Annotated in this window: 50 protein-coding genes (2 of these 50 running past the window's edge); 27 read left to right on the forward strand and 23 right to left on the reverse strand. The window is 64.2% G+C overall.

Features of this window, described 5'->3' with window-relative positions:
• The 4 genes from KZJ38_RS07945 to KZJ38_RS07960 form a co-directional block, all read right to left on the reverse strand.
• A protein-coding gene (locus KZJ38_RS07945; RefSeq protein ID WP_219799541.1) for a bifunctional 5-dehydro-2-deoxygluconokinase/5-dehydro-2-deoxyphosphogluconate aldolase crosses the window boundary here: on the reverse strand, nucleotides 1-466 show its beginning. Its footprint begins 1,586 nt before the window's first position; 466 of the gene's 2,052 nt are visible here — the first part of the coding sequence; the start codon lies at nucleotides 464-466; the stop codon falls past the left edge of the window.
• Between the two features lie 80 nt (nucleotides 467-546).
• Nucleotides 547-1,395, reverse strand: a complete 849-nt coding sequence (locus tag KZJ38_RS07950) for an ATP-binding cassette domain-containing protein (protein WP_246641686.1) — start codon at nucleotides 1,393-1,395, stop codon at nucleotides 547-549.
• Nucleotides 1,396-1,412: 17 nt separating this feature from the next.
• Nucleotides 1,413-2,603 carry an ABC transporter permease gene (locus tag KZJ38_RS07955; protein WP_219799542.1) on the reverse strand — a complete coding sequence of 397 codons (1,191 nt, stop codon included), beginning with the start codon at nucleotides 2,601-2,603 and terminating at the stop codon, nucleotides 1,413-1,415.
• Nucleotides 2,604-2,865: 262 nt separating this feature from the next.
• The gene (locus tag KZJ38_RS07960) at nucleotides 2,866-3,915 is read right to left on the reverse strand and encodes a sugar ABC transporter substrate-binding protein (protein WP_219799543.1); all 1,050 of its coding nucleotides are present in this window, start codon (nucleotides 3,913-3,915) and stop codon (nucleotides 2,866-2,868) included.
• Between the two features lie 305 nt (nucleotides 3,916-4,220).
• Here KZJ38_RS07960 and KZJ38_RS07965 point away from each other — a divergent pair, with 305 nt between their 5' ends.
• The 4 genes from KZJ38_RS07965 to KZJ38_RS07980 all read left to right on the forward strand — a co-directional run bounded on the left by KZJ38_RS07965 (nucleotide 4,221) and on the right by KZJ38_RS07980 (nucleotide 7,581).
• Nucleotides 4,221-5,102, forward strand: coding sequence for a MurR/RpiR family transcriptional regulator (locus KZJ38_RS07965; RefSeq protein ID WP_219799544.1), 882 nt, complete (start codon nucleotides 4,221-4,223; stop codon nucleotides 5,100-5,102).
• A complete protein-coding gene (gene iolG, locus KZJ38_RS07970) occupies nucleotides 5,095-6,129 on the forward strand; it encodes an inositol 2-dehydrogenase (RefSeq protein WP_219799545.1) in 1,035 nt (344 codons plus the stop codon). Before KZJ38_RS07965 ends, iolG begins: the two co-directional genes overlap by 8 nt.
• On the forward strand, nucleotides 6,129-7,229 hold the full coding sequence (locus KZJ38_RS07975; protein ID WP_219799546.1) for a Gfo/Idh/MocA family oxidoreductase: 1,101 nt from the start codon (nucleotides 6,129-6,131) through the stop codon (nucleotides 7,227-7,229). The genes iolG and KZJ38_RS07975 overlap by 1 nt, the downstream gene beginning before the upstream one ends.
• Nucleotides 7,230-7,350: 121 nt before the next feature.
• Complete coding sequence (locus tag KZJ38_RS07980; RefSeq protein ID WP_219800175.1) at nucleotides 7,351-7,581, forward strand: sulfurtransferase TusA family protein; 231 nt, start codon at nucleotides 7,351-7,353, stop codon at nucleotides 7,579-7,581.
• 147 nt (nucleotides 7,582-7,728) lie between these two features.
• Here the strand turns inward: KZJ38_RS07980 and galU are convergent, their stop codons facing one another.
• Nucleotides 7,729-8,610, reverse strand: a complete 882-nt coding sequence (galU, locus tag KZJ38_RS07985) for a UTP--glucose-1-phosphate uridylyltransferase GalU (protein WP_219799547.1) — start codon at nucleotides 8,608-8,610, stop codon at nucleotides 7,729-7,731.
• A gap of 96 nt (nucleotides 8,611-8,706) precedes the next feature.
• On the reverse strand, nucleotides 8,707-11,574 hold the full coding sequence (locus KZJ38_RS07990) for a valine--tRNA ligase (protein WP_219799548.1): 2,868 nt from the start codon (nucleotides 11,572-11,574) through the stop codon (nucleotides 8,707-8,709).
• Between the two features lie 330 nt (nucleotides 11,575-11,904).
• Here KZJ38_RS07990 and KZJ38_RS07995 point away from each other — a divergent pair, with 330 nt between their 5' ends.
• Both KZJ38_RS07995 and KZJ38_RS08000 read left to right on the forward strand, forming a co-directional pair.
• A complete protein-coding gene (locus tag KZJ38_RS07995) occupies nucleotides 11,905-14,274 on the forward strand; it encodes a UvrD-helicase domain-containing protein (RefSeq protein WP_219799549.1) in 2,370 nt (789 codons plus the stop codon).
• Nucleotides 14,275-14,363: 89 nt separating this feature from the next.
• Nucleotides 14,364-15,098: a 5'-methylthioadenosine/adenosylhomocysteine nucleosidase gene (locus KZJ38_RS08000; protein WP_246641741.1), complete on the forward strand. Its 735-nt coding sequence runs from the start codon at nucleotides 14,364-14,366 to the stop codon at nucleotides 15,096-15,098.
• A gap of 175 nt (nucleotides 15,099-15,273) precedes the next feature.
• Here the strand turns inward: KZJ38_RS08000 and KZJ38_RS08005 are convergent, their stop codons facing one another.
• Both KZJ38_RS08005 and KZJ38_RS08010 read right to left on the reverse strand, forming a co-directional pair.
• Nucleotides 15,274-17,184, reverse strand: coding sequence for a propionate--CoA ligase (locus KZJ38_RS08005; protein WP_219799551.1), 1,911 nt, complete (start codon nucleotides 17,182-17,184; stop codon nucleotides 15,274-15,276).
• A gap of 298 nt (nucleotides 17,185-17,482) precedes the next feature.
• Nucleotides 17,483-18,739, reverse strand: coding sequence for an MFS transporter (locus tag KZJ38_RS08010; RefSeq protein WP_219799552.1), 1,257 nt, complete (start codon nucleotides 18,737-18,739; stop codon nucleotides 17,483-17,485).
• 395 nt (nucleotides 18,740-19,134) lie between these two features.
• Between KZJ38_RS08010 and KZJ38_RS08015 the strand changes: the two genes are divergently transcribed.
• A complete protein-coding gene (locus KZJ38_RS08015) occupies nucleotides 19,135-20,724 on the forward strand; it encodes a methyl-accepting chemotaxis protein (protein ID WP_219799553.1) in 1,590 nt (529 codons plus the stop codon).
• 57 nt (nucleotides 20,725-20,781) lie between these two features.
• On the opposite strand, the gene gluQRS is transcribed toward KZJ38_RS08015, so the two are convergent.
• Together gluQRS and KZJ38_RS08025 are read right to left on the reverse strand one after the other, a co-directional pair.
• Entirely contained in the window at nucleotides 20,782-21,702 is a 921-nt protein-coding gene (gene gluQRS, locus KZJ38_RS08020) for a tRNA glutamyl-Q(34) synthetase GluQRS (protein ID WP_219799554.1), read from the reverse strand.
• A 144-nt stretch (nucleotides 21,703-21,846) separates the two neighbouring features.
• Complete coding sequence (locus KZJ38_RS08025) at nucleotides 21,847-22,710, reverse strand: sulfurtransferase (RefSeq protein WP_219799555.1); 864 nt, start codon at nucleotides 22,708-22,710, stop codon at nucleotides 21,847-21,849.
• Between the two features lie 231 nt (nucleotides 22,711-22,941).
• On the opposite strand from KZJ38_RS08025, the gene dnaE reads away from it, so the two are divergent.
• Nucleotides 22,942-26,562: a DNA polymerase III subunit alpha gene (dnaE, locus tag KZJ38_RS08030; RefSeq protein WP_219800176.1), complete on the forward strand. Its 3,621-nt coding sequence runs from the start codon at nucleotides 22,942-22,944 to the stop codon at nucleotides 26,560-26,562.
• Between the two features lie 70 nt (nucleotides 26,563-26,632).
• On the opposite strand, the gene KZJ38_RS08035 is transcribed toward dnaE, so the two are convergent.
• Nucleotides 26,633-27,397, reverse strand: coding sequence for a glycosyltransferase family 2 protein (locus KZJ38_RS08035; protein WP_219799556.1), 765 nt, complete (start codon nucleotides 27,395-27,397; stop codon nucleotides 26,633-26,635).
• Nucleotides 27,398-27,579: 182 nt separating this feature from the next.
• On the opposite strand from KZJ38_RS08035, the gene msbA reads away from it, so the two are divergent.
• The 4 genes from msbA to KZJ38_RS08055 all read left to right on the forward strand — a co-directional run bounded on the left by msbA (nucleotide 27,580) and on the right by KZJ38_RS08055 (nucleotide 33,402).
• Entirely contained in the window at nucleotides 27,580-29,373 is a 1,794-nt protein-coding gene (msbA, locus tag KZJ38_RS08040; protein WP_219799557.1) for a lipid A export permease/ATP-binding protein MsbA, read from the forward strand.
• A 2-nt stretch (nucleotides 29,374-29,375) separates the two neighbouring features.
• On the forward strand, nucleotides 29,376-30,458 hold the full coding sequence (locus KZJ38_RS08045) for a glycosyltransferase family 4 protein (RefSeq protein WP_219800177.1): 1,083 nt from the start codon (nucleotides 29,376-29,378) through the stop codon (nucleotides 30,456-30,458).
• Nucleotides 30,459-30,949: 491 nt separating this feature from the next.
• Nucleotides 30,950-32,080: a glycosyltransferase family 9 protein gene (locus KZJ38_RS08050; protein WP_219799558.1), complete on the forward strand. Its 1,131-nt coding sequence runs from the start codon at nucleotides 30,950-30,952 to the stop codon at nucleotides 32,078-32,080.
• Nucleotides 32,077-33,402: an O-antigen ligase family protein gene (locus tag KZJ38_RS08055; protein ID WP_219799559.1), complete on the forward strand. Its 1,326-nt coding sequence runs from the start codon at nucleotides 32,077-32,079 to the stop codon at nucleotides 33,400-33,402. Before KZJ38_RS08050 ends, KZJ38_RS08055 begins: the two co-directional genes overlap by 4 nt.
• A gap of 50 nt (nucleotides 33,403-33,452) precedes the next feature.
• Here KZJ38_RS08055 and KZJ38_RS08060 read toward each other — a convergent pair whose 3' ends face one another.
• The 3 genes from KZJ38_RS08060 to KZJ38_RS08070 form a co-directional block, all read right to left on the reverse strand.
• A complete protein-coding gene (locus KZJ38_RS08060) occupies nucleotides 33,453-33,806 on the reverse strand; it encodes a hypothetical protein (protein WP_219799560.1) in 354 nt (117 codons plus the stop codon).
• A 56-nt stretch (nucleotides 33,807-33,862) separates the two neighbouring features.
• Nucleotides 33,863-34,033 (reverse strand): hypothetical protein, encoded by a 171-nt coding sequence (locus tag KZJ38_RS08065; protein ID WP_219799561.1) that lies wholly within the window; start codon nucleotides 34,031-34,033, stop codon nucleotides 33,863-33,865.
• A 151-nt stretch (nucleotides 34,034-34,184) separates the two neighbouring features.
• Entirely contained in the window at nucleotides 34,185-34,388 is a 204-nt protein-coding gene (locus KZJ38_RS08070) for a hypothetical protein (protein ID WP_219799562.1), read from the reverse strand.
• 195 nt (nucleotides 34,389-34,583) lie between these two features.
• On the opposite strand from KZJ38_RS08070, the gene KZJ38_RS08075 reads away from it, so the two are divergent.
• Nucleotides 34,584-34,877: a BrnT family toxin gene (locus tag KZJ38_RS08075; RefSeq protein WP_219799563.1), complete on the forward strand. Its 294-nt coding sequence runs from the start codon at nucleotides 34,584-34,586 to the stop codon at nucleotides 34,875-34,877.
• Nucleotides 34,837-35,121, forward strand: coding sequence for a BrnA antitoxin family protein (locus tag KZJ38_RS08080; protein ID WP_219799564.1), 285 nt, complete (start codon nucleotides 34,837-34,839; stop codon nucleotides 35,119-35,121). The genes KZJ38_RS08075 and KZJ38_RS08080 overlap by 41 nt, the downstream gene beginning before the upstream one ends.
• Before the next feature lie 102 nt (nucleotides 35,122-35,223).
• On the opposite strand, the gene rng is transcribed toward KZJ38_RS08080, so the two are convergent.
• From rng to upp, 9 genes are all read right to left on the reverse strand, one after another.
• On the reverse strand, nucleotides 35,224-36,693 hold the full coding sequence (gene rng / locus KZJ38_RS08085; RefSeq protein WP_219799565.1) for a ribonuclease G: 1,470 nt from the start codon (nucleotides 36,691-36,693) through the stop codon (nucleotides 35,224-35,226).
• 9 nt (nucleotides 36,694-36,702) lie between these two features.
• On the reverse strand, nucleotides 36,703-37,332 hold the full coding sequence (locus KZJ38_RS08090; protein ID WP_219799566.1) for a Maf family protein: 630 nt from the start codon (nucleotides 37,330-37,332) through the stop codon (nucleotides 36,703-36,705).
• A 285-nt stretch (nucleotides 37,333-37,617) separates the two neighbouring features.
• Nucleotides 37,618-38,088 (reverse strand): 23S rRNA (pseudouridine(1915)-N(3))-methyltransferase RlmH, encoded by a 471-nt coding sequence (gene rlmH, locus KZJ38_RS08095; protein WP_219799567.1) that lies wholly within the window; start codon nucleotides 38,086-38,088, stop codon nucleotides 37,618-37,620.
• 69 nt (nucleotides 38,089-38,157) lie between these two features.
• Nucleotides 38,158-38,607 (reverse strand): ribosome silencing factor, encoded by a 450-nt coding sequence (gene rsfS, locus KZJ38_RS08100; RefSeq protein WP_219799568.1) that lies wholly within the window; start codon nucleotides 38,605-38,607, stop codon nucleotides 38,158-38,160.
• A 2-nt stretch (nucleotides 38,608-38,609) separates the two neighbouring features.
• Nucleotides 38,610-39,518 (reverse strand): nicotinate-nucleotide adenylyltransferase, encoded by a 909-nt coding sequence (locus tag KZJ38_RS08105; RefSeq protein ID WP_219799569.1) that lies wholly within the window; start codon nucleotides 39,516-39,518, stop codon nucleotides 38,610-38,612.
• Nucleotides 39,509-40,432 (reverse strand): oxygen-dependent coproporphyrinogen oxidase, encoded by a 924-nt coding sequence (gene hemF, locus KZJ38_RS08110; protein ID WP_219799570.1) that lies wholly within the window; start codon nucleotides 40,430-40,432, stop codon nucleotides 39,509-39,511. The genes KZJ38_RS08105 and hemF overlap by 10 nt, the downstream gene beginning before the upstream one ends.
• A 342-nt stretch (nucleotides 40,433-40,774) precedes the next feature.
• The gene (purD, locus tag KZJ38_RS08115) at nucleotides 40,775-42,049 is read right to left on the reverse strand and encodes a phosphoribosylamine--glycine ligase (RefSeq protein WP_219799571.1); all 1,275 of its coding nucleotides are present in this window, start codon (nucleotides 42,047-42,049) and stop codon (nucleotides 40,775-40,777) included.
• Nucleotides 42,050-42,260: 211 nt separating this feature from the next.
• A complete protein-coding gene (locus tag KZJ38_RS08120; protein WP_219799572.1) occupies nucleotides 42,261-42,989 on the reverse strand; it encodes a YebC/PmpR family DNA-binding transcriptional regulator in 729 nt (242 codons plus the stop codon).
• A 347-nt stretch (nucleotides 42,990-43,336) separates the two neighbouring features.
• Entirely contained in the window at nucleotides 43,337-43,987 is a 651-nt protein-coding gene (upp, locus tag KZJ38_RS08125; RefSeq protein WP_219799573.1) for a uracil phosphoribosyltransferase, read from the reverse strand.
• Between the two features lie 333 nt (nucleotides 43,988-44,320).
• Here upp and KZJ38_RS08130 point away from each other — a divergent pair, with 333 nt between their 5' ends.
• From KZJ38_RS08130 to KZJ38_RS08185, 13 genes are all read left to right on the forward strand, one after another.
• Nucleotides 44,321-45,112, forward strand: a complete 792-nt coding sequence (locus tag KZJ38_RS08130; RefSeq protein ID WP_219799574.1) for an SDR family oxidoreductase — start codon at nucleotides 44,321-44,323, stop codon at nucleotides 45,110-45,112.
• 89 nt (nucleotides 45,113-45,201) lie between these two features.
• Entirely contained in the window at nucleotides 45,202-45,591 is a 390-nt protein-coding gene (locus tag KZJ38_RS08135) for a methylglyoxal synthase (protein ID WP_219799575.1), read from the forward strand.
• A 30-nt stretch (nucleotides 45,592-45,621) separates the two neighbouring features.
• Entirely contained in the window at nucleotides 45,622-46,596 is a 975-nt protein-coding gene (locus KZJ38_RS08140) for a quinone oxidoreductase family protein (protein ID WP_219799576.1), read from the forward strand.
• 275 nt (nucleotides 46,597-46,871) lie between these two features.
• Nucleotides 46,872-46,985, forward strand: coding sequence for a potassium ABC transporter ATPase (locus KZJ38_RS36445; RefSeq protein WP_075157633.1), 114 nt, complete (start codon nucleotides 46,872-46,874; stop codon nucleotides 46,983-46,985).
• On the forward strand, nucleotides 46,982-47,074 hold the full coding sequence (gene kdpF, locus KZJ38_RS08145; protein ID WP_075157632.1) for a K(+)-transporting ATPase subunit F: 93 nt from the start codon (nucleotides 46,982-46,984) through the stop codon (nucleotides 47,072-47,074). Before KZJ38_RS36445 ends, kdpF begins: the two co-directional genes overlap by 4 nt.
• Nucleotides 47,071-48,876: a potassium-transporting ATPase subunit KdpA gene (kdpA, locus tag KZJ38_RS08150; protein WP_219799577.1), complete on the forward strand. Its 1,806-nt coding sequence runs from the start codon at nucleotides 47,071-47,073 to the stop codon at nucleotides 48,874-48,876. Before kdpF ends, kdpA begins: the two co-directional genes overlap by 4 nt.
• 36 nt (nucleotides 48,877-48,912) lie before the next feature.
• Nucleotides 48,913-50,997 (forward strand): potassium-transporting ATPase subunit KdpB, encoded by a 2,085-nt coding sequence (gene kdpB / locus KZJ38_RS08155; RefSeq protein ID WP_219799578.1) that lies wholly within the window; start codon nucleotides 48,913-48,915, stop codon nucleotides 50,995-50,997.
• A gap of 32 nt (nucleotides 50,998-51,029) precedes the next feature.
• Nucleotides 51,030-51,608: a potassium-transporting ATPase subunit KdpC gene (gene kdpC / locus KZJ38_RS08160; protein ID WP_219799579.1), complete on the forward strand. Its 579-nt coding sequence runs from the start codon at nucleotides 51,030-51,032 to the stop codon at nucleotides 51,606-51,608.
• Between the two features lie 194 nt (nucleotides 51,609-51,802).
• A complete protein-coding gene (locus KZJ38_RS08165; protein ID WP_219799580.1) occupies nucleotides 51,803-54,742 on the forward strand; it encodes a DUF4118 domain-containing protein in 2,940 nt (979 codons plus the stop codon).
• Between the two features lie 12 nt (nucleotides 54,743-54,754).
• Nucleotides 54,755-55,453 (forward strand): two-component system response regulator KdpE, encoded by a 699-nt coding sequence (gene kdpE / locus KZJ38_RS08170; protein ID WP_175109242.1) that lies wholly within the window; start codon nucleotides 54,755-54,757, stop codon nucleotides 55,451-55,453.
• Between the two features lie 174 nt (nucleotides 55,454-55,627).
• Nucleotides 55,628-55,948 carry a quaternary ammonium compound efflux SMR transporter SugE gene (gene sugE / locus KZJ38_RS08175; protein WP_219799581.1) on the forward strand — a complete coding sequence of 107 codons (321 nt, stop codon included), beginning with the start codon at nucleotides 55,628-55,630 and terminating at the stop codon, nucleotides 55,946-55,948.
• A 385-nt stretch (nucleotides 55,949-56,333) separates the two neighbouring features.
• Nucleotides 56,334-56,945 carry a DUF4126 domain-containing protein gene (locus KZJ38_RS08180; RefSeq protein ID WP_219799582.1) on the forward strand — a complete coding sequence of 204 codons (612 nt, stop codon included), beginning with the start codon at nucleotides 56,334-56,336 and terminating at the stop codon, nucleotides 56,943-56,945.
• A gap of 107 nt (nucleotides 56,946-57,052) precedes the next feature.
• Nucleotides 57,053-57,188, forward strand: the start of a protein-coding gene (locus KZJ38_RS08185) for an ABC transporter permease (protein WP_219800178.1). 2,354 nt of this gene lie beyond the right edge of the window; only the first 136 of its 2,490 coding nucleotides appear in the window; it begins with the start codon at nucleotides 57,053-57,055; the stop codon falls past the right edge of the window.

The raw sequence follows: 57,188 nt of genomic DNA on the forward strand, positions 1-57,188 counted from the left end.
ACGAGGCGATAAATGCTTCGTCGAAGTCCGCTTCGTCGACGGCCATATCGGCGCAGTTTTCGCGGTAGAAGATCAGCGGGAAGGTGTCGCGGTCCTTCAGGCCGAGCAGCACGAGCCCGGTCAGCCGTTCGCGGTCGATGCGCACGTGGCTCACGTCGCAGCCTTCGTTCGCGAGCGTTTCGGTCAGAAAGCGGCCCATATGGTCGTCGCCGACGCGTGCGAGCATCGCCGACGCGAGCCCGAGGCGCGCGCAGCCGAACGCGATATTCGCCGACGAACCGCCGAGATATTTCGCGAAGCTCGATACGTCTTCGAGCCGCGCGCCGACCTGCTGCGCGTACAGGTCGACCGCGAAGCGGCCGAGGCAGATGATGTCGCGGCTGCGGCCGGCGGCGAAGCGGCTGGCGTGGGTAGACGCGTCGGCCGTACTGGCTGTGCTGGCCGCGGAGTGTGAAGTAGGTGCCATGGAATGTCCTGTGTCGAGGCGTCGGATCAGTGGGGCAGTAGTGGGGCGTTTCGCGAGTCGCTGCGCAGACCGCTGCGCGCTCAGATCGTCGCGCCGTCGAGTTCGGCGATCATCTTCTGCATTTCGGCGCCGCCCGCCATCATGTCGAGCACCTGCTCCTTGCTGATCGTGTCCTTCGTATAAGTACCGAGCGATTTGCCGCGATTGAGCAGCGTGAACGAATCGCCGATCGGATACGCGTGATGCACGTTGTGCGTGATGAAGATCACCGAGATGCCTTTCGCGCGCGCCTTGTGAATCAGTTTCAGCACGTTGAAGCTTTGCTTCACGCCGAGTGCGGCGGTCGGCTCGTCGAGAATCAGCACGCGCGCGCCGAAGTGGATCGCGCGCGCGATCGCCAGACATTGCCGCTCGCCGCCTGACATCGTGCCGATCGGCTGATGCGGGTCGCGCACATGAATGCCCATTTCCGCGAGCTTTTCGCGCGCGGTCTGCGCGCTGGTATCGAGGTCCATCACGGTGAAAAGGCCGAGCATCTTCTTCTGCGGCTCGCGGCCCATAAAGAAGTTGCGCGCGACGGAGAGCAGCGGCACCAGCGCCAGATCCTGATAGACGGTTGCGATGCCGCGGTCGAGCGCGTCTTTCGGCGATTCGAAATGCACGGGCTTGCCGTCCACCAGATACTGGCCCGCGGAGGGCGCATGCACGCCCGCGAGCGTCTTGATCAGCGTCGACTTGCCGGCGCCGTTGTCGCCGAGCAGGCAGTGCACTTCACCGCGTTTGAGGCGCAGCGTGACGCCCGATAGCGCGATGACCTTGCCGAAAAACTTGCTGACGTTTTCGAGCGCGAGGATGGTGTCGCCTTCAGCTGTCGCTGAATTCGGCGCTGCCGGGTTGGCGTTTTCGCTGGGGTTGATGACGTCGGACATATTCGTTCTCCAGTCGATTACGATTGCGCGACGCGCCGGCGCACATAGTGGTTGAACAGCACCGCAAGCAGCAGCATCACGCCGAGGAACACGCGGAACCAGTCGGAGCTGACGTCGGTATAGGTGATGCCGATCTGCACGACGCCGAAGATCAGGGCGCCGAAGCATGCGCCGACCACCGAGCCGTAGCCGCCGGTCAGGAGCGTGCCGCCGATCACCGCGGCGATGATCGCTTCGAATTCCTTCTGCAGACCGCGGTCCGCCGCAGCGGAGCCGATGTCGCACACCTGCAGCACCGCGAACAGGCACGAGCAGAACGCGGTCAGTACGAAGAGGGCGATCTTCACGCGCTTGACCGGTACGCCGACGTTTTTCGCCGCATTGGCATCGCCGCCGACCGCGAGAATCCAGTTGCCGTAGCGCGTCTTCGCCAGGACGAAGGCGCAGACCGCGGCGAGCGCGAACCACCAGAGCAGCACTTTGGGAATGCCGGGCACGAGCGGCTTGCCGTTATCGAGCAGCGTACCGATACCCATATGCGCGAGCGTCGTGAACAGTCCTTGCAAGGCGACGCCATGAAACAGGAAGTTGCTGACCGGATCGGCCTGCGCAAGGTCGCCGACACCGGAGATGATCGTGCGGTCCGCGACCATGATCGACAGCGCGAGCGTGAGGCCGCGCAGGATAAACAGGAACGCGAGCGTGACGATGAAGGACGGCAGCCGCGTGCGCATCACGAGGTAGCCGTTCAATGCGCCCAGCAGCATCGAGCCGACGAACGCGAAAATGATCGCGGCCCAGATCGGCCAGTGAAAGTAGACGGAGGGAATCGCCACCATCATGCCGGCGAAGCCGATCATCGAGCCGATCGACAGGTCGAACTCGCCGGCAATCATCAGGAGACACGCGCCGACCGCGAGAATGCCGAGGTAGGCCGATACCTGCGACCAGTTCATCACGCCGTCGAGATTGAACATGCCGGAGTGACCGGCGCCAATCGCGAAGACGAGAAACACGAGCACGGTGCCGGAAATCGCGGCGAACTCGGGACGGTTCAGCAGATGACCGTACCAGGACTCCTTGCGGATGCGTTCGTCGCCGTGCGCTGCCGCGGGCTGCGTCGCGGTGGAGGCAGCAGGCGTCGTCGCGTCGCTGGGGTTCGACGCGTCTCCTGTATGCGAGGGAAAGTGTTTGCCGGCTACGCCCATGATGTCTCCTGTCGGCCAGAGTTAGCGCTTTAGCGCTTACGCCGGCCCCACGTATTACGAGATGCCCGGTCCCTGCGTCTACCGCGTGAAAACCGGTGATTGATGCGGCGCGGCGCGTCAGTGCGCGAGCGGCGGCGACGGGCGGAGCGAGGTCCGCCGGTGCCGCGCGCGATGTGCATGCGCAATGCGCGTCCGGTGCCGCGTACTACTCGACGAAACCGCTGGATACCGCTCGATACGGCGGTTAAATCAGCGGGTCAAATCAACGATACTGGCCCGCGTACTTGATGACCTTGTCGAGATTCTCTTTCGTGATGAAGCCCGGACCCGAGCGGATGTCCTTCGGCCCATAAGACGGCTGAAGCCCATAGGTCTCGAGACGCGCCTTGAACTTCGGATTCGCCTGCAGGATCTGGCGGATCTTCACCGGGTCGGTCGTGTGGTCCTTCTTCGCAATCGCGAGCACTGCGACCGGGATATAGCCCTGCAGATACGGCTGCTGGTCGATCGCGAACTGGATCGTGCCGGCCTGAATCGCCTTCGCGATATCGTCCGAGAAGTCGAACGTGCAGAAATAGATCTTGCCCGCGAGGCCCATCTGCTGGACCGCCTTCAGCGTCGCCGCGGCCGGTACGGGGCCGAGCGTCAGGATCGCGCCGGTGTTCGGGTGATTGCGCAGATAGGCGCTGACTTTCGACTGGATTTCGGTCGGATCCTGGCCCGAATCGATCGTCGACGTCTTGTAGTCGACGCCGATCGCGTCGGCAAAGCCGCGGCAGCGGTCGAACGACACCGAGTTCGTCGCGATGTGATTCACGCAGAGGAACGACTTGACGCCGGCGGCCTTCGCCTTTTCGCCGGCCGCTTTACCCGCCACGTATTCAGGCTGGCCGACGTGCATGATCGCGCCAAGCTTCGCGCTCTGCTCTTCGGTGCCCGAGTTGATCGTCACGAGCGGAATCTTCTTGGCCGTGACCTTGCCGATCGAGCTCTTCAGCACGTCATAGTCGGCGATGGTCACGATCACGCCGTCGTAGTTGCGTGCGGCCGCCTGTTCGATCAGACGTGACATGTCCGCGATGTCGCCGTTCGGCGGATTGCGATAGTCGGTTTCGACGTTGAAGTCTTCGTCGGCCTGCTTGAGCGCGTTCTTGATCGTGTTCCACCACGAATCGGAATCGGGTGCATGGCTGATCAGCACGAAGTGCGCATCGGGCGCCGCCTGTGCGGGCGACGATGCCGCGAAGCCAAGCGATAGCGAAAGCGCTGCAAAAAGCGCCGTGAGCGAACCCTTGCCTCTGCAAAGTTTCATTGTCTCCACCTTTCTCGGTCTGTTCGTTTTTGAGGGGAGCGTATGGAGCGCTTGCCTGTTTCAACGACGAACTCGGGGCGGGCGCGCCATCGCTCACGACCAAGATTAGGTCAAGTTCGACAGTGGTGCAATGGAAATTTCAATAAAAATAAAATTGGAAAATACGTTCCATTTGCTGGGTGCGCTACCTATAATCGGCAACGTCGGACGGGCCGTTCGGCGCGCCTGTGCGGCATATCCGCCGTCTATCGAAAGGCATGCGCCATGCGGCTTTTGCGACGCAACACAGCACTGAAGGGAAGGCCATGGCCGAAGAAAACACAGAAGAACTGCCGAGCGTCGATGAATTGATGCAGCGCATCGCGGAGAACTACGAGTCGTTGCCGCGTCAGTTGAAGAGCGTGGCGACGTATATCGAACAGCATCGCGGCAGCGTGATGGTCGATCGCACGAGCGACATCGCCACGAGTTGCGGCGTGCATCCGTCGGCCGTGGTGCGCTTTGCACAGCGCTTCGGCTTCTCCGGATTTTCCGATCTGCAGGCGGTGTTTCGTCAGGCGTATACGGGACAGGGCGCGTCGTCGTCGAGTTATCAGCAACGCATCCGCAAGCTGATCGACGAAAAGCCGGGGCGCCTCGCGGGCGGCACCGTCGCGCGCGAATTTATCGCCGCGTGCCGCGGCGGTCTCGACGAACTCGAGGGCACGCTCGACGACGCGCAATTCGACGCCGCCGTGAAGATGATGCAGCAGGCCGACAACATCTATGTGGTCGGCGTGCGGCGCTCGTTTCCGGTGGCGAGCTATATCGTCTATGCATTGCAGCACACGCCGAAGCGCGTGCATCTGGTTTCGGGCTTCGGCGGCATGTATCGCGAGCAGATTCGCAGCGTGAAGAAGGGCGACGTGGTGATCGCAATCAGCTTCGCGCCGTACGGCAAGGAGACGCAGTACTGCTTGCGCGTCGCGCATCACCATCAGGCGAAGACGCTGCTGATCAGCGACAGCCAGCTATCGCCGCTCGCGCGTTATGCGACCACGCAGCTGTATGTGAAGGAGGGCAGCGCGTTCGCGTTCCGCTCGCTGACCAGCACGATCTGCCTGTGCCAGGCGCTCTTTATCGCGCTTGCGTACAAGCTTGAATTGAACGTTGAGGAATCGAAAGACACCGGAGGATACGATGACTAGTAGTGGAAACACGGGTGGAGACACGAAGACGATCGACGTCGCGGTGTTCGGCGCGGGCCGCATCGGAAGGATTCATGCGGCGAACCTCGCGCGGCAGCCGGGCGTGCGCCTCAAGTATGTGGTCGATGTGAACCGCGATGCGGCCGCGGCACTGGCTGCGCAGCACGGCGCGCAGGTAGCGGATATCGATGGCGCGATGGGAGATGCGTCGGTCGGTGCGACGGTGATCTGCTCGAGCACCGATACGCATGCCGATCTGATTCTGAAGTCGGCTGCGCAGAAGAAACATGTGTTCTGCGAGAAGCCGGTGGACCTCACGCTCGAGCGCGCACGTGCCTGTGCCGATGCGGTCGCGAAAGCGGGCGTCGTGTGCATGATCGGTTTCCAGCGGCGCTTCGATCCGACTTTCGCCGCGGTAAAAGCGCGTATCGACGCGGGCGAGATCGGCACCCCGGAAATGCTGATCGTGACGAGCCGCGATCCGGGCGCGCCGCCTGTCGAGTACATCAAGCACTCGGGCGGCATCTTCAAGGACATGCTGATTCACGACTTCGATATCTTCCGCTGGATTCTCGACGACGAAGCCGAGACGCTACATGCGACGGGCAGCGTGCTGTCGGATCCGGCGATCGCCGATGCCGGCGATATCGATTCGACCGCGGTGACGATCCGCACGAAGCGCGGGCGCCTGTGCCAGATCAATACCGCGCGGCGCGCGGCGTACGGCTACGACCAGCGCTTCGAAGTGCTGGGCAGCGACGGCATGCTGCAGGCGGGCAATGTGCGGCCGACGGAAGTGGTCGCGTATTCGAAGACCGCGGTGTCGAGCGATGTGCCCGAGGCGTTTTTCCTCGAACGGTATCGCGCGGCGTATGCGCTCGAAATCGCGCATTTCTTCGATGCGGTCACGCACGGCAAGCCGGTGCGCACGACCGTCGCGGACGGTTTGAAGGCGCTCGAACTGGCCGAAGCCGCGACGCGTTCGTGGCGCGAAGGGCGCGCGGTGAAGCTTGGCGAGGCTTCGTGATGGCGGCGCCTGATCTCTCGCACAACGCGCAGCAAGGCGCGTTGCAAGGGCCGCCGCTTCGTATCGGTGTCGTCGGCCTTGGCCGGCTCGGCAAGCGGCATGCGCAGAACATTGCGTATCGCGTGCGCGGCGCGACGCTGGCCGCCGTGTGCAGTCCGCTCGACGAAGAGCTGATGTGGGCGCGCGGTGCGCTGCCCGCGCCGCGCGAGTATCGCGACTATGCGGCGCTGCTGAACGATCGCGAGATCGACGCAGTGTGGCTCGTCACGCCGTCGGCCTTGCACGCGCAGCAGATTGTCGATGCATTGCAGGCCGGCAAGCATGTGTTCTGCGAGAAGCCGCTGTCGCTCGATCTTGCAGAATGCGAGCGCGTGCTCAGTGTTGCGCAGCGCCAGCCGCATCTGCAGGCGACGATCGGCTTTATGCGCCGTTTCGATCCGAGTTATCGCGATGCGTACGACAAGATCCAGTCGGGCCTGATCGGCCGGCCATTCATGGTGCGCTCGCAGACCTGCGATCTGAACGACCCCGATGGCTTTTTCGTCCGCTTCGCGCCAACTTCGGGCGGCATTTTTCTCGACTGCACCGTGCACGATATCGATGTCGCGCGGTGGCTGCTCGGCAAGCCGAAGGCGAAGCGCATCTATGCGGCCGGCACCGTCGCGTTGCACGACGGCTTGCGCGAGTTCGGCGATGTCGACAACGGCGTGGCGATCTGCGAATTCGAAGGCGGTGGACTCGCGATGTTCTATGCGTCGCGCACGATGGCGCACGGCAACGATACGGGCAGCGAAGTGATCGGCACGGGGGGCGCGCTGGCGATCGGCCGCAATCCGCGGCTCAATCGCGTCGAGATCGCGGACGCGCATGGCGTGCGCAACGAGTGCACGCCGACGTTCTTCGATCGCTTCGAAGACGCGTTTCTGTACGAAGCGCAGGCGTTTGTCGCGGAAGTGCGGAATGCGCAGAGCGGTGGTCAGGGTGCAGGCAGCCGAATTGGCGAGCCGAGCGGCGCGACGCTGGCCGACGCGCTCGAGGCGACACGTATCGGCAGTGCGTTGCGGACTTCGCTCGAAACCGGCCAGGCTGTCACGCTGTAAGGACCGGCTGCACAGCGGCGCAGGATGAGGCGGGCGGCGCGCGTGAGGCGCCTGCTGTAGAATTTGACCCTCTGCATGGCGTTTCAGTGACGCCTCATCCCGAAGGTCCTTGCCGATGGAAATCCAGATTCACAAGGAAGTCGATGCGCGCGGGCTGAACTGCCCGCTGCCGATCCTGCGCGCGAAAAAAGCGCTCGCCGATATGGAGAGCGGTCAGATCCTGAAAGTGCTCGCAACCGATCCAGGCTCGCAGCGCGATTTCGCCGCGTTCGCGAAGCAGACGGGCAACGGCATCGTCGAAACGACGACGACGCAGGACAAGACGTTTATCTTTCTGATCCGGCGGCGATAGAGGGCACAGGCCTTTTCTTCGCGACTGAAAGCGCCAGGACCAAAACAAAGGCGCCATGTCTGCATCAGCAGACATGGCGCCTTTTGCGTTTATCGACGGCCGTCACTGCTACAGCATCTACAGCGGCCGCGAGTCAAACGTCGATGCCTAGCCCTCGAGCACCGGCGAACGCGTGCGCAGATACTGCTCGAAATCGGCGGCCACTTCCGGGTGACGCAACGCGAACTCGACGGTCGCCTTCAGATAGCCGAGCTTGCTGCCGCAGTCGAAACGCGTGCCGTGATACTTGTACGCCAGCACCTGTTCGTCGTTGAGCAGCGACTGGATCGCGTCGGTCAGCTGCAGTTCGCCGCCTGCGCCCGGCTTCAGCGAACGGATATGTTCGAAGATGCGCGGCTTGAGCACATAGCGGCCGACCACACCGAGATTGGATGGCGCAACATCGGGCGCCGGCTTTTCGACGATGCCCGACATCTTGATGATCGCGTCTTCCCATTCCTTGCCGTCGACAATGCCGTACGACTTCGTTTCGTCGCGCGGAATCTCTTCGACGCCGATCACCGAGCTGTGATAGTGGTCGAACACCTCGATCATCTGCTGCATGACGGGCGGCGTGCCGTACAGCAGGTCGTCCGCGAGAATCACGGCAAACGGGTTGTCGCCGACGAGCTTCTCGGCGCACAGCACCGCGTGGCCGAGACCGAGCGCTTCCGGCTGGCGCACGTAGAAGCAGTCGACATGGCTCGGCTTGATGCTGCGCACGAGCTCGAGCAGCTTTGCCTTGCCGCGCGCTTCGAGTTCCGCCTCGATCTCGTAGGACTTGTCGAAGTGATCTTCGATCGCGCGCTTGCTGCGGCCCGTGACGAAGATCATTTCCGTGATGCCCGCTGCCATCGCTTCTTCCACTGCGTACTGGATCAGCGGCTTGTCGACGATCGGCAGCATTTCCTTCGGGCTTGCCTTGGTTGCCGGGAGAAACCGTGTGCCAAGACCTGCCACTGGAAAGACTGCTTTTGTAACTTTGAGCATTCGATTACCCCTGGTAATGGACTGACCGGTGCGGTGTAACCGGCCTTGCCGTGGTGCGAACGACCTGTCGATGCGGCGCTTGTGGCGCCGCGTCTGTCAGGCCGGCAGGCGCGTCAGCTGCGCCGTAAGCTTGCCGATAGTGGTCTGGTATTCTGCCAGCCTTTTCTGCTCCTGCTCAACCACGGCGGCCGGCGCCTTCGCGACAAAGCTCTCGTTTTGAAGCTTCGCGTTACATTTCGATACTTCTGCGTTCAATCTCGCAATCTCTTTTGACAGACGCTCGCGTTCGGCGGCGACGTCGATCTCCACCTTCAGCACGAGCTTGTCAGATCCTACGATAGCAATTGGCGCGCCATGCGCTTCCTTGTCCAGTTGCGCCTCGTCGTCGATGATGCGCACCTCCGACAGACGCGCGAGCGCTTGCGCGTAGGGCGCGAACGTCTTGAGCCGCGCGGCGTTGCCGGTGGCGAGCAGCGGTACCTTCGTGGCTGGCGACAGGTTCATCTCGCCACGCAGGTTGCGGCACGCGTCGATCGCGGCCTTCAGATCGGCGGCCCACTGCTCGGCAGACTCGTCGATCTTCTTCGCCTCGCTGACCGGATACGGTTGCACCATGATCGATGCTTCGCCTTCGGCCATGCCGGCCGGGTACGCGTCGGTGAGCGGCGCCACCTTTTGCCACAGCGCCTCGGTGATGAACGGAACGATCGGGTGCAGCAGACGCAGCACCGCTTCGAGGACGCGCAACAGCGTGCGCCGCGTGGCGCGCTGCTGTTCGGGCGTGCCTGTCTGGATTTGCACCTTCGCGAACTCGAGGTACCAGTCACAGTATTCGTCCCAGACGAACTTATATAGGGCGTTCGCCACATTGTCGAAACGATAGTCGGCGAAGCCCTTCGCGACATCGGCTTCGACCCGCTGCAGCAGCGACACGATCCAGCGGTCCGCCTGCGAGAAGTCCGTATAGCCGCCGGGGCCGCAATCGCCGGGCTGGCACGCGCCGGGCTTGCTGAAGCCGCAATCGTGGTCTTCGCAGTTCATCAGCACGAAGCGCGTGGCGTTCCACAGCTTGTTGCAGAAGTTGCGATAGCCTTCGCAGCGCGCGAGGTCGAAGTTCACGTTGCGGCCGAGCGTGGCCATCGACGCCATCGTGAAGCGCAGCGCATCGGTGCCGAAGGCGGGAATGCCTTCCGGGAATTCCTTGCGTGTCTTCTTTTCGATGGTGGCCGCGTTTTTCGGGTTCATCAGCCCCGTCGTGCGCTTGGCGACCAGCGCGTCGAGTTCGATGCCGTCGACGATATCGAGCGGATCGAGCGTGTTGCCCTTGCTCTTCGACATCTTCTGGCCTTCGTGATCGCGCACGAGGCCATGCACGTAGACCGTATGAAACGGCACCTTGCCTGTGAAGTGCGTGGTCATCATGACCATGCGCGCGACCCAGAAAAAGATGATGTCGAAGCCGGTGACGAGCACCGACGACGGCAGGAATGCCTTCAGTTCCGCAGTTTCCGCCGGCCAGCCAAGCGACGAGAACGGCACGAGCGCCGACGAGAACCACGTGTCGAGCACGTCCTGGTCGCGCGTGAGCGGGCCCGTGTAGCCGCTTTCAGCCGCCTTGTTGCGCGCGCCTTCCTCGGTGTGCGCGACGAACACTTCGCCGTTCTCGCCGTACCACGCGGGAATCTGATGGCCCCACCACAATTGACGCGAGATACACCAGTCCTGGATGTTTTCGAGCCACTGGTAGTACGTGGTGGTCCAGTTCTCGGGCACGAACTTGATGTCGCCGTTGCGCACCACATTGAGCGCGGTTTCGGCGATCGACTTGCCAGGATTGAAGGTGCCCTCAGGCGCGGGCTTGCTCATCGCGACGAACCACTGGTCGGTGAGCATCGGCTCGATCACGACGTTCGTGCGGTCGCCGCGCGGCACCATCAGCTTGTGCGTCTTCACCGATTCGAGCAGGCCGAGCTTGTCGAGGTCTTCCACGACGCGCTTGCGCGCCTCGAAGCGGTCGAGGCCGCGATACGCCTGCGGCGCGTTGTCGTTGATCTTCGCGTCGAGCGTGAGGATTTCGATTTGCGGCAGTTTGTGGCGCTGGCCGACCTGATAGTCGTTGAAGTCGTGCGCGGGCGTGACTTTCACGACGCCCGTGCCGAACGCGCGATCGACGTAGTCGTCGGCGATCACGGGAATCTCGCGATCGGTCAGCGGCAGCTTCACGGTCTTGCCGATCAGGTGCGCGTAGCGCTCGTCTTCCGGATGCACCATCACCGCGACGTCGCCGAGCATCGTTTCAGGGCGTGTGGTGGCGACCGTCAGATGGCCGGAGCCGTCCGCCAACGGATACTGGATATGCCACAGGTGGCCGTTTTCCTCCTCGCTGACCACTTCGAGGTCGGACACCGCGGTAAGCAGCACCGGGTCCCAGTTCACGAGGCGCTTGCCGCGATAGATGAGGCCCTGCTCATAAAGACGCACGAACACGTCGGCCACCACGGGCGACAGCTTGTCGTCCATCGTGAAGTATTCGCGCGACCAGTCGATCGACGCGCCGAGGCGCCGCACCTGGTTTGTGATCGTCGAGCCGGACTCGTGTTTCCATTCCCATACGCGCTCGACGAACTTTTCGCGGCCGAGGTCGTGGCGCGAGATTTTCTGCGCGTCGAGCTGCCGTTCGACGACGATCTGCGTGGCGATGCCGGCGTGGTCGGTGCCCGGCACCCACAGCGTGTTCTCGCCGAGCATGCGGTGATAGCGCGTCAGGCCGTCCATGATGGTCTGGTTGAACGCGTGGCCCATATGCAGCGTGCCGGTGACGTTCGGCGGCGGCAACTGAATGGAGAAATTGTTGCGGCCCGGCTGCATTGCCGGCGCGGCGTAGCCGCGTTGTTCCCATTTGGGGCCCCATTCGGCCTCGATCGTGTGGGGCTCGAAGCTCTTGGCCAGCGTGCTGTCGCTCATTGTGGAAGTCTGCCGAAAAATGCGTGAAAAGATGCCCGAAACCTTGAATTATAAAGGCTGTACAGTTCAGCAGGCCGCCCGCTGGCCATTCGGCCGAGGGGGCGCTCGCGTCAGGCGGGACTTATAATGGCGCACGGCTCTGTCGCCACTGCCTGATGTGCTGCCATGAGGTGCTGCCATGAGGCGCTGCCATGAGTCACGCGCGCGCCACGCGGTGAGCGTTACGTCCGGGCCGTCATTCCCGCGCCGCTTTGCCCGGCTGTCCGGTTTTGTGTCTGCTGCTTTTGTGTCCGCCGCTTTTGTGCCCGCTTATCCGTTCGCCCATCCGACATGCCCGATCTGCTCGCCAACCTGAATCCTGAACAACTTGCCGCCGTGACGTTGCCGAACGAACCGGCGCTTATTCTGGCGGGCGCCGGCAGCGGCAAAACCCGCGTGCTGATCACGCGCATCGCCTGGCTGATCCAGCACGGTTACGCGTCGCCGCCCACGGTGCTGGCGGTCACCTTCACGAACAAGGCCGCGCGCGAGATGATGGCGCGCCTTTCCGCGCTGCTGCCGATCGATACGCGCGGCATGTGGATCGGCACGTTCCACGGCCTGTGCAACCGGATGCTGCGCGCGCACTATCGCGACGCGGGCCTGCCGCAGACGTTCCAGATTCTCGACACGGCTGACCAGCTCTCGGCGATCAAGCGGCTCATGAAGGGCCTCAACGTCGACGACGAAAAATATCCGGCGAAGAACCTGCAGTACTTCATCAATAACGCGAAGGAGCAGGGGCTGCGACCGAAAGACGTCGATGCCACCGACAACTTCAACCGCAAGTTCGTCGAGCTCTACGAGGCGTACGAGCAGCAATGCCAGCGCGAAGGCGTCGTCGATTTTCCGGAGCTGCTGTTGCGCTGCTACGAGCTGCTTGCGCACAATGCGCCGCTGCGCGCGCATTACCAGGCGCGCTTCCGGCAAATTCTCGTCGACGAGTTCCAGGACACGAACAAGCTGCAATACGCGTGGCTCAAGATGCTCGCGGGCGAGCAGAACGCGATCTTTGCGGTCGGCGACGACGACCAGTCGATCTATGCCTTCCGCGGTGCGAACGTCGGCAACATGCGCGACTTCGAACACGAGTTCAAGGTCCGCAATCTGATCAAGCTCGAGCAGAACTACCGCTCGCACGGCCATATTCTCGATGCGGCGAACCAGCTGATCGCGCACAACGCGCGGCGCCTCGGCAAGAACCTGCGCACGGATGCGGGGCACGGCGAACCGGTGCGCGTCTATGAGGCGGCCACCGATACGCAGGAAGCAAGCTGGATCGTCGAGGAGATTCGCGCGCTGATCAACACGGGTTTGTCGCGCGGCGAAATCGCGGTGCTGTATCGAAGCAATGCGCAGTCGCGCGCGATCGAGCACACGCTCGTCAATGTCGGCATTCCGTATCGCGTGTATGGCGGGCTGCGCTTTTTCGAGCGCCAGGAAGTGAAGCACGCGCTCGCGTATCTGCGCCTGATCGACAATCCGAACGACGATACGGCATTTGCGCGCGTTGTGAACTTTCCGGTGCGCGGCATCGGCGCGCGTTCGATCGAACAGCTGGCGGACGCGGCGCGTCTTTACAACTGCTCGCTCGCGGCGGCGATTCCGTACGTGGCCGGCAAGGCAGGCTCGAGCCTCGGCGCCTTTGCGACCCTGATCGCGAAGATGCGCGCGGAAACGCAGCAGATGAGCTTGCCGGAGACGGTCGAGCACGTCGTGCGCGGCAGCGGTCTCGCCGATTTCTATCAGAACGAGCGCGAAGGGCAGGACCGGCTCGAGAACCTGCAGGAACTCGTCAATGCCGCGGCTGCGTTCGTCAGCGAAGAGGGCTACGGGCTCGATACGCCCGCGCGCTCGATTCCGCTGCGCCCGGGCGCCACCGCCGCGCCCGAAATCGCAGTCGAAACGGACGACCCGGGCAGCGTCGTGCTCGATCCGGCGAACCTCGCGGACCCCGCGCAGAATCCCGACACGATGACGCCGCTCGCGGGCTTCCTGTCGCACGCGTCGCTCGAAGCCGGCGACAACCAGGCGCAAGCGGGCCAGGACGCCGTGCAGCTGATGACCGTGCACTCGGCGAAGGGCCTTGAATTCACGGCGGTGTTTATCACGGGTCTCGAAGAGGGCCTGTTCCCGCACGAGAACAGCGCAATGGAAACGGACGGGCTCGAGGAAGAGCGGCGTCTGATGTACGTGGCGATCACGCGTGCGAAGGAACGGCTCTATCTTTCCTTCGCACAGAGCCGGATGCTGCACGGCCAGACGCGCTATAACATCCGTTCCCGGTTTTTCGACGAACTTCCGCAAGAAACGCTAAAGTGGCTCACGCCGAAAGTCGAGGCCGGTTCGCGCTGGGGTGGCCGTTCGGATAACGCGGGCTGGGGCCGCGACTGGTTCGGGCGCTCCAATCGCGAAGGCAGTAGCTACGAGAGTTACGACGGCGGCGCGTCCGCGGCTCCGCTACCGGCATTCGCGAACGAGCAGCGCGCGGCTGAAACGGGCTTTCGCGTCGGGCAGCAGGTGTTCCATACGAAGTTCGGCGAAGGCACGATCACTGCGCTCGAAGGCGGCGGCACGGACGGCAAGGCACAGGTCAGATTCAAGCGGCACGGCGAGAAGTGGCTGGCGCTCGCGGTCGCGAAATTACAGGCGGTGGAATGAGCGAAACGAAGGATGCGGGAACGAAGCAGCCAGTAGCGAGCGGCGCGCAGCGTGGCAGCGACGCCACAGCACGCCGGCCCCTCGGTGTGATGGCGGCGTTGCCCGACGAACTCGGCGATCTGGTGGCCGCGATGCGTGCCGAAGGTGAGGTGCGCACGGTGACGCACGGGCAGCGCGACTATCACGTCGGCACCGTGCACGGCGCGCCGTGTGTCGTGACGCTGGCGCGCGTCGGCAAGGTCGCGGCGGCGGCAACGGTCAGCGCGCTGATTCATGCGTTCGATGTCGCGGCGGTCGTGTTCACGGGCGTGGCCGGCGGTGTGGGGCGCGAGGTGCAGATCGGCGATATCGTCGTTGCGCACACGCTGATGCAGCACGATCTTGATGCGTCGCCGCTGTTTCCGCGCTTCGAAGTGCCGTTGCTCGGCATCGCGCGCTTTGCCGCCGATGCGTCGCTTGCCGAAGCGCTCGCCGCCGCATGCGAAAACTTCATTGCGCAGGAGGGCGGGGCGCTCGCCGAACGCTTTGGTACCGCGCGGCCGAGAGTGCACCGCGGTCTCGTGATCAGCGGCGACCAGTTCATCGCGAGTTCGGCGGCGGTCAACGCGTTGCGCGCGGCGTTGCCCGATGCGCTCGCGGTCGAAATGGAAGGCGCGGCGATCGCGCAGGTCTGCTACGAGTACGGCGTGCCGTGCGCGATCGTGCGCACGATTTCCGATACCGCGGACGTGCACGCGCCGGCGTCGTTCTCGACCTTTCTCGTCGAGATCGCCGGCACGTATTCGAGCGGGATTCTGCGGCGGTTCTTGCAGGGACGCGGATAAGCGGTCGGCTTATCAGGCGGTCTATCAAGGTCTATCCTGCGGCTTATCGAGCGGCTTATCGAGCGGCTTATCGAGCGGCTTATCGAGCGGCTTATCGAGCGGCCTATCGAGCGGTCTATCAAGCGGTCTATCAAGCGGTCTATCAAGCGGCCGATCAAGCGGTCTATCAAGCGGCCTATCGCGGCGCCGAGGCCGAAGCCTGCAGCGCATCGCGAATCTGCTGCAGCGCGGCCGGATCTTCGATGGTCGGCAAATCGCCTGGGTCGCGGCCTTCGGCAAGCGCCGCGATCGCGCGGCGCAACAGCTTGCCCGAGCGCGTCTTCGGCAGCATCGCAACGATATGCACGCGTGCCGGGCGCGCAATCGATCCCAACTGCCGGTCGACCGTTGCTGTGAGTTCCGCTTCGAGCTTCGCGCGCGCTTCGTCCGACGCGTAGCGGTCCGCGTCGCGCAGCACGGTGAATGCGAGCGCGGCCTGTCCCTTCACCGGATCGTTCACACCGACCACGGCGACCTCCGCCACCGCGTTGTGGCCCGACAGCGCTTCTTCGATCTCGCGCGTGCCGAGGCGATGGCCGGCGACATTGATCACGTCGTCGGTGCGGCCGAGGATCGTCACATAGCCGGTTTCGTCCTGTACGCCCCAGTCGAAAGTCGAGTAGACCGTCTGGTTCGGCACGCTCGACCAGTAGGTGTCGACAAAGCGCGCGTCGTCGCCCCATACGGTCGACATGCAGCCGGGCGGCAGCGGATACGCAAGCGTGATCACGCCTTTTTCGCCGGGCGCGCAGGGCTCGCCCGTCACCTCGTCGCGCAGCGTCACGTTATAGCCGTACACGGGCACGCCGGGCGAGCCGAGCTTCGGCGTGAGCGCTTCGACGCCGCGCTGGATCGCAAGAATCGGCCAGCCGGTTTCCGTCTGCCAGTAGTTGTCGACGACGGGCTTGCCGAGCGATTGCGCGACCCACGCGGCAGTCGGCTCGTCGAGCGGCTCGCCCGCGAGAAAGAGCGTGCGCAGGCTCGACAGGTCGGCGGCTTTCATCAATGCCGGATCCTGCTTCTTGAGCACGCGCAACGCAGTCGGCGCGGTGAACATCAGGTTGATTTTGTACTGCTCGACAAGCCGCCACCAGATGCCGCCGTCCGGACGGATCGGCGTGCCTTCGTACATGACGGTCGTCAAACCCGCGATCAGCGGCGCATAGATGATGTAGCTGTGCCCGACCACCCAGCCGATATCGGAGGCGGTGAACATCGTGTCGCCGGCGCGGCCTTCGAAGATGTATTCCATCGATGCCGCAAGCGCGACCGCATAACCGCCGACATCGCGCTGCACGCCTTTCGGACGCCCGGTCGTGCCCGACGTGTACAACACATACGACGGCTCGTTCGACTCGAGCCATTCGCACGGCACGTGCGCGTCGAAGAACTGCTCGCGCAGCGGCTCGTAGTCGAGCAGATAGGGCGCGCTGAATTTTTCCGGCGCGAGCTGGCGGTCGATCATCAGCACGTGCGGCGTCTTGTGCGCAGCGCGCGACAGCGCTTCGTCGATCAACGGCGCGTAGTCGATCACCTTGCCGCCGCGCGCGCCCGCATCGGCGGTGACAATCAGCATGGGCTTCGCATCGTCGATGCGCGCGGCAAGATTCGGCGCCGCGAAGCCGCCGAACACGACTGAATGAATCGCACCGAGCCGCGCGCATGCCAGCATCGCGAACACGGCTTCGGGAATCATCGGCAGATAGATCAGCACGCGGTCGCCGCGCGCGACGCCCAGCGAGCGCATGACCGCAGCCATGCGGTTCACTTCCGCATATAGCTCCGCATACGTATAGCGGCGCTCGATGCCGGTTTCCGTCGAGATATAGATAAGCGCCTGCTGTTGCGGACGATCGGCGAGATGGCGGTCGACCGCGTTATGGCACAGATTGGTCTGGCCTCCGGTGAACCAGCGCGCAAACGGCGGGTTCGAGCGGTCGAGCACGGTTTCGAACGGGGTATGCCAATGGATGCGCGCGGCTTCGTCGCGCCAGAACTCGTCGGGCGCTTCGATCGAACGGCGGTGGAATTCGCGGTAGCGGGTCATCGGCGGCGGTCCTTCGGGCAGGCGGGGCAGGACAACGGGTTTCCGGCGAACAACGATGCAACTGACGCAATCGGCATGCCGAAGCAGTATTGAGCACAGCATAGAGCAGGCGCGAACGCGCGGACAACGCGGGTTCACCATGACGCCGCGCGGTGGGAAAGGGGACAAGGAATGTCTGATATAACTGACATTCGCGCCGGAAATCCGCGAAATGTCAGTTATATCAGTCACCGGTGGCCGCATTAAAAAAGGGCGCCGCGAATGCGGCGCCCCTGGGCGACAACCATCAGCAATCGCGTTAACCCTTCGCGTGCTTCCCTTCGATATTCGGCAGGAACACCGTGAGAATGCCGATCAGCGGCAGGAACGAGCAGACCTTGTACACGTAATCGATGCTCGTGGCGTCCGCAAGCTCGCCGAGCACTGCCGCGCCGACGCCGCCGAGGCCGAACGCGAAGCCGAAGAAGAGCCCCGCGACCATGCCGACCTTGCCCGGAATCAGCTCCTGCGCGTAGACGAGAATCGCCGAGAACGCGGAGGCGAGCACGATGCCGATCACCACCGTCAGCACGCCGGTCCAGAACAGGTTCGCGTACGGCAGCAGCAGCGTGAACGGCGCCACGCCGAGAATCGACACCCAGATCACATACTTGCGGCCGATCCGGTCGCCGATCGGTCCGCCGATCACCGTCCCCGCCGCGACCGCCGCGAGGAACACGAACAGATGGATCTGCGCCGCCTGCACGGGCAGGTGGAACTTGTCGATCAGATAGAACGTGAAGTAGCTGTTGATGCTCGCGAGATAGAAGTACTTCGAGAACACCAGCAGCACGAGCACGCTCATCGCGAACGCGATCTTGCCGCGCGACAGCGTGGCGTGCGCGACGCCCGCGCGCGCTTTCTTCGTCGACGGATGCTGCTTGTACCAACGGCTCACCTGCGCGAGCACGACGATGCCGATCAGCGCCGCGACCGAAAACCACGCGATGCTGCGCTGGCCATGCGGAATCACGATCAGTGCCGCGAGCAGCGGCCCGAGCGAGGTGCCCGCATTGCCGCCCACCTGAAACAGCGACTGCGCGAGGCCATGACGGCCGCCCGACGCCATGCGCGCGACCCGCGACGACTCCGGGTGAAACACCGACGACCCGCAGCCGACCAGCGCCGCCGCGACCAGCAGGATGCCGAAGCTCGGCGCCACCGACATCAGCAGCAGACCGGCCAGCGTGAAACCCATGCCGACCGGCAGCGAGTACGGCTTCGGATGCTTGTCCGTATAGATGCCGATAAGCGGCTGCAGCAGCGAAGCGGTGATCTGATAGGTCAGCGTGATAAGGCCGATCTGTCCGAAAGACAACGCGAAGTTTGACTTCAGCATCGGATAGATCGCGAGGATCAACGACTGGATCATGTCGTTCATCAGATGCGAGAAGCTGATCGCGCCGAGGATCGAATAGACGGTTTGCGGCACCTTTGCGGTACTCGCCGCGGCGGGAGTGGATGCGCCGCCAGCCTGGGCGCCGGCGAGGGCGCGTTTGTCGAGGCTCGTTTCCATGGGGGTTGAGGTTGGGGTGGGTCGAACGGCCTTCGTCAAGCGGTGATACCGCTGCAATATCGACGAAGGATCGTATGCGATGGATTGTAATGTGGCTTGAGTCAGTTGTCCTGCCAAGATTTGTCGCGAATCGGACAAGGGCCGGCTGCCATCTGGCCGAGGGAACGGACGCCCGCTAAGCCCGGCTAAGCGTTAGCAGGGGCTGACCGCGAGATTTTGGCCGTGTATAACACCGCTCGCGCGGCCCACGAGGCGGCGCACAGGTGCGACAGCGGGAACGGGCGCGGTGGAAGGCAAGAACCTAAAGACCGCCGCCGCTGTTGCCGTCAACCTGTTATGAAGTTGAAAGGCCGCCGGAGCCGACCGTTCCGGCGGTTCGATACGGGGGAATAACGATGAAAACAGTTGCGCAGGGGAATCCGCGCGCCGGTTTATCGGTAAAGGCGACGCTGCGGCTCGCATTTGCCGTGCTGCTGGTCGGCACACTCGCCATCGGCCTATTTGCGCTGACACAGATCAGCCGCCTGAACGGCTCGACGCAATCGATCTACGAGCAGGGCTATATCGCGAACCGCGCGGCCGAGGAAGCACGTGGCGAAATGCTGCGCGCAAGCCGCGCGCAGAAGATGCTGCTCACGGCAAGCACCGCGAAAGAGCGCGAAGAACTCGGCACCGATATCGACAAGGGGCTCGCCGCGCTGAACGCGGAGTTGAACACGCTCGGCCAGTATGCGAGCACGCCCGACGCAGTCGCCCAGCAGAAGAAATTTGCCACGGCGGTTGCCGCGTGGAGCACTCACCTGCGCGACTTCGTCAAGCTCGTGCAGGCGCAACCGCTCGATCTGTCGCAGATGAACTGGCAGGTCGGCATGCAGGATGTGTCGCTGCTCGTCGAAACAGGCAAGCTCGAAAAACTCGTCGACGGACTCGTCGCGCAGCAGGGCACCGCCGCGAAGGCGACGATCGGCGCATCCACATTTATCTTCCGCTCGTCGTTCGTGATGATCGCGGCCGCCACGGTTGCGCTGATCGTGCTCGCGTTCGTCATCAGCGAGTGGGTCGTGCGGCGCCTTGCGCGGCAACTCGGCGGCGAGCCCGTCTACGCGAAGGAAATCGCGTCGCGCATTGCCGCCGGCGATCTGTCGAATGCGATTGCGCTCGGGAAGCGCGACACGTCGAGCATGCTGTCCGCGCTGTCCGATATGCAAAGCGGCCTGTCGACGACAGTCGCCGATATCGCCGCGAGTGCCGAGGCGATCGCATCCGCCTCGAGCGAGATATCGACGGGCAATCTCGATCTTTCGCAGCGCACCGAGCAGCAAGCGATGGCGCTCGAGCGCACCGCGAGCAGCATGGAGCAGCTCACGTCGACGGTGCGGCAGAACGCCGATAACGCGAAGCAGGCGCGCACGCTCGCCGACAACGCATCGTCGATTGCGGAGCAGGGCGGCAACGTGGTCGGCCGCGTGGTCGCGACGATGAACGAGATCAACGACAGCGCCAAGAGTATCGGCGACATCATCGGCGTGATCGAGGGCATCGCGTTTCAGACCAATATCCTCGCGCTGAATGCCGCGGTCGAAGCGGCGCGCGCCGGCGAGGAAGGCCGCGGCTTCTCGGTCGTCGCGGGCGAGGTGCGCAATCTCGCGCAGCGCAGCGCGTCCGCCGCGAAGGAGATCAAGGGCTTGATCGGCGCGTCGGTCGAGCGCGCGAGCAACGGCTCGCAACTCGCGCAGGACGCGGGGCAGACGATGGACGAAGTCGTCAAGGCCGTGAAGCGCGTCACCGACATCATGGGCGAGATTTCCGCCGCATCGGCCGAGCAGAGCTCGGGTATCGAAGAGATCAATCTCGCGGTCTCGCAGATGGATGCGGGCACGCAGCAGAACGCGGCGCTCGTCGAACAGGCGACCGCCGCCGCGCAGTCGCTCGACGATCAGGCGCGCGCGTTGAAGCAGATGGTGGGCAGGTTCCGGCTGCAGTAGTCGCGCAATCGCGCGGCTGCGCAGCCGTGCAGTTGCGCCGCCACGCCGCCACGCGCGTCAGGGTCTTTTCAGCGCTTCGATGCGCTGCGCCCAGGCGGGCGTTGCAGCCGCGTAGAACGCGTCGAGCGAAGTGATTAGCGCGTCGGGCCTCCCGAGATCCAGCCCCAGATGGCGCGCGGCCGTACGCAACGCATCGAGCGGCCGGCTCGCATCGAGCGCTTGCGCACCGGTCTGCTTGCTGAGCTTCTCGCCTTCCTCGTTGACGACGACGGGCACATGCAGATACGACGGTGTCGGCACGGCGAGACACCGCTGCAGATAAATCTGCCGCGCAGTCGAATCGAGCAGATCCGCGCCGCGCACGATGTGCGTGATACCGGCATCGGCATCGTCGACGACGACTGCCAGTTGATACGCCCACTGGCCGTCCGCGCGATACAGCACGAAGTCGCCGACTTCGGTCGCGAGGTTCTGGCTTTGCGGGCCTTGCCAGCGGTCGTCGAAGCGGATGATGGCGGGATCAACCGAAGCGCCGGCCGTTGCGCTGTCCGGCACACGCAACCGCCATGCGCGCGGCGCCTTGCCGTGCAGGCCGTCGCGACAGGTGCCCGGATACGCGAGCGTCGCGTGCCGCGCATGCGCGCGCACGAGCGAATCGGCAATTTCCTTTCGTGTGCAGCCGCACGGGTAGACGAGGCCGGAGGTGGCCTGCAGCTGCGCGAACGCGCGCTCGTAGTGCGCTGTCCGGCGGCTTTGCCAGACCGGCGGTTCATCGGCACACATGCCGAAACGTTCGAGCGTCTGCAGGATGTCTTCAGCTGCGCCCGGGACGGTGCGCGGCCCGTCGATATCGTCGATGCGCACGAGCCAGCGGCCGTTATGTGCGCGCGCATCGAGCCAACTGGCAAGCGCGCTGACGAGCGAGCCGAAATGCAGCGGCCCGGTAGGAGAGGGGGCGAAGCGTCCGCGGTAGGTCATCGCGATGTCGTCAGGCGGATATCACGCCACGCATCGTGCCGTGCCGCGGGATGGCGCGCCGTATCGCGCCGTGTCGCGGTGAGCTTCATCAAGTCGCGCGGCATCGCGGTGCGCCGCATCATGCCGCGCCGCATCGCGTCGCCATCATGCCGCGCGTGCGCCGTCACGCTGCGGATGACACGCAGCGCAGGTTTCGCCCGCCACGTAGAACGGCGACTGCTGCCCTTCGGGCGTGACCACCGCGCGGCAGCCGAAGCATTGCACGGTTGTCGTCGGTGTGAGATTCGGGTCGAGCGCGGTGCGGTAATCGAACACAAAGCACTCGCCGTGGTAATGCGCGCCGCCCACTTCCTCGAAGTACTTCAGGATGCCGCCTTCCAGCTGATACACGTGGTCGATGCCGACGTCCTTCATATGGATGGCGGCCTTTTCGCAGCGAATCCCGCCCGTGCAGAACGATACGATCGTCTTGCCTTCGAGGTCCGCGCGATTCTGTTCGATCACGTCCGGAAACTCGCTGAACTTCGTGATGCGATAGTCGAGCGCTTTGTCGAACGTGCCGACATCGACTTCGAATGCATTGCGCGTATCGAGCATGACGACCGGGCGCCCCGCATCGTCGTGGCCGCGATCGAGCCAGCCTTTCAGCGTGCGCGCATCGACCGACGGCGCGCGGCCGAGCTCGGGCTGGATCGCCGGCTTTTTCATCGTGATGATTTCGCGCTTGAGCTTGACGAGCATGCGGCGAAACGGCTGCGTGTCCGACACGCTTTCCTTGAACTGCAGGCTCGCGAACTTGCCTTCGAAGAGCGGATCGTGGCGGATGTAGTCGATAAACGCGCGCACGTTGTCGTGCGGGCCCGCGACAAACAGATTGATGCCCTCCGGCGCGAGCAGGATCGTGCCGCGCAAGCCGAGCGCGTTGCAGCGTTCGGTGACGAGCGGACGCCACGCCGCGATCGCATCGAGCGTCACGAACTGGTAGGCGGAAAGATTGAGAATACTCATGGTGATTCAGGGGCCGTCCGTTCAGGGGACGGCTAACCGGCAACAGGCAAACCCGTATTATCCCTCATCCCGCACGCGTGCCGGCGGCCGCGCGGTGCTTCGAGTCATCGCGCCGCTCGACCGGCCGCGCAACTGGCCACTCATTTGCACACTCAGCTGCCCACTCACCGCCCACTTAACCAGCCATTTGGCCTATAACGAACGGCCTATTGCGCAGGGGCGCGAGTTACAATACCGCCCATGTCAGATCCCCGCTTCGTCCATCTTCGCGTCCACTCCGAGTTCTCGATCGCCGACGGCATCGTGCGTCTCGACGACGTGGTCGCCGCCGCGGCAAAAGACGGCCAGGGCGCGCTTGCGCTCACCGACCTCGGCAACGCTTTCGGTCTCGTCCGTTTCTACAAGGAAGCGCGCGGCAAAGGGGTCAAACCCATTGCCGGCTGTGATGTCTGGATCACCAATCCGGCGGATCGCGACAAGCCGTCGCGGCTGCTGCTGCTCGTAAAAGATCGCGGCGGTTACCTGAATCTCTGCGAATTGCTGACCAAGGCGTGGCTCACGAACCAGTATCGCGGCCGCGCCGAAGTCGAAGCCGAATGGCTCGAGGGCGGGCTTGCCGAGGGCTTGCTCGCGCTGTCCGGCGCGCAGCAGGGCGACATCGGCATTGCATTCGCGGCCGGCAACGACGAGGCGGCCCGACGCAACGCCGAGCGCTGGGCGCGCATTTTCCCGAACGGTTTCTATATCGAGCTGCAACGCTGCGGGCAGCCGGGCGGCGAAGCGTATGTGCAGCAGGCGGTCGCGCTCGCGGCCGCGCTGAAGCTGCCCGTCGTCGCCACGCATCCGCTGCAGTTCATGACGCCCGACGATTTCACCGCGCACGAAGCGCGCGTGTGTATTTCCGAAGGCGACATTCTCGCGAATCCGCGGCGCCCGAAGCGCTTCACGACCGACCAGCACTTTCACACGCAGGATGAAATGGCCGCGCTGTTCGCGGACATTCCGTCCGCGCTCGCGAACACGGTGCAGATCGCGAAGCGCTGCAACCTGACGCTCGAACTCGGCAAGCCGAAGCTGCCGCTGTTCCCGACGCCCGACGGCATGTCGCTCGACGACTACCTCGTGCAGCTGTCGAAGGAAGGGCTCGAAAAGCGCCTCGAGCAGTTGTTCCCCGACGAGGCCGCGCGCGACGCGCAGCGCGAAACGTACTATGCGCGGCTCGATTTCGAGTGCGGCACGATCATCAAGATGGGCTTTCCCGGCTACTTCCTGATCGTCGCAGACTTCATCAACTGGGCGAAAAACAACGGCGTACCGGTGGGCCCGGGCCGGGGCTCGGGCGCGGGCTCGCTGGTCGCGTACGCGCTTGGCATTACCGACCTCGATCCGCTGCGCTACAACCTGCTGTTCGAACGTTTTCTGAATCCGGAGCGGGTGTCGATGCCCGACTTCGATATCGACTTCTGCCAGCACGGCCGCGATCGCGTGATCCAGTACGTGAAGGAGAAGTACGGCGCGGACGCCGTGTCGCAGATCGCCACCTTCGGCACGATGGCCGCGAAGGCGGCCGTGCGCGATATCGGCCGCGTGCTCGATCTCGGCTATATGTTCACCGACGGCGTCGCGAAGCTGATTCCGTTCAAGCCCGGCAAGCATGTGACGATTGCCGACGCGATGAAGGAAGAGCCGCTGTTGCAGGAGCGCTTCGATAACGAAGACGAAGTGCATCAGCTGCTCGAACTCGCGCAACGCGTCGAAGGTTTGACGCGCAACGTCGGCATGCACGCGGGCGGCGTGCTGATCGCGCCCGGCAAGCTCACCGATTTTTGCCCGCTCTACACGCAAGGCGACGAAAGCGGCGTGGTGAGCCAGTACGACAAGGACGACGTCGAAGCGGTCGGCCTCGTCAAGTTCGACTTTCTGGGACTCACCACGCTGACCATTCTCGACTGGGCCGAGCGCTATATCCGCCGGCTCGATCCGTCGAAGGAAAACTGGTCGCTCGCGCAGGTGCCGCTCGACGATCCGGCCTCGTTCTCGATCCTGAAGAAAGCGAACACGGTGGCTGTGTTCCAGCTGGAAAGCCGCGGCATGCAAGGCATGCTGAAAGACGCGCAGCCGGACCGCTTCGAAGACATCATCGCGCTCGTCGCGCTGTATCGCCCGGGTCCGATGGACCTGATTCCGAGCTTCTGCGCGCGTAAGCACGGCCGCGAAACGGTTGAGTATCCGGACCCGCGCGTCGAGCCTGTTCTGAAAGAGACCTACGGCATCATGGTCTACCAGGAGCAGGTGATGCAGATGGCGCAGATTATCGGCGGCTACTCGCTGGGCGGCGCCGACCTGCTGCGCCGCGCGATGGGCAAGAAAAAGCCCGAAGAAATGGCGCAGCATCGCGAGATCTTCGCCGAGGGCGCCGCGAAAAACGGCCTCACGCGCGCGAAGGCCGACGAAACCTTCGACCTGATGGAGAAGTTCGCGGGCTACGGCTTCAACAAGTCGCACGCGGCCGCGTACGCGTTGCTCGCCTATCACACGGCGTGGCTCAAGGCGCACCATCCGGCCGAATTCATGGCGGCCAACATGTCGCTCGCGATGGACGACACGGACAAGGTGAAAATCCTGTTCGAAGACTGCATCGCGAACAAGATGGCCGTGCTGCCGCCGGACATCAATATGTCGGCTTATCGCTTCGAGCCGGTCGCCGAAGCCGATGGCAAGCGCTCGCGCACGATCCGCTACGGGCTCGGTGCGATCAAGGGCAGCGGCCAGAACGCGATCGAAGAAATTCTGCGGGCACGCGAGGAAAGCCCATTTACCGACCTGTTCGATTTCTGCGCGCGGATCGACCGCCGCATCGTCAATCGCCGCACGATTGAAGCATTGATTCGCGCCGGTGCATTCGACACGCTGCATGCGAACCGCGCGCAATTGCTCGCGTCGGTGTCGCTCGCGATGGAAGCGGCCGAACAGGCGAGCGCGAACGCGATGCAGGCCGGTCTCTTCGATATGGGCGACGATTCGCCGTCGCAAGGCCACGAACTCGTCGACGAACCGGCATGGTCCGACAAGCGGCGTCTGCAGGAAGAAAAGAGCGCGCTCGGCTTTTATCTGTCCGGGCATCTGTTCGATGCGTACAAGGATGAGGTGCGCCGCTTCGTGCGCCAGAAGATCGGCGAGCTCAAGGAAGGGCGCGACAAGCTCGTGGCCGGCGTGATCTCGTCGCTGCGCACGCAGATGACGCAGCGCGGCAAGATGCTGATCGCGCTGCTCGACGACGGCACGGGCCAGTGCGAAGTGACGATCTTCAACGAGCAGTTCGAAGCGAACAAGCAGTTCTTCAAGGAAGACGAGCTGCTCGTCGTGCAGGGGCAGGCGCGCAACGACGCGTTTACGGGCGGCATTCGCTTTACTGTCGATACGCCGATGGATCTCGGCCGCGCGCGCAGCCGCTATGCGCAAGCCGTGAAGGTGCAGATGAACGGCAACGCGGATGCACATGCGTTGCGGCGCGTGCTCGAAGCGTACAGCGCGGCCGCCGATGCGGCGTCGGGCGCCGCTGACGAGCCCGTTTCTGTTTCTGCTTCTGCCGCGCGCGGGCGCGGCGGTAACGGCGGTGGCCGTGCACAGGGCAACGGCGGCGGCAACGGCTATGGCGGCTACGACAATGGCCGCGGGCAACGTGCATCAGCGCCGGCGCCGAACGGCCTCGCGGTGCAGATCGTCTATCGCAGCGAACACGCGGAAGGCGAGGTGCGCCTCGGCGACGCGTGGCGCGTGAAGCCAACCGACGAATTGCTGGCCGCGCTGCGCGGCGAATTCTCGGACAGCTCGATCGAAATCGTCTACTGAAGTCGCGGCGAGGTCGCCGCGACGTTGCCGCGAGCAAGCGCGAATGGCGCGAGCGCTGCGGCGCGTTTCGCTATTCGCGCGGCGTTTGCGCATCGAGATGCGCAAGCTTCAGAAAGCGGTAGTACACCGTTTCGGCATTGGACACCGCGATCATGAATCCGGCGCGGCCGTCGAGAAAACCGAGGCGCAGTACGTAGGTCCGCACGAACGCCCATGCGCCGCGCGCGAGCGCCTTGCCGAACCCGGCGCGCTGGCCTGCCGCATGCCGCTGTTTCGCGCCTGCCGTCGAATACGCGTCGAGCTTGCGCAGCACCATCTCGAAGTCTTCATACGAGTAGTGCAGCAGCTTGCCCTTGAGGCGCTGGACCGGCGTATCGAACACGAGCCGCTCGTGCACCAGATCTTCGGAGAAACGGGCGGCGCTGCGTTTGAAAAGACGCGGAATCCAGTCCGGATACCAGCCGCAATGACGGACCCAGTGGCCGCAGAACGACGACAGCCGGTCGATTGCATAGACGTCCGCACGCGGCGCGGCGAGCGCGGCCGCAATCGACACCGCCAGTTCCGGCGTCACGACTTCGTCGGCATCGATCGACAGAACCCAGGTGGTCGTAAGCGCATCGAGCGCGCGGTTCTTTTGCGGGCCGAAGCCGGGCCAGTCGGTGTCGATCACGACGCGTGCGCCGTGTGCCTGCGCAATCTCCACAGTCGCATCGGTGCTGCCGCCGTCCATGACGACGATCTCGTCGGCAAACGCAACCGACTGCAAGCATTGCGCAAGCCGCAACGCGGCGTTTTTCGTGATGATCGCGACACCGAGAGTGGGTTCTTTCATGCGTGATGGCGGTGATCGGTGTTCTGGGTCGCAGGGTCGCGCAAGTATACAATGCTGTTTTTCTTTGCCGGCCGGCGAATTCACCGTTTTTGTGGTGTTGTGCGCATGCGATGCGCGCGCAATCGGGCCATGGTCGCGTCATACGTTGAGCCATGCGCCGGTCCGCTTATCCTGAGGAAGTCTTGAGCGAAAAGCCTACGTTAAGCAAACCGATCGGAACGGGTCAGGCGTCGTCCGCAGTGAACGTATGGCGCAAGCTTTGGCCTTACCTGAAGCCGCTCTTCTGGGTCGTCGTCGGGGCGATCGTCGCGATGGCCGCGAGCGCCGCCACCGATGCCGCCATTCCCGCCTTGCTCAAGCCGCTGCTCGATCACGGTTTCGGCGAGCACGGCAGCGACCGCGCGAAATGGTTCGTGCCGATGGCGATCATTGGCCTCGCGCTCGTGCGCAGCACGTCGCAATACGCGTCGGGCTATCTGCTCGCGTATGTGTCGAACCGCGTGCTGCTCGATCTGCGGCTGAAGATGTTCGAACGCATGATCCACACCAGTGTCGCGTTCTTCCAGCGCGAGACGGCGAGCACCGTGATCAACGCGATCGTGTTCGAGGTCAACCAGATCCTGAACGTGCTGCTGGGCGTGCTCGTCACGCTCGTGCGCGATTCGCTGACCGTGCTGTTCCTGCTCGGCTACCTGTTCTATCTGAACTGGCGCCTCACGTTGATCGTCGCGGTGCTGCTGCCGACCATCGGCTGGCTGGTCGGCAAGATCAACCGGCGCCTGCGGCGCCTGAACCGTGAGCATCAGCTGCTGACGAACGAACTGTCGTACATCGTCGAAGAAACGGTCGGCGGTTACAAGGTCGTGAAGGTGCATAACGGCGAGCAGTACGAGATGGACCGCTTCACCGAAATGAGCAAGCGCCTGCGCGGCTATTCGATGCGGATGCAGGTGTCGGGCGGCCTCGCACAGCCGCTCACGCAGTTTCTCGCGTCGATCGCGCTGGCCGTGGTGGTGACCATCGCCGTGGTGCAATCGACGTCCGACCAGACGACGGTCGGCGGCTTCGTCGCGTTCGTCACATCGATGCTGCTGATCATCTCGCCGCTCAAGCATCTGATGGACGTCAACCAGCCGCTGCAGCGCGGCATGACGGCCGCGGAACTGATCTTCGGGCTGATCGACGAGCCGCCCGAGCCGGCCGGCGGCGGCTTGCCACTCGACCGCGCGAGCGGCGAGATCGAGTTCCGCGACGTGTCGTTCGCGTATGGCACGAGCGGGCCGATGCAGCGTCAGACGCTCGAGCAGGTCTCGTTCAAGGTTGCGCCGGGCGAGATGATCGCGCTCGCGGGGCCGTCGGGCAGCGGTAAGACCACGCTCGTGAATCTGCTGCCGCGCTTTTTCGATCCGTCGGGCGGCGAGGTTCTCGTCGATGGCGTGGCGTTGCCCGAATATGGCATTCACGCGCTGCGCAGCCAGATCGCGATGGTGAGCCAGGATGTCGTGCTCTTCAACGACACGATCGCGAGCAACGTCGCGTATGGGCAAACGCCCGATCGTGAGCGCGTCGTATCGGCGCTGCGCGCGGCGAACCTGTGGGATACCGTCGAAGCGATGGCGAACGGCATCGATACGCTGGTCGGCGACAACGGCATGATGCTGTCGGGCGGCCAGCGCCAGCGGCTTGCGATCGCGCGCGCGATCTACAAGGATGCGCCGATCCTGATCCTCGACGAAGCGACCTCGGCGCTCGATTCCGAATCGGAGCGCCATGTGCAGTCGGCGCTCGAAACGCTGATGAAAGGCCGCACGACCCTCGTGATCGCGCACCGGCTGTCGACGATCGAGCGCGCGGACCGCATTCTCGTGATGGAGGCGGGGCGCATCGCCGAACGCGGCACGCACCGCGAACTGCTGATGCAGAACGGGCTCTATGCGCATCTGCATCGGATCCAGTTCCAGCAGAACGCCGCGTGACCATGAAAATCGGCATCTCCAGCAACGCGCTCAAACATAGCGGCGGGCTCGAGCGATATGCGATGGACCTCGTGCGCGGCTTCGTCGCGGCTGGCGTGACGCCAGAGTTTTTTGCGCGGCGCTTCGATCGGTCGTTGCCGGAAGCCGCGATGGTCCACGCGCATCGGATCAACGTCTCGCTGCTGCCGGGCAAGTGGCGCGACGGCTGGTTCTCGCGCCGTTTGCGCGCCGCGCGGCGCGCCGCGGGCGTCGATGTGCTGATCGGCGTGAATCGCGTCGATTCGTCGGAAATTGCGATTTGCGGCGGCACGCACCTGGGCTTTCTACGCGCGACGGGCCGGCGGCGCAAGGGCTCCGACGTCAGACAGATCGCGCTCGAGCGCAGCCAGTACGACAATTCGAAACTGATCGTCGCGCACTCGCCGTTGATGCGCGACGAACTGCGCGAACTTTACGGTATTGCCGAGGCGAAGATTGAAGTGATGTATCCGCCCGTCGACGGCACGCGCTTTTCGCCGGTCGGTGCGGACGAGCGCGCGGCGCTGCGCAAGCGGTTCGGGTTTGCCGATCACGAGATCGTGCTGCTCTTTCCGTCGAGCAGTCACGACCGCAAGGGCTTGCCGCTGATCGAGGCCGCGCTGCGCGAGCTCGACGCGACGTTCGTGCTTGCCGTTGCCGGACGCCCGCCCGAGCGCGTGGATGCGCGCGTGCGCCATCTCGGCTACGCGAAGCATATCGAAGACTGCTACCGTGCCGCGGACTTCACGATACTCGCGTCGAAGTACGAGCCGTTCGGCCTCGTCGGCATCGAATCGGTGATGTGCGGCACGCCGGTCATTTTCCCGACGACGCTCGGCTGCTGCGCGGCGATCGCGCCGCACGCGAAACACACGTTCGAACCGAACGACGCGGCCGACCTGCGCGCGACGCTCGAGCGGATCGCACAGCAACATGCGCAGGCGGGCGCCGCGAGTTCGGCAACGCCCGCCGATGTGGCGCGCGGCGGTGTGCTCTACGACACGCGCATCGCAAGCCATGTCGATACGTTGCTGCGCGCCGCGCAGCGCATCGTCGAGCGTCGCTGACTGCCGCGCCTTCGACTGCTTTGCGCAGCGTCGTTATCCGCTGCTTCGCCGTCCCTTCTAGCCGCTTTCCGCCGTTTCCAACCGCTCGTTCCTTCAAGCCGGACGCAGCCTGCGCAACGTTTCGAGCCCTGGTCCAAGTCGTGAACGGCACAGGCTGCATGTTATGATCGGCCGTTCGTGTTTCAGCCTTGTGCAGTCTGCCGTGCGCGCGAACTCGCCGTTACTGTGCCTGGTTTTTGCCTGTTTCACCGCACTTATTTCGTCAGGCTTAACGCGTCATGCTGTCACGCTGACGAACCGGCTGAGCATTGAAGTCTGCTGTAAAAGTGTGCCGACTTTTTGGGATATACCCGGTCGCGTGTCGTGTGGCCTGATGTGTGAAGCGACCGTTCAGAATGAAACCGCTGAAGAAGTAAGCAGGGGAATGCGGCTTCTTGCCGGATAACGGCGTACAGCAAGATGACAGGCGGGATTCACTCGCCGATACCCCGATGAGTCGACTAGCTGGACGTATCCGAATTTTTGCCCGCGCGCTGCCGCGGCTCCTCGCGAAGCCGCTGCGCCGCAAGCCGTTGCATCCGCAACGGATTCTGATCGCACATCATCTATTGCTCGGCGATACGCTGCTGCTGGCGCCGCTGCTCGCAAAGCTGCGCGCGCAGTATCGCGACGCGCAAATCGTGCTCGCCTGCCCGAAGGCGATCGTGCCGCTCTATGCGGGCCGGCCGTATGGCGTGACGGCGTTGCCGTTCGATCCGCGCGATTTCGCAAGCGTGCGCAGTGTGTTGCGTTCGGGTCCGTACGATCTCGGCATCGTGGCCGGCGACAACCGGCATAGCTGGCTCGCGCTTGCCGCCGATTGCCGCTGGATCATCGCGCATGCGCACGATGTGCCCGCATGGAAAAACTGGCCCGTCAACGAAGCCGTGCCGTATCCGGCCACGCCAGCCGCATGGGCCGATCTGGCGGCCGATCTCGTGCCGGGCGTCGAGCCGCGGGCCTATCATCCAGACGATTGGCCCGCGCCGGCCCATGTCGAACTCCCGCATGCCGACCTGCTCGCGCAGCCGTACGTCGTGCTGCATCCGGGCGCGAGCACCGCGGTCAAGCGTTGGCCCGACACGCGCTGGCTCGAGGTGGCACGGTTCGTCGAAGCGCTCGGCTATATGCCGGTATGGAGCGGCGGGCCCGGCGAAGTCGAACTGATCCGCACCATCGACCCCGATCCGCGCCATCCGAATCTTGCAGGCAGGCTGGGGCTCGGCGAACTGTGGCATCTTTTCGCCGGCGCGAAAGCGATCGTCTGCCCCGATACCGGCGTCGCGCATCTGGGGCGGCTCGTCGGCGTGCCGACTGTCGCGCTCTTCGGTCCCGGTAATGCATCGATTCACGGCGCCGGCCGATACTGGCGCAATATGCCGTTCTTCGCGGTCACGATTGCCGACATGCCGTGCCGCGATGAGCCTTTTATTTTCCGTCGCAGGGTCGAGTGGGTGCGGCGCTGCGATCGCAACGCGACCACCTGCGTCGCGTGGCGCGGCGACCATGCGGACTGTATGGGCCGGCTGTCCGTCGCCGCGGTGTGCGACGCGCTACACAACGTTCTGGTGAAGGTGCAATGAGCCTGATTGCGGCGCGCGTCGAGCGCGCACTCTGGATCGCGTGTCCCGTGCTTCTGTTCGTCATGATGTTCGCGCACATGACGGCGATCGTTTATATCGCGCTTGCCGTGCTCGCAATCGGCACGCTGGCAGCCGCATGGTCCGCGTTCCGCACGGGCGGCGTACGGCATCTGAAGTGGCCGCTGGCGTTGCCGATCGCGGCGTGGGCCTCGTGGACGCTGGCGTCGATCGGCTGGTCGTTCGCGCCGTCGGTGAGCCTGCACGCATGGTTCGACGAAGTGTTTTATCCGCTCGTCGCATTCTGGGCGTTCTGGGTGCTCGGCAAGAAGAGCGCGCACCCCGAGCGGCTCGTGCTGGTCGCGTGGCTCGCGTGTGCGGTGCTCGTGCTGACGAGCGTGGTCTACTGGGGGCGTCTGCAGCCGCCGACCGCCGATACCTTCCTGTTGCACTACTACGCGCGCGTCGGCCACACCAGTACGCTCGCGATCTTCGCGCTTACCCTGTTTGCCGGCACGCTGCTGACGCGGCGGCGCTGGCGCGCGGTGGGCGCGCTCGGCATCGTGCTGTGCCTGTTCATCGGTCTTGCGACCTTGAACCGCTTCTTCTGGCCCGCGGTCGCCGTGACGCTCGTGATCGCGTTCTATCCGCTGTATCGCCGGCATCTGGTGCTGGCCGCGCTGTCGATCGTGATCCTGGCGGTCGCGGGGCTCGGCACGCTGGAACTCAGCTCGCGCCTCAGAATCGGCGAAGCGGTGGTGCAGGCGCCGCGCAGCGCGCTGACGATCGACGGCCACGCGATCTACCTGCCGCATGCGCTATCGGGCATCGACGATACGATGGCCGGCGATACGCGTCCGCGTCTGTGGGCGTTCTACACGTCGGCGGCAAAATCGCATGAATGGCTCGGGATCGGTTTTGGCAAGCCGCTGCCGGGCCTCGCGTATCACAGCGTCATGCCGGACGCGCTGCTGAAATTCGAGCCCGTTGCGCTTACGCATGCGCACAACCTGTTTCTCAATACGTGGCTGCAAACCGGGGTGATCGGGGTTGCGCTGCAGATCGTGCTGTTCGTCGCGCTGATCGCGCGCTTCTGGCAATTGCGGCGCGTCAACCTGTGGTTATGCGCGGCGGGCGTCGCGCTCGTCGTCGGCATGATTACGAAGAACATCACCGACGACTTCATGTGGCAAACGACCATGCTCGCGTTCTGGTCGTTCGCGGGCCTGATGCTCGGCTGCGGCGAGCGGCAGCGCGACGGGCACGTACAGGCGCCACGGGAGTCGCGTGTCGAGGATTTGGGCAAAGGGTCGCGCGACGCGTAAGCTCGCGCGGCTTGCGTGTTCAGCGCTCACGCGCTCATGCGCTCGTACGCTCACACACCGCTCGTTACGAGCGATAACACCGACAGATCCGGATGCGTGCCGTCAATAATGCCGCGGCCGACGTTGAGCGCTTCGGCGAATGCGTCTTGCGCCGTTGCGAACGCGTCGTCGCCGTCCGCATGAAACGGCACGGTATGGCCGGGCAGCGCGACATTGGCGCCGGGATGGCAAACGTAGCCGATATACGTGTAGCGCGCGGGCTTGCTTTCATCGGCTGACACATAGGCCGTGCTGTTCGCGAGGTCGGCGCCATGTTTGAGGCGCGTCGACACATGAATCTCGAACCCTTCGTAGTCGACCGCTTCGTGATCGACCGTTTGCGAACTGACGTCATCGTCGGACATGGTGGCCTCGCTACAACCGTGATGTTGCGACAGCGGGTGCTGCCAGCGAGTGCTGATCAATGCCGATGCCGCATCCGTTCCCACAGGTGACGGCGATCGAAGCGGCCTTCCGTGCGGTCGGCCGTTTTGCCGCGATGGGTTTCGCGCCGCAACTGATGCGTGAGAAGAATCGCCGCGAAAGCGATGAGCACCACTGCTATCACGACGCTTACCATTGATTCAGCCATGGCAGCCTCCGTTTGATTCCGATCACATCTAAAAGTCTAGGTGATCCCGGTGATCCGCACGGCCCGCGCGTGGTGGCGCATCGGTTCCCAATATGTAACGGCTTGTAACGACTACACGGAGCGGGACGAAATTGCCTGGTCGGCGCCGCGGTCAGCGCTTGGGACGACGGTCGTCGGCGAGCAGCGCCTCGAGCCCGAACAGCCATGCAATGCCGAGCGTCAGAAGGCCGACGGGCGTCGGCTCCGGTTCGGCTTCGGCGGCGCGCGCCGGCGCTGCGAGTGAACTGAAGCATTGACCGAAACCCGGTGCTTCGGCGGTGGACTCTTCGATGATTTCGATACGGTCGGCATGCATGGCGGTGGTCCGGCGTATGGTGTGGTATGCCGATAAAGCAAGCGCTGTGCCATCTCGTCGAATGCCCCGCCAGACGGGGGTTATGCGGTAACTGCGAGTTCGTCCTATGCCATCCGGCCGAGGCGAAGTTCGCTTTTACCGTAGCTACAATTGGAGCTTGCAACGCGCCACTTTTCGTAGCTACAATATATGCAGATGCACGTCACTTATGACTCGTTGAAGAACGAGAGCAACGTCGCCAAACACGGTGTCGATTTATCGTCTGCAGCGTTTCTCGACTGGTCGGAGGTGATGGCTTGTGTCGATACGCGCCGCGATTACCTCGAAGTTCGGGAAATCGGCTACGGCATAATCGGCGAGCGTCTTTTTTGTGTCGTCTTCACGCAGCGCGACGACACCATGCACATCATCAGCCTGCGCAAGGCGAATCAGCGAGAGGTCAGAAACTATGTCGAGCAAATCGAAGATCGTCATGCCGAGTCCGGATGAAGACGCAGCGATCAACCGCGGAATCGCGGCGGATCCTGACACCTTCGAAGTCCCCGCTGAAGCATTCAGGCAGATGAAGCCGCTCGGCTCGCGCGGCCGGCCGCGTCTCGAGTCGCCGAAAGTGCTTGTGTCGATCCGCTACGACGCGGACGTCATCGAACGCTTTCGCGCGACCGGCGAAGGCTGGCAAACGCGCATGAACGATGCGTTGCGCGATTGGCTGCGCGCGCATCAGCCGTCGTAAGTGCGTGGGTCAAAGGCGCTGGGTCAAAGGCATTGCGGCAAAGCTGTTGTGAAGCCGTGAGTGAAACCGGCAGTGAAACCGCGTGCGAAGCCGTTTGCGCGCCTACATCAGCACGATGTCGTACTGCTCCTGGCTCAGATTCGATTCCACCTGCAACGACACCGGTTTGCCGATAAAGTCGATCAGCATCGCGAGATGCTGCGACTCTTCCTCGAGGAACAGATCGATCACCTGCTGCGACGCGACGACGCGAAATTCGCGCGGATTGAACTGCCGCGATTCGCGCAGAATTTCGCGCAGCACGTCGTAGCAGACGGTGCGCGCCGTCTTGACCTGCCCCTTGCCCTGGCACACGGGGCAGGGCTCGCACAGCACATGCGCGAGCGATTCGCGCGTGCGCTTGCGGGTCATTTCCACCAGCCCCAACTGCGAGAAGCCGTTCACCGTCACGCGCGTGCGATCGCGCGCGAGCGCCTTCTTCAGTTCGGACAGCACCTGGTCGCGATGCTCGACGTTCTCCATATCGATGAAGTCGATAATGATCACGCCGCCGAGGTTGCGCAGCCGCAATTGCCGCGCGATTGTATGCGCGGCTTCGAGGTTCGTCTTGAAGATCGTATCGTCGAAGTTGCGCGCGCCGACGTAGCCGCCCGTATTCACATCGATCGTCGTCATCGCCTCGGTCTGGTCGATCACGAGATACCCGCCCGATTTCAGATCGACGCGCCGCGATAACGCGCGCTGAATTTCGGTCTCGATGTTGTACAGATCGAAAAGCGGCCGCTCGCCCGTGTAGTGATGCAGCTTCGCATGCACGGCAGGGGTGAATTCCGTTGCGAAGTCCGAGAGCATCTGAAACGTCTCGCGCGAGTCGACCTGAATGCGGGACGTATCGTCGTTGACGAAATCGCGCAGCACGCGCTGCGCGAGATTGAGATCCTGATACAGGAGGCTCGTCGGCGGCAGGCGCTGCGACTGCGACTGGATCGTCGCCCACGTCTTGCGCAGATAGGCAACGTCCGCAGCGAGCTCTTCGCTTGTCGCATCCTCGGCAATCGTGCGCACGATATAGCCGCCTTTTTCGTCCACCGGCAGCACCGACGTGAGCCGCGCGCGAATCGCTTCGCGCTCCGCTTCGCTCTCGATTTTCTGCGAGATGCCGATATGCGGTTCCTGCGGTAAATAGACGAGCGTGCGCCCGGCAATGCTCACCTGGGTAGACAGCCGCGCGCCCTTCGTGCCGATCGGATCCTTGACCACTTGCACCATCAGCGTCTGGCCTTCGAAAACAATCTTTTCGATCGGCTGATGCGGTACGTTCTGCTGCGCCTCTCCCGCGATGCGCGGATGCCAGATGTCGGCCACGTGCAAAAACGCGGCGCGTTCGAGACCGATATCGATGAACGCGGATTGCATGCCCGGCAGCACGCGCACGACCTTGCCGAGATACACATTGCCGACGCGCCCGCGCGACAGCGTGCGTTCGACGTGAAGCTCCTGTACGGCGCCTTGCTGGACCAACGCGACACGCGTCTCCTGCGGCGTGACGTTGATCAGGATCTCTTCGTTCATGGTGTTGTTCTAGAAGTCGATGCGCGCCGCACGCAGCAGCGCGGCGGTCTCATAAAGCGGCAAACCCATGATACCCGAATAGGACCCGTCGATATGTTCGATGAACTCCGCGGCGCGTCCCTGCACGCCGTACGCGCCGGCCTTGCCGAGCGGCTCGCCGCTGGCCGCGTAGCGTGTGAGCGCAGTGCGCGTGACCGGCGCGAAGCGCACGCGCGATGTGGAGAGCACAGCGGGCAACTGCGCGCCGGCCGCATCGACGACGGCTACCGCGGTTAGCACTTCGTGGTCGCGGCCGGCGAGGCGCGCGAGCATTTCGACTGCATCCTCGGCGTCGCGGGGCTTGCCGAGGATCGCTTCGTCGATCGTGACGGTTGTATCGGCAACCAGAATCGGCGAGGTGGCGCGGCCACTCGCGTCTAGACGCTCACGCGCGGCGCGTGCTTTAAGCACGCAGACGCGCATCACGTAATCGTGCGCGCGCTCGCCGGGCAGTTCGGCTTCGAGCGCTTCGGCGTCTTCGTCGGGACGCGGCAGCAGCAATTCGAAGCGCACGCCGAGCTGCTGTAGCAACTCCTGCCGGCGCGGGCTTTGCGACGCGAGATAAACGAACGGATACAGAGCGTTAGACGACGATGGCATGAATGAATCCTGGCAAATGGGTTCAAGCGCGCTTAAGCGGGTTCAAGCGGGTTCAAGCGGGCTTAAGCGCGGCTGGAAACAGTGAACGGCGCTGGCAATGCGCTTGAGTGTGAATGTGCCACGGCGCCTGCGGCAGCGGCGCATGCACGCCGGTGCCGCTCGCAACGCATTAGACCAGAAGCGGAAACGAGCCGTCGCTGACATTCGACATGGGAGGCAAGGGGGAAAAGTAAAGCAACCGTGCCACCCACGGGCACGCGAGCGACTCGCCCGCGCGCCGCACATTCACGCGCGGTGATACGGATGATTCTGCGTAATCGTCCACGCACGATAAAGCTGTTCGGCAAGCAGCACGCGCACCATCGCATGCGGCAGCGTGAGGCTCGACAGCCGCAGCATGAGGTCGGCGCGCGCCTTGAGTGCAGGGTCGAGTCCGTCGGCGCCGCCGATCAGGAACGCGACGTCGCGACCGTCCTGCTGCCAGCCGGGCAGGGCGCCGGCCAGCTGCATCGTGGTCCAGTCCTTGCCGCGTTCATCGAGCGCGACGAGGCGTGCGTTTTTCGGCAGCGCCGCTTCGATGCGTTGCCGTTCAGCGGCCATCACGCTGTAGGCCGGACGCCCGGACGAGCGTTGCTCCGGTTTGATTTCGCGCAGCTCGATGCGCAGTTCGGGCGGCATCCGCTTCGCGTATTCGTCGAAGCCGGCGGCGATCCAGTCGGGCATCTTATGGCCGACGGCCAGGATGTGCAGTTTCATCGGGAAGCGGCGTGGCGCTGCGCGTCACAGGCACGTGCGAGCCATGCGATGCGGCGTCGTGCGATGCGGCTAGCGGCGGCGTGCGGGCGCACGGCGTGCCGGGGCCGGACGCGCGACGGCCTCGTCTTCTTCGTCTTCATCGTCGGTGATGCGCGCACCGCCGAATGGGCTCGCATTGGCCAGCTTCACGCGCACCGGCTTGTCGCCCCAGATTTCCTCGAGGTTGTAGTACTGGCGCAGCGCCGGCTGCAGGATATGGACCACCGCGTCGCCGCAGTCGACCAGCACCCATTCGCCGATGTCCTCGCCTTCGGTGCTGACGATATCGCCGCCTGCTTCCTTTACCTTCTCGCGCACGTTGGACGCGAGCGCTTTCGTCTGCCGGTTCGACGTGCCGCTCGCGATGATCACGCGGTCGAACAGCTCGGTCAGGTGGCTGGTGTTGAACACCTTGATGTCTTGTGCCTTGACGTCCTCGAGCGCGTCGACGATCGTGCGTTGCAGCTTGCGTATATCCATTTTTACGATTGGTAAAGGTGATGTTGAACAATATAGTCCCACACCGGAGCGGGAACCTGGCTTTCCGGGCCGGTGTCGGTGCCGTCTGCGGTGCTGCGGGCGGTGGCGTCGCGGCTTGCGGCGGGTGCCGCCGTGCTCGCTGCGTAGTTCGCTAACCGCTTGCGTTCGTCGAGCTGTTTTCCTAACTGCGCGCGAATATCGGTTGCCGATACGTCGAACGCGAGTGCCGTATCGATCAGCAAGCGGCCTGCCGGGGTCGCGCGCAGCACATCGGCACTGGCCGCACGGGCGGCGATTGTCGCGGCGACCGTTGGCGATACCGCCGACGGATCGAAGCCCGGCCGCGTTGCCGCGCAAATATGCGCGTAGTCGAACAGCTGCTGCCAGTCGTGCCACGTATCGAGGCGCACGAGCTGGTCCGCGCCGATCAGCAGCGACACCGACGCGTCTGCGCCTTCGCGTTCGCGCCAGCGCCGCAAGGTGTCGACGGTGTAGGTCGGGCCGTCATGCTCGATCTCGTCGGTTGCGACTGCAATCGACACGCCAGGCAGGTTCAGCGCGCCGGCTGCCGCGCGCGTCATGGCAAGACGATGCGGCGCGGAAGACACGCCGGCTTTCTGCCACGGCTGTCCCGCGGGCAACAGGATCAGATCAGTCAGCTGCAGCACCTCGGAAAAGCGCCGGGCCAGCGCGAGGTGCCCGTTGTGGATCGGGTCGAACGTGCCGCCCAGCACGCCGACGCGGCGCGCGAGCGGCTTGCCGGCCTGAGTTGACCTCTGCGTGGACGCCTGAGCTGACCCTTGAGCGGCCCCCTGAGTTGCCCCCTGAGCGGACCCCTCAGTTGACCCATGCAGAGGCCCCTGCGGTTGTGGCGCCGTCGCCAGCGGCGCGCCTGTCGGGTTCAGACCCATTCGCGCGGTACGAGAAAGTCGCTATAGAGGCGCGCCTCCGGCGTGCCGGGTTCCGGCTGCCAGTCGTAGCGCCAGTTCGCGCGGGGCGGCATCGACATCAGGATCGACTCGGTGCGCCCGCCGCTTTGCAGCCCGAACAGTGTGCCACGGTCGAACACGAGATTGAATTCGACGTAGCGGCCGCGCCGGTAAGCCTGAAACTCGCGCTGCGCTTCGCCGTACGGCTCATTGCCGCGCTTTTCGATGATCGGCAGATAGGCGTTCAGAAATGCGTCGCCGACGCTTTTCGTCATCGCGAACGACTGTTCGAAGCCCGGCTCCGCATAGTCGTCGAAGAAAATGCCGCCGATGCCGCGCGCCTCATTGCGATGCTTCAGGTAGAAGTAGTCGTCGCACCAGCGCTTGAAACGCGGATACAGGTCGGCGCCGAACGGCTGCAGCGCGTCGCGGCATGTGCGGTGAAAGTGCTGCGCGTCCTCTTCGTAGCCGTAATAGGGCGTGAGATCCATGCCACCGCCGAACCAGAATACCGGCGGCTCGCCTTCCTTTGTCGCGACCAGCATCCGCACGTTCATATGCACGGTCGGGCAGTACGGATTGTGCGGGTGCAGCACCAGCGACACGCCTGCCGCTTCGAAGCCGCGGCCCGCCAGTTGCGGGCGCAATGCGCTTGCCGAGGCGGGCAGCGCGTCGCCGGTGACATCCGAAAAGCCGATGCCCGCGCGCTCGAAAAACCGGCCGCCTTCGAGGATGCGCGTGCAGCCGCCGCCGCGCAGCTTGCCGCCGGGGTCGCGCTGCCAGGTATCGGTCGCGAACGGCGTTCCGTCGAATGCGCCGAGCGCGTCGGCGATACGGGTTTGCAGGCCCTGCAGCCAGCTGCGCACGGCCACTGCGTCGAAAGTCGAATCTGTCATCGGTCTGTGGGGGCCGCGCGTGATGCGGATTGCGGCGGATGGTTCGTCAAAAGGAAAATCGCGGAAACCCCGGAAAAACCGGGGCCACGTCGGCAGGCAACGCGCCGTATTCTGTCATGCGAATGCCGACGATGAACGCCGGATGCCGGGCGGGTTCACTGGAGCCGCGGCGCTCAACGGCGCGTCGGCGCGCGGGTTGTTGTCCGTTCGCCGCTCGTTCGTCGCCTGTTCATCGCATGAATGAGCGAAGTTTAGCGCTCGCGGGGCGGTCGGGCACGCGTGGAGTGACGAACCGCCGCGGGACGGGCAGCCGATTGACCGCCCGATGTCCTACCTTGCGTGCTAGTGCTTGCGATTCACCGCGCGATACCCGATATCGCGCCGGTACTGCATCCCGTCGAACGAAATCTGGTTGATCGTCTCGTACGCGACCGACTGCGCGCTGCGCACCGAATCGGCGAGGCCGACCACACACAGCACGCGCCCGCCCGACGTGGCGAGCTTGCCGTTCGCGAGCGTCGTGCCCGCGTGGAACGTCACCGCATCGGCCGTTTCGGCGGGAATGCCGTTGATCCGGTCGCCCTTGCGCGGCGTGTCCGGATAGTTGTGCGCGGCGAGCACGACGCCCAGCGCCGTGCGGCGGTCCCATTCGAGCTCGACGGTGTCGAGCGTGCCGGCGATCGCCTGTTCGACGACCTTCGAAAAATCGCCTTTGAGGCGCGCCATGATCGGCTGCGTCTCCGGGTCGCCCATCCGGCAGTTGAATTCGAGCGTCTTCGGGTTGCCCTGCGCGTCGATCATCAGGCCCGCATAGAGGAAGCCGGTGAAGCGGATGCCTTCCTTTTCCATGCCGCGCACGGTCGGCAGAATGATCTCGCGCATCACGCGCGCATGCAGCTGCGGCGTGACGATCGGCGCCGGCGAGTACGCGCCCATGCCGCCGGTGTTCGGGCCTTCGTCGCCGTCCGCGAGCCGCTTGTGGTCCTGGCTCGAGGCGAGCGGCAGCACATGCTTGCCGTCGACCATCACGATAAAGCTCGCTTCTTCGCCCGCCAGAAACTCTTCGATCACGACGCGCGCGCCGGCATCGCCGAGCTTGTTGTCCGACAGCATCATGTCGACGGCCGCGTGTGCTTCTTCGAGCGTCTGCGCCACCACCACGCCTTTGCCCGCGGCGAGGCCGTCGGCCTTGATCACGATCGGCGCGCCTTTGGCGTCGATATAGGCGTGCGCGGCGGCCGTATCGGAGAACGTTTCGTATTCGGCGGTCGGAATCGCGTGACGCTTCATGAACGCCTTCGCGAAATCCTTCGAGCTTTCGAGCTGCGCGGCTTCGCGCGACGGTCCGAAGATCTTGAGCCCGCGCGAGCGGAACAGATTGACGATGCCGGCTGCGAGCGGCTGTTCCGGCCCGACTAACGTAAACGCGATCTGCTCCTTCTCCGCGAAGTCGGCAAGTGCGTTCAGATCGACGATGTCGACGTTGCGCAGACGCTCGTCCTGAGCGGTGCCGCCATTGCCGGGCGCGACATAGACAAGCTGGACCCGCGGCGATTGCGCGAGCTTCCACGCGAGCGCATGTTCGCGACCGCCGGATCCGACGACGAGTAACTTCATGAGATTCCCCGAATGCTATCAACCATGAACGGCCGGCTAAACGCCGCTAGTGCGGCTGCTGCTGATGCGGCAGCGCGTGCGCCACCAGCCGTGAATATCTGCAAGATTCGCATAACTCGCATCGAACGCCTGTGACGAAGGCAACACAAATCGCGAAACCGAACGCCGGGCCGCCCCCTGATGCTGAACGGAGCGGCGCGGCCGCACTGCGTCACGCTTCGACGATCGCCGCGTTCGTGTACACCTCTTGCACGTCGTCAAGATTCTCGAGCGCGTCGAGGAGCTTCTGCATCTTCACCGCATCGTCGCCGGTGAATTCCACTTCCGTCTGCGGCTTCATCGTGACTTCGGCGAGCTCGGCCTTGAAGCCGGCGGCCTCAAGCGCAGCCTTGACCTTCGGGAAGTCGTTCGGCGGGCACAGCACTTCGATACTGCCGTCGTCGTTCGTCACGACGTCGTCGGCGCCCGCTTCGAGCGCGGCTTCCATCAGCTTGTCTTCGGCCGTGCCGGGCGCGAACAGGAACTGGCCGACGTGATCGAACATGAACGATACCGAGCCGTCCGTGCCCATATTCCCGCCGAACTTCGAAAATGCGTGCCGCACTTCGGCGACGGTGCGCGTGCGGTTGTCGGTCATCGTATCGACGATGATCGCTGCGCCGCCGATGCCGTAGCCTTCGTAGCGGATTTCCTCGTAATTCGCCCCGTCGACGCCGCCGGTGCCGCGCTGGATCGCGCGGTTGATGTTGTCCTTCGGCATGTTCGCGTCGTACGCCTTGTCGACCGCGAGCCGCAAACGCGGGTTCGAGTCGATGTCTCCGCCGCCCATGCGCGCCGCAACCTGAATTTCCTTGATGAGCCGCGTCCAGACCTTGCCTCTCTTGGCATCGGCTGCTGCTTTCTTATGCTTGATGTTGGCCCATTTCGAATGACCCGCCATACTTTTCTCCAGCGCGCGCGCCAGCGGGGCGCACGCATGTGCAATTTGTTGTCGCGTGATTGTGTGCAATGTGGGCGCGTTTCGCGAGGCGCGCCTGAGTGCCATCGAGTATTCGCCCGGCGGGCACGCAGTGTCCAATGTGCCGCACCCTGCATACGTGAGAGCGCGATGTGCGAGGCGATTCAGGCAGGGTGAGCCGCTCGATGAGCGGACTGCGATTTTATCATGCCGCCGATGCGCGGCGGATGCGTGGCGCGTGTTTGGCCCGTGTTTGGCACGTGTTTGGCGCGCGTTCCGCGCTTGTGCAGTGCCCCGAAAGGACCGTGCGAAGGCGCGCTGCCAAGCCGCTAGTTCTTCGTGCCGAATAGCCGGTCGCCGGCGTCGCCGAGGCCCGGGATGATGTAGGCGTGCTCGTCCAGATGCGAATCGAGCGACGCGACGAAGAGCTTCACATCCGGATGCGCGTCGTGAAACACCTTGACCCCTTCGGGCGCCGCGACGAGTGCAAGAAATGAAATATTGTCGCCGGCCACGCCGCGGCGCTTGAGCACATCGACCGCATGGACCGCCGAGTAACCGGTCGCGACCATCGGGTCGCACAGAATGAAAATGCGGTCTTCGAGGTCGGGCAGCCGCACCAGATACTCGACCGGCCGATGGTCCGTATCGCGGTACACGCCGATATGGCCGACCCGCGCCGACGGAATCAGCTCCATGAGCCCGTCGGACATGCCGACGCCCGCACGCAGCACCGGCACGATCGCGAGCTTCTTGCCGGCGATTACCGGCGCATCGACCTCGACGAGCGGCGTTGTGACGCGGCGCGTCGTCATCGGCAGGTTGCGCGTGATCTCGTAACCCATCAGCAGCGTGATTTCGCGCAGCAGCTCGCGGAACGTGCGCGTCGACGTATCGCGATCCCGCATATGCGTGAGTTTGTGCTGGATCAGCGGGTGGTCGAGGATAAAAAGATTGGGAAAACGGCTGTCCTGTGTCATGGCGCGGCGCGAGGCGAAGGGATGGGAGACGGACCGACGGACCGGAAGACCGGTGCGCCATGCGTGCAAGTTTACCGAAAGTATTGGCAGAAGAAACGCGGGATTTCGAGGAACGGCCAATTTGGCGGTTTCTTCAATGCGGTTCAGCGAATAACGCAGCGTCGGCAGCGACGCGTCGATTCTTCTAGAATCGGGGGCAGTCGCGCTCGCCTGTCGTCGCGAGCGCCCGTTGCGTGTAACAGGCAATGCATGGCGACGGCAGCGACGCATCAAGAGACATACAAGAGACGCATCAAGCGGCATATCAAGCGGCTTTCAACGAGGAGACATCTCATGGATCTGGGAATCGCAGGGCGCACCGCGCTGGTTTGCGCGGCGAGCAAGGGGCTTGGCCGCGGTTGCGCCGAGGCGCTGGCGGCTGAAGGCGTGCATATCGTGATCCTCGCGCGCACGGCCGGGACGCTTGAGGATACCGCCGAAGAAATCCGCACAACCGTCGCTGCAAAGAGCGGCGCAACGGTGAAGACCATCGCTTGCGACATCACGACGCCCGATGGCCGTGCAGCCGCGCTGGCCGCGTGTCCGCAGCCCGATATTCTCGTGACCAACGCCGGCGGTCCGCCGCCCGGCGACTTCCGCGGTTTCACGCACGACGACTGGATTCGCGCGCTCGAGGCCAACATGCTGACGCCGATCGAGCTGATTCGCGCGACGATCGACGGCATGATTTCGCGCGGCTTCGGACGCATCGTCAACATCACGAGTTCGTCGGTGAAGGCGCCGATCGATGCGCTCGGTCTTTCGAACGGCGCGCGCTCGGGCCTGACCGGGTTTGTCGCCGGTGTCGCGCGCAAGGTCGCGCCGCACGGCGTGACGATCAACAATCTGCTGCCCGGCGCATTCGATACCGATCGCATCGCGGCGACGATGGCCGCGCAGATGAAAGCGCAAAACATCACACTGGAAGAGGCGCGCACGCGGCGCGTGGCCGGCATTCCGGCGCGCCGTTTCGGCACGTCGGACGAATTCGGCCGCACTTGCGCATTTTTGTGTAGCGTGCACGCGGGCTATATCACGGGGCAAAATCTGCTGATCGACGGCGGCGCCTATCCGGGCACTTATTGAACCGGTAACCGCGGTGAACCGGCAAATGCAGAGAACCGGCAAACACGCAGCACCATATTCAAGCAACAAAAAACAGGGGGAATCGATACATGACAGCACGCATCGCACTGATCGCGCACGACCATAAGAAAGACGACATCGTCAAACTGGCCGGCGAATATGCCGAGACGTTGAAGCGGTGCGATCTGCTCGCGACCGGCACGACGGGCGCACGCGTCACGGCGGCGCATGGCCTCAAGGTCGAGCGGATGCTGTCGGGCCCGAACGGCGGCGACCTGCAGATCGGCGCGCAGCTCGCCGAAGGCCGCGTCGACATGGTGATTTTTTTGCGCGATCCGATGACGCCGCAGCCGCACGAGCCCGATATCAACGCGCTCGTGCGTGCATGCGACGTACACAACGTACCGTGCGCGACGAACATTTCGACGGCGCGGATGATTCTCGATGTACTGACGCTGCGTATGACGCAGCATGTCTGAACGAGCAGGACGAACTGGAGAACGGCAACGATGGTCAAGGCGATACGATTCGACAGGACGGGCGGCCCCGAGGTGATGCAGTGGGTCGACGTCGACGTGGGCGACCCCGGTGCGGGCGAAATCCGCATCAAGCAGCACGCGGTCGGCCTCAATTACATCGACGTGTATTTCCGCAACGGCCTGTATCCGTTGCCGTTGCCCGGAGGCCTCGGCATGGAGGCCGCGGGTGAAGTCGTCGCGGTCGGCGAGGGCGTCACGCAGTTCAAGAAGGGCGACCGCGTCGCCTATGCGGAGCGGCCGCCGGGTGCGTATGCGCAGGAGCGCGTGATGCCGGCCGCGAAGGTCGTGAAGATTCCCGATGCGCTCGGCTATGACGAAGCCGCGTCGGTCATGCTGCAAGGTCTTACCGCGCAATACCTGCTGCGCCGCACGTATCACGTGAAGCCCGGCGACACGATCCTGATACAGGCGGCCGCGGGCGGCGTGGGTCTCTTTGTCTGCCAGTGGGCGAAGGCGCTCGGCGCGACCGTGATCGGTACGGTCGGCTCCGAAGAAAAGGCGGACATTGCCAGGAAGCACGGTTGCGATCACCCGATCGTCTACACGCGCGAGAACTTCACGAAGCGTGTGCGCGAGCTGACGAACGGCGCGGGTGTCCCGGTCGTCTACGATTCGATCGGCAAGGACACGTTTATCGCGTCGCTCGATTGCCTCGCGCCGCTCGGCATGTTCGTGTCGTTCGGCAGTTCGTCAGGTCCGCTGCCGCCGATCGAATCGCAGGAGCTTGCCAGTCGCGGCTCGCTCTTTTTCACGCGGCCCACGCTCTTTTCCTATATCGGCAAGCGCAGCGATCTCGAAACGATGTCGGCGGAACTGTTCGACGTGCTCGTATCGGGCAAGGTGAAAACGAGCGTGAACCAGCGCTACGCGCTCGCCGATGTCGCCAAGGCGCATGAAGATCTCGAAGCGCGCCGCACCACGGGCTCGACGATTCTCGTGCCGTGATTGAATAAACTGCATAAACGCAATTAGCGTCGTGTTAAAGGCTCCCTCGCGGAGCCTTACTTTTTTGCGGGCGCCGCCGGATCGTGCGGCGCCTTATGCCGCAAGCCTGCCGGGCTTGCACCGGCGGCGCCGCGCCACCTTCGAAGCCGTTCCATGTAACCGTGGAACGGCTTTTTGTTTACGCGTTTTTTATACCGTTCGGACATTCTTTGACCAGGCCTTTATCTGAATCGGCATAACGTTCGGCATCCATAGCCAACAATGGGGAACATGAAATGGATGTGCTGTATGTCGGGGGCCTCGTGGTCATCACGGTGCTCACCTTCGGGCTCGTCGCCGGCTGCTCGAAGCTGATGCAATTCCGGCGGGGACAAGGAGCGCGCTCATGAACTGGATCCTTTGGCTATCCGGCGCCGCGACGGCGTTCCTCTTCGTTTATCTGGTCTATGCGCTGCTGCGCGCGGAGGACATTGAATGAATACGAACAATGTCCTGCAGGTGACGGTTTTTATCGTCGTGCTGCTTGCGCTGGCTGTACCGCTTGCGCGTTTCATGACGCGTGTGCTCGACGGCAGCTCGCGCGTCGTGCGCTGGTTCCGTCCGCTCGAAAACGGCCTGTACCGCATCGCGGGCGTCGATCCGTCCGCCGAAATGGGCTGGAAGCAATACACGATCGCGACGCTCGCGTTCAACGTCATCGGCCTCGCGTTCCTGTATGTGATTCTGCGCATACAGGGCGTGCTGCCGGGCAATCCGCAGCAATTCGGCCCGATGACGCCAGATGCCGCGTTCAATACGGCGATCAGCTTCGTCAGCAATACGAACTGGCAAGACTACGCGGGTGAGCAAACGGTCAGCTATCTGACGCAGATGCTCGGCTTCACCGTGCAGAACTTCCTGTCGGCGGCCACTGGCATTGTCGTCGTGATCGCGTTGATCCGCGGCTTCGCGCGGCACTCGGCGAAGACCATCGGCAACTTCTGGGTCGATATCACGCGCACGACGCTCTATATCCTGGTGCCGATGTCCGTCGTCGTCGCCGCGATCCTGATGGGCCAGGGCGTGATCCAGAACTTCAAGGCCTATGAGGACGTGCCGACGCTGCAAACCACGACCTACGCGGCGCCGAAGCTCGATGCGCAAGGCAATCCGGTGAAGGACGCGAAGGGCAACCCGGTGACCGTCGATACGCCGGTCACGAAGCAGACGCTCGCGATGGGCCCGGTCGCTTCGCAGGAAGCGATCAAGATGCTCGGCACCAACGGCGGCGGCTTCTTCAATGCGAACTCCGCGCATCCGTTTGAAAACCCGACGCCGTTCGCGAACTTCGTGGAACTGCTGTCGATGCTGATCATTCCGGCCGCACTGTGTCTCGTGTTCGGCCAGATGATCACGGACCGGCGTCAGGGCGTTGCGCTGCTGGCTTTCATGACGATCTGCTTCGCTGCGTGCGTGGCATTCGAGATCGGCTCCGAGCAGTCCGGCAATCCGGCCTTCACGGCGCTGCATGTCGATCAGATCGCGAGCACGTCGCAGTCGGGCGGCAACATGGAAGGCAAGGAAACCCGTTTCGGCATCGCACAGTCCGGCATCTTCACGGTCGCGACGACCGCGGCATCGTGCGGCGCAGTCGACAACGCGCACGACTCGCTGACGCCGCTCGGTGGCCTCATGCCGCTGCTGTTGATGCAGTTGGGCGAAGTGATCTTCGGTGGTGTCGGTTCGGGTCTGTATGGCCTGCTCGCGTTCGCATTGCTCGCCGTGTTCGTCGCGGGGCTGATGATCGGCCGCACGCCTGAGTACGTCGGCAAGAAGATCGAAGCGTACGAGATGAAGATGGTGTCGATCGTGATTCTGCTGACGCCGCTGCTGGTGCTGATCGGCACGTCGATCGGCGTGCTCACGGATGCCGGCAAGGCGGGCATTCTGAACCCCGGTCCACACGGCTTCTCGGAAATTCTCTATGCGTTCAGCTCGGCCGCGAATAACAACGGCAGTGCGTTCGCAGGTCTGACGGTCAGCACGCCGTTCTACAACGTGATGCTTGGCATTGCGATGTGGTTTGGCCGCTTCGGGTCGTTGATCGCGGTGCTCGCCATTGCCGGCGCGCTCGCGGAAAAGAAGCGTCTCGGCGTTACGGGCGGCACGCTGCCGACGCACGGCTCGCTGTTCGTCGTGCTGCTGATCGGCACCGTGCTGCTGGTGGGTGCGCTGACCTATGTGCCCGCGCTTGCGCTCGGTCCCGGCGTCGAGCATCTGATGATGGTCCTCGGCCAGTGATGACGGGCTTCGCGCCACAGAATATTTGAGGAAGAAATGACTGATCATTCCGCAACCCGGTCCATGTTCGACCCGACGCTACTGCGTCCGGCGATCGTGGACTCCTTTAAAAAGCTGACGCCGCGCACGCAGTTCCGCAACCCGGTGATGTTCTGCGTGTACGTCGGCAGCATCCTGACCACGATCCTGTGGTTGGCAGCGCTCTTCGGACAGGCCGAGGCGCCGGCGGGCTTCATTCTCGCCGTGACGCTGTGGCTGTGGTTCACGGTGCTCTTCGCCAACTTCGCGGAGGCGCTTGCCGAAGGCCGTTCAAAGGCCCAGGCCGCGTCGCTGCGCAGTGCGAAGAAAGACGTGATGGCCAAGAAGCTCAACGAGCCGCATCCGAAGGCGCCGATCCGCATCATGACGGCTACCGATCTGCGCAAGGGCGATGTCGTGCTCGTCGAAACGGGCGACACGATTCCGGCCGACGGCGAAGTGATCGAAGGCGTCGCATCGGTCGACGAATCGGCGATTACCGGTGAATCCGCGCCGGTGATCCGCGAGTCGGGCGGCGACTTTTCGTCGGTGACCGGCGGTACGCGCGTGCTGTCGGACTGGATCGTCGTGCGCGTGACGGTGAACCCGGGCGAAGCGTTCCTCGACCGCATGATCGCGATGGTGGAAGGCGCGAAGCGTCAGAAAACGCCGAACGAAATCGCGCTGACCATTCTGCTCGTCGCGTTGTCGATCGTGCTGCTGCTGGCCACCGCCACGCTGCTGCCGTTCTCGATGTTTGCGGTCGAGGCGGTCAAGGCGGGTCACGTGGTGACGATCACCGCGCTCGTCGCGCTGCTCGTCTGCCTGATTCCGACCACGATCGGCGGTTTGCTGTCCGCGATCGGCGTGGCCGGCATGAGCCGCATGATGCAGGCGAACGTGATCGCGACGTCGGGCCGCGCGGTTGAAGCGGCCGGCGACGTCGACGTGCTGCTGCTCGACAAGACCGGCACGATCACGCTCGGTAATCGCCAGGCTTCGGCCTTCGTGCCGGCGCCGGGCGTCACCGAGGAAGCACTCGCGGACGCCGCGCAACTCGCGTCGCTGTCCGACGAAACGCCGGAAGGCCGTAGCGTCGTCGTGCTCGCGAAGCAGCGCTTCAACATTCGCCAGCGCGATATGGCCGCGCTCCACCCGGTCTTTATCGGCTTCAGTGCGCAGACCCGCATGAGCGGCGTCGACCTCGCGGACCGCGAGATCCGCAAGGGCGCGTCGGATGCCGTGAAGGCCTACGTCGAAGCGCGCGGCGGCCGTTACCCGGCTGAAGTGAACAACGTCGTGACCGAAGTCGCGCGGCGCGGCAGCACGCCGCTCGTGGTCGCCGAGAAGGGCGAGCATGGCGCGCGCGTGCTCGGCGTGATCGAGCTGAAGGACGTCGTGAAGGGTGGCATCAAGGAGCGCTTTGCCGAACTGCGCAAGATGGGCATCAAGACCGTGATGGTGACCGGCGACAACCGGCTGACCGCCGCGGCGATCGCAGCCGAAGCAGGCGTCGACGACTTCCTCGCGGAAGCGACGCCGGAAGCGAAGCTCGCGACGATCCGCGCGCACCAGTCCGAAGGCCGCATGGTCGCGATGACCGGCGACGGCACCAACGACGCACCGGCGCTCGCGCAGGCCGACGTCGCGGTGGCGATGAACACCGGTACGCAGGCCGCGAAGGAAGCGGGCAACATGGTCGACCTCGACTCGAATCCGACGAAGCTGATCGAGATTGTCGAGATCGGCAAGCAGATGCTGATGACGCGCGGTTCGCTGACCACGTTCTCGATCGCCAACGACGTCGCGAAGTACTTCGCGATCATTCCCGCGGCGTTCGCCTCGACCTATCCGCAACTGCGCGTGCTCGACGTGATGCACCTGACCACGCCGGCGTCGGCGATTCTCTCGGCGGTGATCTTCAACGCGATCATCATCGTGATGCTGATTCCGCTTGCGCTGAAGGGCGTCAAGTACCGGCCGATCGGCGCCGCCTCGCTGTTGCGCCGCAACCTGCTCGTGTACGGCCTCGGCGGCATCATCCTGCCGTTCCCGTGCATCAAGCTGATCGACATGGTAATTGCCGCATGCGGCTGGGCCTGATGCGCGCTACGTGTTGAATTGAGGAAACCATCATGAAGAATCTGTTTCGTCCACTGATCGTGCTGTTCGTCGTGCTCACTGCGATCACCGGCATCGCGTATCCGGCGGTGATGACCGGCATCGGCCAGGCTGTGTTCAACCACGAGGCGAACGGCAGCCTGATCGAGCAGAACGGCAAGGTGGTCGGCTCCGCGCTGATCGGCCAGCAGTTCGACGCGCCGAAGTATTTCTGGGGTCGTCTGTCGGCCACGAGTCCGAGCCCGTACAACGCGAGCAATTCGAGCGCGTCGAACCTCGGCCCGTTGAATTCGTCGCTGACCGATAACGTGAAGGCGCGTATCCAGGCGTTGAAGGACGCCGGCACCGATATGTCGCAGCCGGTGCCGGTCGACCTCGTGACGTCGTCGGGCAGCGGTCTCGACCCCGACATCACGCCGGCCGCCGCCGCGTATCAGGTCGCGCGTGTTGCTAAAGCGCGCAATCTGCAGCCGGCGGATGTGCAGGCGCTCGTCGACCGTTACACGACCGGCCGCCAGTTCGGCATCATCGGCGAGCCGCACGTGAACGTGCTCGAGCTGAACCTCGCGCTCGACGCGATGCAGCACAGCTGAGCCGCGCAACTGCTGTGAGGCCGGGGCGGTGCTCAAGCGGGCGCCGCCCCGATCGTCTTTGTGGCGCCGCGTTTTTTATGCCGCCTTAACCTGGGCGTGGCGCCTGTTTGCGTGCTGTGCACCTGGCGTGTCACCATGAGCGAATTACGTTTGTATGGTGGCGTCAATTTCCCGATTGAAGAGCCGCTTCAAGCATGAACCGACCTGATCCCGACGAGTTGCTGGGCAAACTGCAGCGCGAAGAAGAACGACGCCAGCGCGGCAAGCTGAAGGTATTTTTCGGCGCCTCTGCCGGCGTCGGCAAGACCTATGCGATGTTGCAGGCCGCGCGACGGCGCAGCGAAGAAGGCGTCGATGTGGTGGTCGGCATTGCCGAAACGCACGGCCGCACCGAAACCGCCGCGCTGCTCGACGGGCTCGACGTGTTGCCGCTTGCGCGCATCGCGTATCGCGGCCGGCAGCTCGGCGAGTTCGATCTCGATGCTGCGCTCGAACGCAAGCCGCAGCTCATCCTGGTCGACGAGCTCGCGCACTCGAACGTCACCGGCGCGCGGCATGCGAAGCGCTGGCAGGACGTCTACGAGCTGCTCGATGCGGGCATCGACGTCTATACGACGGTCAATGTCCAGCATCTCGAAAGCCTCAACGACGTGGTCGGACAGATCACCGGCATTCGCGTCTGGGAGACGGTGCCCGATCGCGTGTTCGACCGCGCCGACGAAGTCACGCTCGTCGATCTGCCCGCCGAGGAACTGCTCGACCGCATGCGTGACGGCAAGGTCTATCTGCCGCAGCAGGCCGAGCGCGCGGTGCGCAATTTCTTTCGCAAGGGCAATCTGATCGCGCTGCGCGAGCTGGCGCTGCGGCGCACGGCCGATCGCGTCGATGCGCAGATGCGCGAGTACCGCGCGGACCGCTCGATCCAGCATATCTGGCAGGCGCGCGAACGCCTGCTCGTGTGCGTGGGTCCGGGGCCTGAAGCGCCGATGCTCGTGCGTGCCGCAGCGCGTCTTGCGGCCGCACTGAAGGCCGACTGGATCGCGGTCTACGTCGAAACGCCGAAGCTGCAGCGGCTTTCCGATGAGCGTCGCGAGCGCACTTTGAATGCGCTGCGCCTCGCGGCCGAACTCGGCGCGGAGACCGCGACGCTCGCGGGCGCCGACGCGATTGCAACGCTCGTCGGTTATGCGCGCGTGCGCAACGTATCGAAACTCGTGGCGGGCGGGTCGTCGCGCATTGGAATGTCGCGCTGGCTGCAGCGGCCGTTCGGCGAACGCCTCGCCGAACGCGCCGACGATCTCGACCTCACGCTGGTCCGCGCGACGACCGAGAGCGGCAGCGCGCGCGATCTGCGGCAAAACGACGACGCGGGCGCGTGGCGCGATGCGCTGCGCACAGCGCGCGAGCGGCGCTCGCCGCGCAGCGCCTACGGCTGGGCTGTCGCGATCTGCGCGGCGGTGACGTTTATCGCGAGCCTGCTGATCGGGCATATCGATCTCGCGAACCTCGTCATGCTGTACCTGCTCGGCGTGATTTTTACCGCGGTGAGGCTCGGGCGCGGACCGGGTGTCGTGCTGTCGTTTCTGAGCGTCGCGGCGTTCGACTTTTTCTTCGTGCCGCCGCGCATGTCGCTGTCGGTCACCGATACGCAGTATCTGCTGACCTTTATCGGCATGCTGCTGACGTCGCTCGTGATCAGCCATCTGACGTCGAGCCTGCGCCGCGAAGCGAGCGTCGCGCAGCGGCGCGAGCAGCGCACGGGCGCGATGTACGCGATGGCGCGCGAGCTCGCGGCCGCGCTGACGACCGAGCAGATCATCGGCATCGGCAGCCGTCATGTGAGCGAGGTGTTTCGCGCGCGCGTCGCGATGTTGCTGCCGGACAGCGCGGACCAGGTCAAGCAGAAGGTCGACGATCCCGACCAGCAGATCATGCTCGACGGCGCGGCGCTCGATATCGACGTCGGCCAGTGGGTGTACGACCAGCAGAAGCCGGCGGGGCACGGCACCGATACGCTGCCGGCCGCGGTCGCGCTCTATCTGCCGCTCAAGGCGCCGATGCGCACGCGCGGTGTGCTCGCCGTGAAGATGCAGGACGAGCGCGAGCTCGACGTGCCCGAGCAGCAGCGCATGCTCGAGGCGTTCGCCGCGCAGATCGCGCTTGCGCTCGAGCGCGTGCACTACGTCGAGATTGCGCGCGATGCGCTCGTCAATATGGAGTCGGAGCGGCTGCGCAACTCGCTGCTGTCGGCGATTTCGCACGATCTGCGCACGCCGCTCACGACCATCGTCGGTTTCTCGTCGATGCTCGCGCAGGCGCGCGCGGCGCAGAATGCGGCCGAAGGCGCCGCCGCGCATGCGTCGTCCGAAGACGCGCTCGAAGAGGCGACGCACGCACAGTCGCAAGCGATCGACGACCTCGTCGATGCGATCCACGAAGAATCGATGCGCATGGCCGGCATCGTGACGAATCTGCTCGATATGGCGCGGCTGCAGGCGGGCGGGCTGCAGCTGAACCGGCAATGGTCGCTGCTCGAGGAGACGGTCGGCGCTGCGCTGCGTACTTGCCGGCGTGTGCTCGAGCGGCATCCGGTGCAGGTGCAGCTGCCGGCCGATTTGCCGCTGCTGCAACTCGATGCCGTGCTGATGGAGCGGCTCTTTGCGAATCTGTTCGAAAACGCCGCGAAATATACGCCGGCCGATACGCCTCTGGTGATCGGCGCACAGCAGATCGACGACGACGGCAAACCGTTCGTGCGCGTCACCGTCGACGATTCCGGGCCAGGCCTGCCGGCCGGCATGGAGTCGCGTATCTTCGAGAAATTCACGCGCGGCGAGAAGGAATCGGCGAAGCCCGGCATCGGTCTTGGCCTTGCAATCTGCCGTGCGATCGTCGATGCGCATGACGGCAAGATCGGCGCGGCCAATCGTATCGCGCCGGATGGGCGGATCGAAGGCGCGCGTTTCTGGTTCACGCTGCCGGTCGAAACGCCGCCGCCGGTGCCGGAGGCGCTCGAAGACGAGTCAGAAGAAGATAACGGGGCCACTGAAGCCAATGCGGCCGGGCGTGCCGATCCGTCTGACGGCGAACCGTCGGGCGGCGACCGCTCGCCGGCCCCGACACGACAACACTAGCGAAACCTACCCATGAGTGACCCGAGCATCACGGTCGTCCTGATCGAAGACGAAAAACAGATTCGCCGCTTCGTGCGCGCGTCGCTGGAAGGCGAGGGCATCGTCGTGCACGACGCGCAGACCGGCAAGCAGGGGCTCGTCGAAGCGGCGACGCGCAAGCCCGACCTCGTGATCGTCGACCTCGGCCTGCCCGATACGGACGGCCTCGACGTGATCCGCGAACTGCGCGGCTGGAGCGACCTGCCGGTGATCGTGCTGTCCGCGCGCACCCAGGAAAGCGAGAAGGTGGCCGCGCTCGACGCGGGCGCCGACGACTATCTGACCAAGCCGTTCGGCGTCTCCGAACTGCTCGCGCGGATCCGCGCGCATTTGCGCCGGCGCAACCAGGCCGCCGCGAGCGACTCGCCGCAGGCGCATTTCGGCGCGGTGACGGTCGATCTCGCGCTGCGCCAGGTGTGGCGCGACGGCGAGCTCGTGCATCTGACGCCGATCGAGTACCGGCTGCTGGCGACGCTCGTGCGCCACGCGGGCCGGGTGCTCACACACCGGCAACTGCTGCGCGACGTCTGGGGACCGTCGCATGTCGAAAGTCATCACTATCTGCGCATTTATATGGCGCATCTGCGGCAGAAGCTCGAGCGCGATCCGGCACAGCCTGAACATATCGTGACGGAAACGGGTGTCGGATACAGGCTGGTCGGCGTGGCTTGAGGCAAGGCGGGTAGGAAAAAATCGGGGAAAATTGAGGGCAAGGCCACTATATCGATTCGTAGATGCGCACGCGTTCCATCAGTTGCCGTTTGATATAATTACGAAGTCGTAAGGACGGCCTTACGCGTTCGGAATCAACGGGGACGACCCCATCCAACCTGTGGGAGCGTCCCGATGTCCTGGATTCTTCTGTTTATTGCCGGCCTGCTCGAAGTTGCCTGGGCCGCGGGTCTCAAATCCTCTGATGGTTTTACGCGGCTTTGGCCGTCGGTGTTTACCATCGTCACCGCTCTCGGCAGCTTCGTGCTGCTTGCGCTCGCGATGCGCCAGTTGCCGCTTGGCACCGCGTACGCCGTGTGGACCGGTATCGGCGCGGTCGGCGCGTTCGTGTTCGGTATCGTCATGATGGGCGAGGCGGTGACGCTGCCGCGTATCGCCAGCGCGCTGCTGATCGTGGTCGGGTTGATCGGGCTCAAGCTTTCGTCCGGTCACTGAGCGGAGACTGAGCGATCGCCGGGCGTCACTGAGTGGTCCCTGAGCCTTTACCGGGTGGGCGCCGAGCGCTCATCGATCACTGCGTCAGCGCGCCCTGCGGGCAACTCGGTTGCCCGCGCAACCAATCTGTTTTTGCCTTGCTGGCACCCAAAATCCTTAAACCTGCCGCGCATAGTCCGCTTTTCGCCACAGTACTTCCGGCTTTCAATCGGCGGATTCTGAAGTGACGTGGCTATAATGAACCCAATTCCAACCTGAACTCGTACCGTGCGGCGTGGCGCCGCGCGGACTCGGCGGCAACGGCTGGGCGGGGCGCGGGCGTGCTTCGCGCCAGAAGCCGCGAGGAGCATGAGGTGCGCACCGTGCGCGTCTCTGGAGGCGCGCCATGCTTGAACCCCTTTCGCTTGCAGCGGGCCTGTCATGGGGCAGCGGGCTGCGCCTCTATCTGACCGTGCTGATCGCTGGCCTGCTCGCACGTTTCGGCGTCATCCATCTCCCCGACACGCTATCCGCGCTGAGCTCGCCATGGGTGATCGGCGTCGCCGGGACGCTGACGGTCACCGAATTCCTCGCCGACAAGATTCCCGCCTTCGATTCGCTGTGGGATGCGGTCCACACGTTTATCCGTATTCCGGCCGGCGCTGTGCTCGCGGCCGGGGCGCTCGGTCATGCCGATCCGGCGCTGCTGACCGTGGCCGCGCTCGCGGGCGGCACGCTCGCCGGTACCGCGCACCTGACCAAGGCCGGCACGCGCGCACTGATCAACCTGTCGCCTGAGCCGGTGTCGAACGTCGTCACGTCGACGGCCGAGGAAGGCATGGTGTTCGGCGGCCTGCTGCTGGCGCTGTTTGCGCCGGTGATCTTCCTCGTGCTGCTGGTTGGCTTTCTCGTGGTCGTGAGCTGGGTGCTGCCGCGGTTGTGGCGCGGCGTGCAGGGCGGGTTCCGCGGCATGGCGACGCATATGGTGTCGCGTCTTGCGCGGAGCCGGCACGATTGAGCGCCCCGGCCCGTGAAGCCCGCAATGACGTAACGGCGCGCGAGCGCTCGCTCCCCGTGCCGCACCGGCACGTCGCGTGGAGCGACCTGCTGCGGCAGGCCGCGCTGATGACGGCGCGCGACTGGCGCGCTGGCGAGCTGACCATGCTGCTGCTCGCACTGGTGCTCGCGGTGGCCGCGTTGACGAGCGTCGGCTTCCTTGCCGACCGTCTGCACCAGGGGCTCGAGCGCGATGCACGGCGGA

The sequence above is a fragment of the Paraburkholderia edwinii genome, assembly GCF_019428685.1.
Taxonomy (GTDB): Bacteria; Pseudomonadota; Gammaproteobacteria; order Burkholderiales; family Burkholderiaceae; genus Paraburkholderia; species Paraburkholderia edwinii.

Coding starts and splice junctions, on each gene's coding strand:
- KZJ38_RS08060 (WP_219799560.1), bottom strand. CDS start 33,806: ATGTCCGACGATGACGTCAGTTCGCAAACGGTCGATCACGAAGCGGTC.
- KZJ38_RS08035 (WP_219799556.1), bottom strand. CDS start 27,397: ATGAAAGAACCCACTCTCGGTGTCGCGATCATCACGAAAAACGCCGCG.
- KZJ38_RS08010 (WP_219799552.1), bottom strand. CDS start 18,739: ATGGAAACGAGCCTCGACAAACGCGCCCTCGCCGGCGCCCAGGCTGGC.
- KZJ38_RS08090 (WP_219799566.1), bottom strand. CDS start 37,332: ATGCCATCGTCGTCTAACGCTCTGTATCCGTTCGTTTATCTCGCGTCG.
- KZJ38_RS08025 (WP_219799555.1), bottom strand. CDS start 22,710: ATGAGTATTCTCAATCTTTCCGCCTACCAGTTCGTGACGCTCGATGCG.
- KZJ38_RS08065 (WP_219799561.1), bottom strand. CDS start 34,033: ATGGCTGAATCAATGGTAAGCGTCGTGATAGCAGTGGTGCTCATCGCT.
- KZJ38_RS07995 (WP_219799549.1), top strand. CDS start 11,905: ATGCCCGATCTGCTCGCCAACCTGAATCCTGAACAACTTGCCGCCGTG.
- kdpA (WP_219799577.1), top strand. CDS start 47,071: ATGAATACGAACAATGTCCTGCAGGTGACGGTTTTTATCGTCGTGCTG.
- KZJ38_RS08055 (WP_219799559.1), top strand. CDS start 32,077: ATGAGCCTGATTGCGGCGCGCGTCGAGCGCGCACTCTGGATCGCGTGT.
- KZJ38_RS07955 (WP_219799542.1), bottom strand. CDS start 2,603: ATGGGCGTAGCCGGCAAACACTTTCCCTCGCATACAGGAGACGCGTCG.
- KZJ38_RS08120 (WP_219799572.1), bottom strand. CDS start 42,989: ATGGCGGGTCATTCGAAATGGGCCAACATCAAGCATAAGAAAGCAGCA.
- upp (WP_219799573.1), bottom strand. CDS start 43,987: ATGACACAGGACAGCCGTTTTCCCAATCTTTTTATCCTCGACCACCCG.
- KZJ38_RS36445 (WP_075157633.1), top strand. CDS start 46,872: ATGGATGTGCTGTATGTCGGGGGCCTCGTGGTCATCACGGTGCTCACC.
- KZJ38_RS08045 (WP_219800177.1), top strand. CDS start 29,376: ATGAAAATCGGCATCTCCAGCAACGCGCTCAAACATAGCGGCGGGCTC.
- KZJ38_RS08070 (WP_219799562.1), bottom strand. CDS start 34,388: ATGCATGCCGACCGTATCGAAATCATCGAAGAGTCCACCGCCGAAGCA.
- rlmH (WP_219799567.1), bottom strand. CDS start 38,088: ATGAAACTGCACATCCTGGCCGTCGGCCATAAGATGCCCGACTGGATC.
- rsfS (WP_219799568.1), bottom strand. CDS start 38,607: ATGGATATACGCAAGCTGCAACGCACGATCGTCGACGCGCTCGAGGAC.
- hemF (WP_219799570.1), bottom strand. CDS start 40,432: ATGACAGATTCGACTTTCGACGCAGTGGCCGTGCGCAGCTGGCTGCAG.
- sugE (WP_219799581.1), top strand. CDS start 55,628: ATGTCCTGGATTCTTCTGTTTATTGCCGGCCTGCTCGAAGTTGCCTGG.
- rng (WP_219799565.1), bottom strand. CDS start 36,693: ATGAACGAAGAGATCCTGATCAACGTCACGCCGCAGGAGACGCGTGTC.
- kdpC (WP_219799579.1), top strand. CDS start 51,030: ATGAAGAATCTGTTTCGTCCACTGATCGTGCTGTTCGTCGTGCTCACT.
- kdpB (WP_219799578.1), top strand. CDS start 48,913: ATGACTGATCATTCCGCAACCCGGTCCATGTTCGACCCGACGCTACTG.
- KZJ38_RS07990 (WP_219799548.1), bottom strand. CDS start 11,574: ATGAGCGACAGCACGCTGGCCAAGAGCTTCGAGCCCCACACGATCGAG.
- KZJ38_RS08180 (WP_219799582.1), top strand. CDS start 56,334: ATGCTTGAACCCCTTTCGCTTGCAGCGGGCCTGTCATGGGGCAGCGGG.
- galU (WP_219799547.1), bottom strand. CDS start 8,610: ATGCTCAAAGTTACAAAAGCAGTCTTTCCAGTGGCAGGTCTTGGCACA.
- kdpF (WP_075157632.1), top strand. CDS start 46,982: ATGAACTGGATCCTTTGGCTATCCGGCGCCGCGACGGCGTTCCTCTTC.
- KZJ38_RS08135 (WP_219799575.1), top strand. CDS start 45,202: ATGACAGCACGCATCGCACTGATCGCGCACGACCATAAGAAAGACGAC.
- KZJ38_RS07950 (WP_246641686.1), bottom strand. CDS start 1,395: ATGTCCGACGTCATCAACCCCAGCGAAAACGCCAACCCGGCAGCGCCG.
- KZJ38_RS08130 (WP_219799574.1), top strand. CDS start 44,321: ATGGATCTGGGAATCGCAGGGCGCACCGCGCTGGTTTGCGCGGCGAGC.
- KZJ38_RS08105 (WP_219799569.1), bottom strand. CDS start 39,518: ATGGGTCTGAACCCGACAGGCGCGCCGCTGGCGACGGCGCCACAACCG.
- iolG (WP_219799545.1), top strand. CDS start 5,095: ATGACTAGTAGTGGAAACACGGGTGGAGACACGAAGACGATCGACGTC.
- purD (WP_219799571.1), bottom strand. CDS start 42,049: ATGAAGTTACTCGTCGTCGGATCCGGCGGTCGCGAACATGCGCTCGCG.
- KZJ38_RS07960 (WP_219799543.1), bottom strand. CDS start 3,915: ATGAAACTTTGCAGAGGCAAGGGTTCGCTCACGGCGCTTTTTGCAGCG.
- KZJ38_RS08165 (WP_219799580.1), top strand. CDS start 51,803: ATGAACCGACCTGATCCCGACGAGTTGCTGGGCAAACTGCAGCGCGAA.
- KZJ38_RS08000 (WP_246641741.1), top strand. CDS start 14,364: ATGGCGGCGTTGCCCGACGAACTCGGCGATCTGGTGGCCGCGATGCGT.
- KZJ38_RS08005 (WP_219799551.1), bottom strand. CDS start 17,184: ATGACCCGCTACCGCGAATTCCACCGCCGTTCGATCGAAGCGCCCGAC.
- kdpE (WP_175109242.1), top strand. CDS start 54,755: ATGAGTGACCCGAGCATCACGGTCGTCCTGATCGAAGACGAAAAACAG.
- KZJ38_RS07965 (WP_219799544.1), top strand. CDS start 4,221: ATGGCCGAAGAAAACACAGAAGAACTGCCGAGCGTCGATGAATTGATG.
- KZJ38_RS08075 (WP_219799563.1), top strand. CDS start 34,584: ATGCACGTCACTTATGACTCGTTGAAGAACGAGAGCAACGTCGCCAAA.
- KZJ38_RS08140 (WP_219799576.1), top strand. CDS start 45,622: ATGGTCAAGGCGATACGATTCGACAGGACGGGCGGCCCCGAGGTGATG.
- KZJ38_RS08050 (WP_219799558.1), top strand. CDS start 30,950: ATGAGTCGACTAGCTGGACGTATCCGAATTTTTGCCCGCGCGCTGCCG.
- KZJ38_RS08015 (WP_219799553.1), top strand. CDS start 19,135: ATGAAAACAGTTGCGCAGGGGAATCCGCGCGCCGGTTTATCGGTAAAG.
- KZJ38_RS08080 (WP_219799564.1), top strand. CDS start 34,837: ATGTCGAGCAAATCGAAGATCGTCATGCCGAGTCCGGATGAAGACGCA.
- gluQRS (WP_219799554.1), bottom strand. CDS start 21,702: ATGACCTACCGCGGACGCTTCGCCCCCTCTCCTACCGGGCCGCTGCAT.
- KZJ38_RS07975 (WP_219799546.1), top strand. CDS start 6,129: ATGGCGGCGCCTGATCTCTCGCACAACGCGCAGCAAGGCGCGTTGCAA.